45 protein-coding genes, 1 other RNA gene and 1 pseudogene (1 of these 47 running past the window's edge) are annotated in these 57,671 nt (G+C 49.3%); 23 read left to right on the plus strand and 24 right to left on the minus strand.

The annotated features are described in order from the left end of the window. Positions 1 to 317: 317 nt before the first annotated feature. Positions 318 to 717: a transfer-messenger RNA gene (ssrA, locus tag BUB37_RS09920) on the minus strand. Between the two features lie 446 nt (positions 718 to 1,163). Between ssrA and BUB37_RS09930 the strand changes: the two genes are divergently transcribed. After that, positions 1,164 to 2,369, plus strand: coding sequence for an NAD(P)-dependent oxidoreductase (locus BUB37_RS09930; RefSeq protein WP_072992891.1), 1,206 nt, complete (start codon positions 1,164 to 1,166; stop codon positions 2,367 to 2,369). A 5-nt stretch (positions 2,370 to 2,374) separates the two neighbouring features. On the opposite strand, the gene BUB37_RS09935 is transcribed toward BUB37_RS09930, so the two are convergent. After that, on the minus strand, positions 2,375 to 3,826 hold the full coding sequence (locus tag BUB37_RS09935; RefSeq protein ID WP_072992894.1) for a sulfatase: 1,452 nt from the start codon (positions 3,824 to 3,826) through the stop codon (positions 2,375 to 2,377). A 225-nt stretch (positions 3,827 to 4,051) separates the two neighbouring features. Here BUB37_RS09935 and BUB37_RS09940 point away from each other — a divergent pair, with 225 nt between their 5' ends. After that, positions 4,052 to 4,315: a hypothetical protein gene (locus BUB37_RS09940; RefSeq protein WP_072992896.1), complete on the plus strand. Its 264-nt coding sequence runs from the start codon at positions 4,052 to 4,054 to the stop codon at positions 4,313 to 4,315. Between the two features lie 3 nt (positions 4,316 to 4,318). Here the strand turns inward: BUB37_RS09940 and BUB37_RS09945 are convergent, their stop codons facing one another. The 4 genes from BUB37_RS09945 to BUB37_RS09960 form a co-directional block, all read right to left on the minus strand. Then, the gene (locus BUB37_RS09945) at positions 4,319 to 5,440 is read right to left on the minus strand and encodes an Sb-PDE family phosphodiesterase (protein ID WP_072993908.1); all 1,122 of its coding nucleotides are present in this window, start codon (positions 5,438 to 5,440) and stop codon (positions 4,319 to 4,321) included. Positions 5,441 to 5,518: 78 nt separating this feature from the next. Further along, on the minus strand, positions 5,519 to 6,421 hold the full coding sequence (locus BUB37_RS09950) for a phospholipase A (RefSeq protein ID WP_244526794.1): 903 nt from the start codon (positions 6,419 to 6,421) through the stop codon (positions 5,519 to 5,521). A 124-nt stretch (positions 6,422 to 6,545) separates the two neighbouring features. Further along, complete coding sequence (locus BUB37_RS09955; RefSeq protein ID WP_072992901.1) at positions 6,546 to 7,280, minus strand: response regulator; 735 nt, start codon at positions 7,278 to 7,280, stop codon at positions 6,546 to 6,548. A 2-nt stretch (positions 7,281 to 7,282) separates the two neighbouring features. Beyond that, positions 7,283 to 9,262, minus strand: coding sequence for a tetratricopeptide repeat-containing sensor histidine kinase (locus tag BUB37_RS09960; protein WP_244526795.1), 1,980 nt, complete (start codon positions 9,260 to 9,262; stop codon positions 7,283 to 7,285). Positions 9,263 to 9,454: 192 nt separating this feature from the next. Between BUB37_RS09960 and BUB37_RS09965 the strand changes: the two genes are divergently transcribed. From BUB37_RS09965 to BUB37_RS09975, 3 genes are all read left to right on the plus strand, one after another. Continuing rightward, complete coding sequence (locus tag BUB37_RS09965) at positions 9,455 to 9,979, plus strand: ester cyclase (protein WP_094766671.1); 525 nt, start codon at positions 9,455 to 9,457, stop codon at positions 9,977 to 9,979. Positions 9,980 to 10,014: 35 nt separating this feature from the next. Beyond that, positions 10,015 to 10,950: a nuclear transport factor 2-like protein gene (locus tag BUB37_RS09970; protein ID WP_072992907.1), complete on the plus strand. Its 936-nt coding sequence runs from the start codon at positions 10,015 to 10,017 to the stop codon at positions 10,948 to 10,950. Between the two features lie 209 nt (positions 10,951 to 11,159). After that, the gene (locus BUB37_RS09975) at positions 11,160 to 11,531 is read left to right on the plus strand and encodes a DUF1801 domain-containing protein (RefSeq protein WP_072992910.1); all 372 of its coding nucleotides are present in this window, start codon (positions 11,160 to 11,162) and stop codon (positions 11,529 to 11,531) included. Positions 11,532 to 11,583: 52 nt separating this feature from the next. Here BUB37_RS09975 and BUB37_RS09980 read toward each other — a convergent pair whose 3' ends face one another. The 6 genes from BUB37_RS09980 to kdsA all read right to left on the minus strand — a co-directional run bounded on the left by BUB37_RS09980 (position 11,584) and on the right by kdsA (position 18,778). After that, positions 11,584 to 13,188: a sulfatase family protein gene (locus BUB37_RS09980; protein WP_072992913.1), complete on the minus strand. Its 1,605-nt coding sequence runs from the start codon at positions 13,186 to 13,188 to the stop codon at positions 11,584 to 11,586. Between the two features lie 79 nt (positions 13,189 to 13,267). Beyond that, positions 13,268 to 14,830 (minus strand): PepSY-associated TM helix domain-containing protein, encoded by a 1,563-nt coding sequence (locus tag BUB37_RS09985; protein ID WP_072992916.1) that lies wholly within the window; start codon positions 14,828 to 14,830, stop codon positions 13,268 to 13,270. Between the two features lie 26 nt (positions 14,831 to 14,856). Beyond that, positions 14,857 to 15,138, minus strand: coding sequence for a hypothetical protein (locus BUB37_RS09990; protein WP_072992919.1), 282 nt, complete (start codon positions 15,136 to 15,138; stop codon positions 14,857 to 14,859). Beyond that, entirely contained in the window at positions 15,138 to 15,467 is a 330-nt protein-coding gene (locus BUB37_RS09995; protein WP_072992922.1) for a hypothetical protein, read from the minus strand. Before BUB37_RS09995 ends, BUB37_RS09990 begins: the two co-directional genes overlap by 1 nt. A gap of 19 nt (positions 15,468 to 15,486) precedes the next feature. Then, a complete protein-coding gene (locus BUB37_RS10000) occupies positions 15,487 to 17,808 on the minus strand; it encodes a TonB-dependent siderophore receptor (protein WP_072992925.1) in 2,322 nt (773 codons plus the stop codon). Positions 17,809 to 17,959: 151 nt separating this feature from the next. After that, complete coding sequence (gene kdsA / locus BUB37_RS10005; RefSeq protein ID WP_072992928.1) at positions 17,960 to 18,778, minus strand: 3-deoxy-8-phosphooctulonate synthase; 819 nt, start codon at positions 18,776 to 18,778, stop codon at positions 17,960 to 17,962. A gap of 82 nt (positions 18,779 to 18,860) precedes the next feature. Here kdsA and BUB37_RS10010 point away from each other — a divergent pair, with 82 nt between their 5' ends. From BUB37_RS10010 to BUB37_RS10035, 6 genes are all read left to right on the plus strand, one after another. Continuing rightward, positions 18,861 to 19,427: a hypothetical protein gene (locus BUB37_RS10010; RefSeq protein ID WP_072992931.1), complete on the plus strand. Its 567-nt coding sequence runs from the start codon at positions 18,861 to 18,863 to the stop codon at positions 19,425 to 19,427. A gap of 79 nt (positions 19,428 to 19,506) precedes the next feature. After that, on the plus strand, positions 19,507 to 20,079 hold the full coding sequence (locus tag BUB37_RS10015) for a hypothetical protein (protein ID WP_094766672.1): 573 nt from the start codon (positions 19,507 to 19,509) through the stop codon (positions 20,077 to 20,079). 55 nt (positions 20,080 to 20,134) lie between these two features. Next, positions 20,135 to 20,680 carry a hypothetical protein gene (locus BUB37_RS10020; RefSeq protein ID WP_072992934.1) on the plus strand — a complete coding sequence of 182 codons (546 nt, stop codon included), beginning with the start codon at positions 20,135 to 20,137 and terminating at the stop codon, positions 20,678 to 20,680. Between the two features lie 122 nt (positions 20,681 to 20,802). Beyond that, on the plus strand, positions 20,803 to 22,602 hold the full coding sequence (gene typA, locus BUB37_RS10025) for a translational GTPase TypA (RefSeq protein ID WP_072992937.1): 1,800 nt from the start codon (positions 20,803 to 20,805) through the stop codon (positions 22,600 to 22,602). Positions 22,603 to 22,794: 192 nt separating this feature from the next. Continuing rightward, a complete protein-coding gene (locus BUB37_RS10030; RefSeq protein WP_072992939.1) occupies positions 22,795 to 23,583 on the plus strand; it encodes an SDR family NAD(P)-dependent oxidoreductase in 789 nt (262 codons plus the stop codon). Positions 23,584 to 23,625: 42 nt separating this feature from the next. Continuing rightward, positions 23,626 to 24,531 carry a LolA-like protein gene (locus BUB37_RS10035; RefSeq protein WP_244526796.1) on the plus strand — a complete coding sequence of 302 codons (906 nt, stop codon included), beginning with the start codon at positions 23,626 to 23,628 and terminating at the stop codon, positions 24,529 to 24,531. Here BUB37_RS10035 and ppgK read toward each other — a convergent pair. The 4 genes from ppgK to BUB37_RS10055 all read right to left on the minus strand — a co-directional run bounded on the left by ppgK (position 24,526) and on the right by BUB37_RS10055 (position 28,413). Next, positions 24,526 to 25,290 carry a polyphosphate--glucose phosphotransferase gene (ppgK, locus tag BUB37_RS10040; protein ID WP_072992942.1) on the minus strand — a complete coding sequence of 255 codons (765 nt, stop codon included), beginning with the start codon at positions 25,288 to 25,290 and terminating at the stop codon, positions 24,526 to 24,528. The genes BUB37_RS10035 and ppgK overlap by 6 nt on opposite strands. Positions 25,291 to 25,366: 76 nt before the next feature. After that, positions 25,367 to 26,848: a sulfatase gene (locus BUB37_RS10045; RefSeq protein WP_072992945.1), complete on the minus strand. Its 1,482-nt coding sequence runs from the start codon at positions 26,846 to 26,848 to the stop codon at positions 25,367 to 25,369. Between the two features lie 47 nt (positions 26,849 to 26,895). Continuing rightward, a complete protein-coding gene (locus tag BUB37_RS21620; RefSeq protein WP_170863149.1) occupies positions 26,896 to 27,711 on the minus strand; it encodes an NUDIX hydrolase in 816 nt (271 codons plus the stop codon). Between the two features lie 18 nt (positions 27,712 to 27,729). Beyond that, positions 27,730 to 28,413, minus strand: a complete 684-nt coding sequence (locus BUB37_RS10055) for a cell division ATP-binding protein FtsE (RefSeq protein WP_072993926.1) — start codon at positions 28,411 to 28,413, stop codon at positions 27,730 to 27,732. Between the two features lie 246 nt (positions 28,414 to 28,659). Between BUB37_RS10055 and BUB37_RS10060 the strand changes: the two genes are divergently transcribed. The 4 genes from BUB37_RS10060 to BUB37_RS10075 all read left to right on the plus strand — a co-directional run bounded on the left by BUB37_RS10060 (position 28,660) and on the right by BUB37_RS10075 (position 36,337). Beyond that, positions 28,660 to 31,683, plus strand: a complete 3,024-nt coding sequence (locus tag BUB37_RS10060; RefSeq protein ID WP_072992949.1) for a tetratricopeptide repeat protein — start codon at positions 28,660 to 28,662, stop codon at positions 31,681 to 31,683. 85 nt (positions 31,684 to 31,768) lie between these two features. Next, on the plus strand, positions 31,769 to 33,526 hold the full coding sequence (locus BUB37_RS10065; protein ID WP_072993929.1) for a TonB-dependent receptor: 1,758 nt from the start codon (positions 31,769 to 31,771) through the stop codon (positions 33,524 to 33,526). A gap of 119 nt (positions 33,527 to 33,645) precedes the next feature. Beyond that, complete coding sequence (locus tag BUB37_RS21330; protein WP_094766674.1) at positions 33,646 to 35,127, plus strand: hypothetical protein; 1,482 nt, start codon at positions 33,646 to 33,648, stop codon at positions 35,125 to 35,127. Positions 35,128 to 35,182: 55 nt separating this feature from the next. After that, positions 35,183 to 36,337 (plus strand): OmpA family protein, encoded by a 1,155-nt coding sequence (locus BUB37_RS10075; protein WP_244526797.1) that lies wholly within the window; start codon positions 35,183 to 35,185, stop codon positions 36,335 to 36,337. Here the strand turns inward: BUB37_RS10075 and BUB37_RS10080 are convergent. Next, on the minus strand, positions 36,331 to 37,122 hold the full coding sequence (locus BUB37_RS10080) for an NIPSNAP family protein (protein WP_072993938.1): 792 nt from the start codon (positions 37,120 to 37,122) through the stop codon (positions 36,331 to 36,333). The two genes, BUB37_RS10075 and BUB37_RS10080, sit on opposite strands and share 7 nt — an antisense overlap. A gap of 263 nt (positions 37,123 to 37,385) precedes the next feature. Between BUB37_RS10080 and BUB37_RS10085 the strand changes: the two genes are divergently transcribed. From BUB37_RS10085 to BUB37_RS10095, 3 genes are all read left to right on the plus strand, one after another. Further along, entirely contained in the window at positions 37,386 to 38,147 is a 762-nt protein-coding gene (locus tag BUB37_RS10085) for an NYN domain-containing protein (RefSeq protein WP_072993941.1), read from the plus strand. A 57-nt stretch (positions 38,148 to 38,204) separates the two neighbouring features. Then, complete coding sequence (locus BUB37_RS10090; protein ID WP_072992952.1) at positions 38,205 to 38,639, plus strand: hypothetical protein; 435 nt, start codon at positions 38,205 to 38,207, stop codon at positions 38,637 to 38,639. A 90-nt stretch (positions 38,640 to 38,729) separates the two neighbouring features. After that, positions 38,730 to 40,346 (plus strand): amidohydrolase, encoded by a 1,617-nt coding sequence (locus BUB37_RS10095; protein ID WP_072993943.1) that lies wholly within the window; start codon positions 38,730 to 38,732, stop codon positions 40,344 to 40,346. A 75-nt stretch (positions 40,347 to 40,421) separates the two neighbouring features. Here the strand turns inward: BUB37_RS10095 and BUB37_RS10100 are convergent, their stop codons facing one another. Further along, positions 40,422 to 40,970 (minus strand): DUF2911 domain-containing protein, encoded by a 549-nt coding sequence (locus BUB37_RS10100; protein ID WP_072992955.1) that lies wholly within the window; start codon positions 40,968 to 40,970, stop codon positions 40,422 to 40,424. A gap of 237 nt (positions 40,971 to 41,207) precedes the next feature. Between BUB37_RS10100 and asnB the strand changes: the two genes are divergently transcribed. The 3 genes from asnB to BUB37_RS10120 all read left to right on the plus strand — a co-directional run bounded on the left by asnB (position 41,208) and on the right by BUB37_RS10120 (position 45,962). Then, positions 41,208 to 42,878 (plus strand): asparagine synthase B, encoded by a 1,671-nt coding sequence (gene asnB / locus BUB37_RS10105; protein WP_072992958.1) that lies wholly within the window; start codon positions 41,208 to 41,210, stop codon positions 42,876 to 42,878. A gap of 271 nt (positions 42,879 to 43,149) precedes the next feature. Further along, a complete protein-coding gene (gene gyrB, locus BUB37_RS10115) occupies positions 43,150 to 45,105 on the plus strand; it encodes a DNA topoisomerase (ATP-hydrolyzing) subunit B (protein ID WP_072992964.1) in 1,956 nt (651 codons plus the stop codon). Between the two features lie 95 nt (positions 45,106 to 45,200). Further along, on the plus strand, positions 45,201 to 45,962 hold the full coding sequence (locus BUB37_RS10120) for a hypothetical protein (RefSeq protein ID WP_072992968.1): 762 nt from the start codon (positions 45,201 to 45,203) through the stop codon (positions 45,960 to 45,962). Positions 45,963 to 46,038: 76 nt separating this feature from the next. On the opposite strand, the gene BUB37_RS10125 is transcribed toward BUB37_RS10120, so the two are convergent. Further along, positions 46,039 to 46,413 (minus strand): hypothetical protein, encoded by a 375-nt coding sequence (locus BUB37_RS10125; RefSeq protein ID WP_072992971.1) that lies wholly within the window; start codon positions 46,411 to 46,413, stop codon positions 46,039 to 46,041. A gap of 325 nt (positions 46,414 to 46,738) precedes the next feature. On the opposite strand from BUB37_RS10125, the gene BUB37_RS10130 reads away from it, so the two are divergent. After that, positions 46,739 to 47,665, plus strand: a complete 927-nt coding sequence (locus tag BUB37_RS10130) for a malate dehydrogenase (protein ID WP_072992974.1) — start codon at positions 46,739 to 46,741, stop codon at positions 47,663 to 47,665. 308 nt (positions 47,666 to 47,973) lie between these two features. Beyond that, entirely contained in the window at positions 47,974 to 50,949 is a 2,976-nt protein-coding gene (gene secDF / locus BUB37_RS10135; RefSeq protein ID WP_072992978.1) for a protein translocase subunit SecDF, read from the plus strand. Between the two features lie 108 nt (positions 50,950 to 51,057). On the opposite strand, the gene BUB37_RS10140 is transcribed toward secDF, so the two are convergent. The 5 genes and pseudogenes from BUB37_RS10140 to BUB37_RS10160 form a co-directional block, all read right to left on the minus strand. After that, a complete protein-coding gene (locus BUB37_RS10140) occupies positions 51,058 to 52,293 on the minus strand; it encodes an ATP-binding cassette domain-containing protein (RefSeq protein ID WP_072992980.1) in 1,236 nt (411 codons plus the stop codon). Between the two features lie 455 nt (positions 52,294 to 52,748). After that, positions 52,749 to 53,522, minus strand: coding sequence for a PKD domain-containing protein (locus tag BUB37_RS10145; RefSeq protein WP_094766675.1), 774 nt, complete (start codon positions 53,520 to 53,522; stop codon positions 52,749 to 52,751). Continuing rightward, positions 53,494 to 56,790: a PKD domain-containing protein gene (locus BUB37_RS10150; RefSeq protein WP_072992986.1), complete on the minus strand. Its 3,297-nt coding sequence runs from the start codon at positions 56,788 to 56,790 to the stop codon at positions 53,494 to 53,496. Before BUB37_RS10150 ends, BUB37_RS10145 begins: the two co-directional genes overlap by 29 nt. Before the next feature lie 304 nt (positions 56,791 to 57,094). Continuing rightward, positions 57,095 to 57,601 (minus strand): annotated as a pseudogene (locus tag BUB37_RS22000) (GNAT family N-acetyltransferase). 18 nt (positions 57,602 to 57,619) lie between these two features. Further along, positions 57,620 to 57,671, minus strand: partial view of a DUF192 domain-containing protein gene (locus BUB37_RS10160; protein ID WP_072992989.1) — the end only. 437 nt of this gene lie beyond the right edge of the window; only the last 52 of its 489 coding nucleotides appear in the window; the start codon falls outside the window, past its right edge; the stop codon is at positions 57,620 to 57,622.

Consider the following 57,671-nt stretch of genomic DNA (forward strand, 5'->3'; position numbering starts at 1 on the left):
GCGTGGTTTCTTGAGTGTCGTGGAGCCGGAGACGCCCGAGCGTTTAAAAAAGGTCCGGTGGACCTTTTTAGCGAAGGGGCGGGATGGCGCGCAGGCCTTCGAATCCCGTAGGCGGAACGAAAAAGGTTGCACAAAAAGGTGGTTTCTTGAGTATTGTGGAGCCGGAGGATTACCTGCGGTGTTCCCTCCTGACCAATGTTGCAAATAAGAAACCACGAAGCTATCGCTTCCGGTTTTGTGTTTTATTCATTTACAAAACTTCGTTTTGACATTTCATAAAACATAAAACCACGCCCAAAGGCGTGGTTTCTTGAGTGTCGTGGAGCCGGAGGGATTCGAACCCTCGTCCAAACAAGCAACGTCAATGCTTTCTACATGCTTAGTTTCCGCTTGGTTTTCGATGCATGCCCGGCCGGAAACGGCCTAACATACACTTAGCTTCTTAAGGTTTTGGTGGCAACGCCGAAGCTACGCTGCCCTTGTGTTGACTTTTATGGTGCCTCTTAATGAACCGCCGTCAACAAGGGCTGTTCAGAGACATCTCGCTTTCCGACCTTGTCGGAACGAGGCATAACCTTACTGTAATTCGGGTTACGCGGCAAGAGCGTAATTAGATTCGCCAATTAAAAAGTGTGAAGTATGATATTAACGAGCTGTACCTCAGCGCTCGGCATGCTTACATTGCCATTGGTCTCGCTGTCAAAACCAGTCGGCCCCGTAATGAGACAGCAAATCTTCGATTTGCGTAGTCGAACCCTCCTTTTGGGCGGGCAGGTTACGTCCCGACCGCGTATTACGAGTGTCGGGACCCTGAAATAATTTAGTATAACGACAGTCCCGAACACGTATGACCCGTGTCGGAACCCGTTGATCTCACCTTGTTTTCAAAGAACGGTTTGGGCGTTCCCCTTTCGGCCCAAGGCCGAAAGGGTCGGGCTATCCGCTACTACTCCTCGGCCCGGTCGGGCCTGCGGGGTAACCGCTCCTATCCCCGTCCGAAACTTGCGTTCGGAACGGGCGAGCCTAACGCGGGCCCTCCATGGGCCAGATCGTAAAACGACCCCGTCCCCGTATTTTTACAGGGCGACGGCAAAGCTAACAAAAAGTTTGTGCACTGCCACAATTCCCAGTAAATTAGGCAAAATTTATACCAAAACCCCTTTATGAAATTCGGAATCATCCAAGAACGCAAAAACCCGCCCGATAGGCGGGTCGTACTGTCCCCCCGAGCATGTCAAAAAGTCCTGTCCAAGTACAATGGGGCCGAAATCATCGTAGAACCGTCCCCCATTCGCGCCTTTGGCGATGCCGAATACCAAAAAGCCGGTATCGAGGTCGCTTCAAAAATGGACGAATGCGATGTGCTTCTCGGGGTCAAGGAAGTGCCGATCGACCATCTTGTTCCCAATAAAAAATACTTTTTCTTTTCCCATACCATCAAAAAGCAGCCCTACAACCGCAACCTGCTAAGGGCCATACTCGAAAAGAACATCGAGCTCTACGACCACGAGGTCCTTACCGACGAAAAAGGGCAACGCCTGGTGGCCTTTGGCCGCTATGCCGGTATCGTGGGCGCCTATAACGGTTTTCGGGCATTCGGACTCAAATACGGGAGTTTCGACCTGCCGAAGGCCGAAGACCTGCCCGACCAACAGGCCCTGATCGCCGCGCTTAAAAAAATAAGGCTCCCGAACATTAAGATACTGTTGACCGGCAAGGGCAGGGTCGGCAACGGATCCAAGGAAATGCTCGACGCCATGGGCCTTCGAAAGGTCAACGTGGCCGAATACCTAAAAGACGATTTCGACGAGCCGGTCTATTGCCAAATAGACGCCTCCGAATACAACAGGCGAAAGGACGGGGTTCGGGGCAACAAGGCCGATTTTTTTGCCCACCCCGAAGCCTATAGGTCCAACTTCTTCCGTTTCGCCGAGGTCACCGATTTTTATATCGCAGGCCATTTTTACGGTCAGGGCGCGCCCTACCTCTATACCCGCGAAGATGCCAGGCACCCGAATTTCAAGATCAGGGTGGTGGCCGATATCAGTTGCGATATCGATGGCCCCGTGGCTTCCACCATTAGGCCTTCGACCATTGCGGATCCCGTTTACGGCTACGACCCCCTGACCGAGGGGGAAACCGACTTTAGAAACGAATCGGCGATTGCCGTTATGGCGGTCGACAACCTGCCCTGTGAGCTGCCGCGCGATGCCAGCGAAGGCTTTGGCGAGGCTTTTGTAAAAAACGTGATCCCCGCCTTTTTTAACGGCGACAAGAACGGGGTGCTCGAACGGGCCCGGATGACCCAAAACGGAAAACTCACGCCCCGCTACGCCTACCTACAGGCTTACGTGGATGGGGAGGAATAAGGGCCTTACGGGTAGCTAAGGCCCAGGTCGTTTTGGCGTACCTCGGCCAGTTTTTCCTTCAGCTTTTCCCTAAAGAAAGCCACCGTATCGGCCTGATCCGGATCCTCGGACAGGTTGGTGTACTGCTGCGGGTCTTTTTTCATATCGTAGAGTTCCATACCGGCGCCCGCGTCCTCATCGTATTGGATAAAGGCCCAGCCGTCGTTGCGCAAGAGGAAGGAGCGTCCGCCCTGCGAAACCGAAAAGGCCATGTCCCTCACCTTTAGGTCCGGCCGGTCAAGGGTGGGCACCAACGATTTGCCCTGAAGGTGTTGCGAAGCTTCGATTCCCGCCAGTTCGGCCAGCGTGGGGTAGAGGTCCAACAGCTCGGCGAACGAGCGGCACACGGCCGGACGTTTGCCGGGTACCTTTATGATCAGGGGAACCCGGGCCGATTCCTCGTGAAGGCTCACCTTCATCCAAAAATCGTGCTCGTCGAGGTGAAAGCCGTGGTCCGATGTAAAGACGACGATGGTGTTGTCGTCCAGCCCCTCTTCCTTAAGGGCGTCGAGCACCTTGCCCACCTGGGCATCCATATACGATACCGATGCGAAGTAGGCGGCCAGGGCCTTTTTTTGCTGGGCGATGTTCATCTGACCGTTTACAGAGGTCACGTAGTTGATCCCGCGTTCGGGAATATCGTCCCAATCGCCCGCTACTTTTTGGGGCAGCACCATTTGCTCGTAGGGGTAGGGCCCAAAATAGGGGGCGGGGGCCACAAAGGGCACATGGGGCCGTACGAAGCCTACCGCCAGAAAGAAACTCGTATCGCGGTATTTTTTGAGCAGCTCAATGGCCTTCTGGGCGGTTTTGCCATCGGAATGTTCCAAATCGCCGCCTTCGGCCTTTACAATGGTCATTACGTTACCGCCTTTGATGGGCAAGCTACCGTCGGGGTTGCCCTGTACGAGTTCGCCCTCGCCCTTGGCCCGCCATTCGGGACCCTGACTGTTGTATTTCTCGTTCCAAGACGCGGGATCGTCCTTGCCATCGCTGCCTTTTTCGATATCGATGGGTACCCCCATATGGTAAATTTTGCTTACCCGCGCCGATACATAACCGTTTTCCTTAAAGAGTTGGGGCAGCATTTTGCGGTCGGGGCCAATGTTTTCCCTGCCGCTGACATAGCCGTAAGTGGTGGTGGCGTTCGGGTAGTAGCCCGATAAGAACGAGGCCCTTGATGGCCCGCATACCGGATACTGGCAGTAGGCACGCTCGTAGCGGATGCCCTCCTGCGCCAAACGGTCGATATTCGGACTCGTACCGAGGGCATTGCCGTAGCAGGAGAGGGCCGAGGTGGCCAGGTCGTCCGCGATGATGAACAGCACGTTGGGACCTTCGTTACCTGTGGGCCTTTCGGTGTTACAGCCCATCAGGGCGATGGACAATAGGAGGGAAAGGAGGGATACAATTTTCATAGGCCTGTTTTGTCGAAAGTTAGGCAAATCGATGTTTTTTGTACGGCCCTGCGCCCAATTATTTTCGGGGCGGCCTCCAGGCCCCTTGGGCGTAAGGGGGGGCGATTATAGGAGTTTGGGGAGATCGGCGTCCGATTAATGGTACAAAGTGCGTATTTCATCAAAAAAATGAACGGGCAAGTGCATATTTTTTATACATTGTATGACCATTTTTAATCTAAAGTCATGACGATCAACTGGATAGTGGGCGCTGAGGCTGACGAGAACCTAAAGCGGTATTGTGTCGATTTTGAGTACCGCTTACGGCCCAAGATCACCAAATACTTGATTTCCCGGCTCGATCCCGACTACTGCAGCGATTTTTCCTGCTTCCAGTTCGATGTCGATCTTCCGGGGCGTTGCATAAGGCTTTCAGATAAGACTCCTTCCCGATACTACTGCCTGCTCGAACCCGATTTTGAACGGGAAATTGATTTCAACACGATTTGAGGCTTACTCCACCGCGACGTTCCATTCAATGATCGCTTGTTTCTTGGGGGCGTAGAAACACCCCAGGGCCTTCAGTCTTAGGGCTATGGAGGTCTTGGTGTCCAAGGTCTTGATCTTGAGGGTTTTCGTCGTGCCCGCGGGAATCGAAAATACGGGCGAACTGCTGTAAAAGGTATGCTCCATGGCGTTTTCGAAAAGGAGGTCGCTACTGCTGTTGTTCTTAAGCCCCACCTCCAAAATTTGGGTCTTGTCTATGTAATGGGCCTTTGTAATCTCGATACTGGCCTTGAGCAAGGGGCGCAAGAATTCTTCCCTTCCGACCAAAAGATCGTTATAGACCGCGACCGTTCTACCGGCGAACAGGGCTTCTTGAAGGCTTTCGCTACTTTTTTCCTTGGCGAATACCAGGGTAATGGGCCGGTGGTGGCCTTTTTCGGTATAATCCCAATCGATAAGCCCGTGGATATCACTGGTTCCCATAATGGTCAGGTCGTATTCCAGGGCCAGGGCCAACGATTCTTCGGCGTAATCGCCCGTATTGATCACTTCGATGCCGTGAAGTTCGCCCTGTTCGATCCGTTCTTTCTGAAAATCGCTGAGTACGGGATTGCCCTTGGGAGACTGGGCGTACCATGCAGGATGGTTCCAAAACACAAAGGCGCCTTGTTTTTTGGCTTCCGAAAAGGCTTTTTCCGCCTTGTCTACCACCATTTTGTTGGCATCGGAGATAAACACCGCATTGTTATGGCCAATCGGTGCCGAACGGGTAATTTCCGACCCGTGGACGATCATGAGGCCGTGTTCCTCGGCTTCCTGCATGGCCCTGACCAGTTCGTAGGAGCGGTTGCGGTCGGGGTGTGGTATGTCGGCCGAATGGGGCTGGTATTCGAGATGCTCGGTCAACGAAATGGCATCGAGGTTTTCGCGAAGGGCCTCGTGTACCCTAATGGTGGGCCAAACGTAGCCATCGGAGAATACGGTATGCGTGTGCAGGTCTACCTTTAGGGTCTTGAAGCCTGCGATATCGGGATAGTCGAGCGGTCGGGCACCGAGGTGCGAATGGTCTTGGGCCCGAAGGTTGGGGGCCCATAGAAGCAAGGCGAAAAGGAAGAGTAGGTCTTTCATGGCTATGGTTTTTCCAAATGTAGGGAAAAACGGGGCGTGTCGGGGCATACCCATGGTTTTCATAAGGTTAAATAATGGCTAATTGATCAACGATACGCCCAGTCCGACCGTAGTCTGTCGGTGGTTGTAATCGATCAAACTCTCGCCATAACCTTCAAAAACCTGTATGTGGCCACTGAAATTCTTTATGATGGGGAAGGTCCAGTTCAGCTGTAGGCTTCCCCTGCTTTTTTCGCCGAATTTCATCGAGTGGCGGGCTATGGCGTAAAACCGTTGCCGTTTTAGGTCGTAACTGACCTTGGCCTCGGCACGGCCGATATAGTCCGATATCCCGGGATTGTCGTCATTGCTTCCTCCGAGGCGGACCCAATTTTTGAACATGATCTGCCATTGGCCCCGTTCGAAACCGGCATGGAGCCCCAAACGGTTCCAGCTTCTTGAAATGGGTTCCGATCGCCCGTTGCTTTCGTGGGTGAATGCCGCCCCGATCATCTTTCCTTCAAATCCGAGGAGGGAAAACTTCACGGGAAAGTTGAGAATGATCTCGGGCTCGTAATTGGTTTCCCGAAAGGGCCTTGAAAGGGCCTCGTTGTAGATCTGCCAATAGGCCCTTTGCGAATAGGCCGCCCAAACATCGGCCCTGCCCCAGAGTACCTTGTGGAATATCTTGGTCTTTAGGCTTAGTTGAAACTTAGATTCGATGACGTTCAGCGCAACAGGTTCGGGCAAGGTGTTTTCAAGCCCTTCACTTTTAGGGTCTTTGTTCGTATCCGACGAATACTTGGCAAGGGTAAAATACACAGGTTTGTACGAGGTGATCAAAAAGGTGCCCCTGTGGTGGGCCTCGTCCAATTCCCAAAGCTCCGACAGGCTCTTACTGTTCTTAAAGACCCAATCTTGGTCGCCATGGTCTTGGGCGAGGGAAAGGGAAACCGGAAACAGGGCCAGGGCAAAAAGAAGGAATAATCTATAAATTGACACGATAGGGGGGCTAAACATAGGCGATGGTCCGCTTTTGGGCAAAAGTAGGCATTTGCCGCGCCCTCTTACCCGTAAGTGCCTAGGTTTGGGATAATTTTAATCCTTGCCTTTGCCATTGGTCGTTTCAGATGGTCTGTATTCGATCGTACAATAGGGCCTTGTACGATTTGCTCAAGGGAATGGTTTTCTTGTCGATGACCAGATGGTCGTCGGCGATGGAGTCGAGACTCTTGATATTGACCATATACGAACGGTGAACCCGGATAAACTGCGATGGGGGTAGGTGTTCTTGAATGGTTTTTAGCGAATGGCACAGGACAAAGTCCCCGGACTTCGTGGTGAGGCAGCAGTAATTGCGGTCTGCCACAATGTAATGAATATGGTCCAACAGCAGCTTTTGCATCCGGCCATGGCGCCTGATGAATATACGGTCGTCCATTACCTTCAATTCGGGGACCGGGGTGGTTGCCGATGGTCTTTCGGTGTTGAGCTGGTCGGCGACCAATTCGACGGTCCGGTGGAGGTTCAATTTGTTAAAAGGCTTGGCGATAAACGCCCGGGGTTTCGTGCTTTTGGCCTTGGCAAAGGTGGCTTCGTCCGTATTGGCGGTCAGATAGATCAAGGGGATATCCTTGGTTTCCTGAATGGCCCTGGCCGTTTCAATGCCGTCCATTTTTCCCTTTAGGTTGATGTCCATCAAAAGAATGTCGGGAGGCGTCCCCACAACGTACTCCAGGGCCGCTTCGCCCCTGGTTACGATGCCCAAAACCTCGTAGCCCAAGGTGTTGAGCTGTAAGGAGATGTTGGCCGCGATGATCATGTCGTCCTCTACTATAAGTATGCTGATCTTGTCCTTCATGTTTAAGCCGCTTTGCCTGGTTGAAATTGAATGGATATGGCGGTGCCCCCATGGGTGTTCAATTCCATGGTGCCGTCCAACTGTTTTGTGAGCAGCGCGATCAATTGGGTCCCGAACCCGCTGCTTTCCCCTTTTGCATGGGTGTTCTTTCCGACCCCGTTATCCCTTACCCGGAGCTGAAACTTTTGGTCGACCTTCCTTAGACTGACACTGATCTTACCTTTTTGGTTTCCTACAAAGGCGTATTTCAGTGAATTGGTCAATAGTTCGTTTACGATGAGTCCGATGGGTATGGCCATATCCACATCCACTTCCAGGGGAGGCATTGGAACCTCGAACTGAATCCGGTCCGTGGCCCCGAAGGCATCGATTATATATTCGCCCAAGGTGGTAAAATAGCTTTTCATCTCAACGGCGGCCAAATTGGCACCGGTATACAGTTTTTGATGGATCATCCCCATACTCTGAACCCTGTGCTGGCTTTCACGCATCTTGGAAAGCATGTTTTCGTCTTCCATTCCGACGGCCTGAAGGGATAGGAGGCTCGATACGATTTCCAGGTTATTTTTGACCCTGTGATGGATTTCCTTGAGCAAGAACTCTTTTTCCTGGTTTTGTTTTTCGAGTATTTTGTTGACCTTGAATTTGTTCCGTATGCTTATATAGGCAAGTAAGAGCAACAACAGCAAGAGCCCCGTTATAACCATGATCAGTTGTTGGGTGGTTTGCTGCTTCGATATTAGGGCTTCCTGTGAGCGTATTTTACCTTCTTTGTCGGCTACCTCGAATTCGGTCCTGAGCAAGGATATCCTGTTGTCCGCCTCGGCGGTAAACACGGTTTCCTTAAGCCTGTCGTACCGCGCAAAGGCGGTATAGGCCTCCTTGTATTGGTGGTTTCCGGCATAGGCCTTGCCCAATGCCTCATAAGCCTGGCTTAAGAAAAAGGCATCGCCAAAATCATCGGTTGCGATGGCAATGGATTTTTCGAGAAAGTCGATGGCCGTACCGTGGTGGCCCTGTAGGTTTTCGATCTTCCCCAGGGCCAGCCAGCTGCGCATCATCAAAAAATTATTGTCCAATAATTCCGCGTATTTAAGGGCGTTGGTACCGGCTTCTTCGGCCTTTTCGAATTCGTTCAAATGGGCGTACACCTCTAGCAGCACCATATAGCCGTCACTTAAATTGTTATAGAAACCGTAGCGTTCGCCAATGGCGATCGTATGCTGTAGGTATTTCAGTGCCTCTTCGTGCTTCCCTAGGGAGAGGTAGTTGTTTCCCACGACAAACAGGGTGAAATCGTAATCGAGGTCGTTGATACCGCGCTCTTCGAAAAGCGCCAGCGATTTAAGTCCGTACTCCAGCCCGGCATCGTACTTTTTCTGTTTCCAAAAAAGGTTGCCCAGATCGCTGTACGCCATGGCAACGGCCCGGATATCCCCTAATTCCTTTCCAAGCTTTAGGGATTGCATGGCATAGTCGGCCGCCTTTCCCAATTTGCCCCTCCTTTCGTAAACGTAGCCCAATTGGGTATAGAGGTGGGCCAGGTCTTTTTCCAACACCTTGTCCATGGCGTTATTTAGTACTTCCTCGGCCAAATCCAGTTGCTCCATCCTCAACAAAATAGCGGCTTCGGTAATTTGAAGGCGTCCTTCCCATAAGACATTGTTGGCGGCCCGGGCCAGTTGGAGTCCCCTTCGGGTAAAATCGAGGGCTTTGCCCAGGTTTCGGGTATGCCAGTAATACGCGAGGTCGTTGAGCATTGAAAACTTTACGGAGTCAGGCCGTACCGAAGGATAGAGGCTTTCGAGAACATCGAGGTACGAGGCCCCAAAATTATCGGTGTCGACGAATACTTTTTTGTACGACTGGTCGGCGTACAGACCTAAATCTTGGGAAAAAAGGAGGCCGCTGTTTGCGATCGAAAAAGCGAAGAGAATAACGGTCTTGTGAAAATTTGTCCCCATGGTTGGCTTGCTGCTCATCGTGGGGGAAATGCGCGAGCACCTAAATGTACAACTTTCCATTGAGTTTTGTTCGGTAAATGGAATTGGGCCTACGGACAGTTAATGGAGGCCTTCGTCCCCTTGGTATACCAGGGCACTTCGGAAATCGATAGTTTCATTTCAAAATAAAGCCCCCAAGTTGATTTAATGGTGCACCTATGTTAGTTGGTTATGAGATTATATGGATTTGTACCGGTTTTTTTCTTGATGCTTTTTTTGTCTTGCAAGGGCGATGGCACATCCGCTTCCGACAAACAAACATCGCAGGGGATACTGGGCCGCGCCAATTTCGAAAGCTATATAGAGGTATCGTGGAATAAGAAGAATATGGATACGCTCCAATCCCTCTTGGTAGAAGATTTTATATGCCGCCATAACGGAATTCGGGTTGTGGACGATCGTAGCGAAATGCAGGCCTTTATGAACGTTTATTTTACCGGTTTTCCCGATGCCAGGATAGAAACGGACACCCTTGTGGTAAACAAGGGACAACTTTCAACGCATTGGACCTTCAACGGTACCCATACGGGTACGTTCAGGCAACTGCGTCCTACGGGCAAGAAAGTAAGGATAAACGGCCATGCTATCGTTTCGTTCGACAGCAAGGGGAAGATCGTACGGGAAGATGTCTATTACAACGAGCTCGAGTTTCTTCAGCAGCTGGGATACACCCTGAATCCGCCTATCCTGAAATAATAACGATAACCAATTGATAATTAAAACCTTTAAAGATGAAAAAAGTATTTGTAACACTCGTATTGATGACCTCGTGCCTTACTTTTGGCCAGAAGAAAAATGGAACCGTTTATTTGGAACACCCCGCCATCGACCTTGTGGCCGAATTCAACGAAGCCTTCGTCAGGGGAGACACGGCTAAGATTGCCAGTATGTTGACCGACGACTTTAAGTCCTTTAACGGGGTTGGCGACAACGTAAGCTCAAAAGGAACCGGAAAGGCACGCTATATTACAAGTGCCTACCGTTGGTCCGATGAGCTCGATTATTTTTCCATAAGTGATTTTCCGGGTTCGTATCCCGATGCCATTGAATACAAAAAGGACAATAAGGACGGTGATGTATGGGTGCAGACGTGGGACTTGCTCAAGGGGGTCCACAAAGAGACCGGGGTAAAATTCACTTCGCCTACCCACGACCTGTTCTTGGTAACCAAAGACGGGAAGATCAAGTCTGTAATACACTATTTCGATCCCAGCATTTTTGATGAAATGGCACAGAGTTTTGCCGACCGTACCAACGGTACGATTTACAATCACCATGAAAACATCAACACGGTGCGCAAGGCGGTCTACGCCTTTGAAAATTCAGACTTGGAAAAAGCTATGGGTTTCTATGGCGACGATGCCATGTTCTACAATATCAACTACGATATAAATGCCCCTGGGAACAAAGATCAGGTTAAGGCGGCAAGGGGGGAGTTTCTCGATAATTTTGAAATAGAGGCCATCGAGATGATCGGATATCCCGATTATTTGGAATATGAAATGGATAACGGTAGGTCGGTACTGTCGTGGTGGAACATGCACCTCGTAAGAAAGGCGGATAAAAAGAAAATTATACTGCCGATGCACATAAACAATGGCTTTGATGAAGAGGGAAAAATCACCGATGAATTTATCTATTACAACGGCGGCCTACTGGAAAAGTAATAGGCTTACCGAAAAGGGGGGCGAACACCGTGCCCCACTAATAATTGTCTCGTCATATAATGGTTTGAATTAGCTGTCTACCATAACTGACCGACTTTTGAAGGGCCCTGAACGAATGTTCGGGGCTTTGTTTTTTTGGCCAGGTTGCCCTATAACTTAAAAACGGTATCTTTTCGGATATTTGAGGTCAAAAGCCAACTGAACAAGTTATGAACCCAGCCGAAGCCTATATCGTCAACCAACCTGAGCCCTATAAAAGCATCTTATTGCATTTGCAGCTTACCGTACAACGGGTGATACCCGATGTGGAAATGAAATACAAATGGCGTATTCCCTGTTTTTATGCGGGAAAAAGCCCTATCTGTTACCTAAACGCCTCCCATAAGAACGGGTATGTCGACATCGCCTTTTGGAATTCAGCCCACCTTACCAGGCATTTGGAAAAGATGAACACCGAAAAGCGAAAGGTCGTCCGGTCACTGCGCTACAGGTCATTGGAAGAGATCGATGACCGCGTATTGCGGGAGGTACTTGCCGAAGCCTATGAACTTAGGGCCAAGGGCTTTTACAGGAAAAAATGATCCGCCGACGGTCCGTATGGTCGCCAAGGTACAAGCTCCTATGTGGTCTACTTTATTCGATCCACCCGTTATCTTTGTAGATTTGGATGTAGCCATTGGTCAGCTCGTCCGAATCTTTGTACTTTTTGCGTAGTTCCTCCAGTTTTTGCTTCATATCGGCCACTACCTGGGCGTATTCGGGATCCTCGTAAACGTTGTTGGTTTCGTTGGGGTCTTTGGCCCGGTCGTACAGTTCCCATTTGTCTACGTCGTAGTAAAAATGAATAAGCTTGTATTCCTTGGTGGCGATTCCGTAATGCCTTTTCACGGCGTGTTCGGCAGGGTATTCGTAGTAATGGTAGTAAACGGCCTCCCGGTCCCACAGTTCTTTTTCTCCCTTTAGTAGGGGAACCAAACTTTCTCCCTGCATTTCTTCGGGGGGCGTTACCCCCGCCACTTCGAGAAAGGTCTGGGCAAAATCGAGGTTTTGTACCATTTCGTCTTCCGTGGTATTAGGGGTAATGACGTTGGGCCATTTGATGAGCAGGGGGGTCTTGAACGATTCGTTGTACATAAAGCGCTTGTCGAACCAACCGTGCTCGCCCAAATAAAAGCCTTGGTCGGAAGTGTACACCACAAGGGTATTTTCCGATAGCTTTTTCTCGTCGAGGTAGTCGAGCAATCGCCCCACGTTTTCGTCCACCCCGGCAATGGTGCCCAAATAGTCCTGCATATAACGTTGGTACTTCCAGACCATAAGGGTGCTGTCGTTCATTTCGGGGAAGCGTCGGGCGAAGTCCTCGGCTATGGGGTCGTAAACGGCATCCCAGGCGGCCCTTTGTTCGGGGTCGAGCCTGCTTACGCGGTTGCCTATGTTGTTCCAGTTTTTAATGTCGAGCGTCTTGGCGATGCTGTCAGGTATTTTGAGGTCGTAGGAAAGCTGCATGTGCCTTAAGATGTTCATTTCGGCACTCCCGGCAGTGGTTTCGCGGCTCTTGTAATCGTCGAAGAGGGTTTCGGGGAGCGGAAAGGTTTTTTGGGTAAAGGCCTTGTAATGGCGCTCGGCGGGCATCCATGAACGGTGCGGGGCCTTGTGCAGGTACATCAATAAAAAAGGCTTGGTCGTATCGCGGCGCTTTTCCATCCAATCCAAGGTCAGGTCGGTAATAATGTCGGTAACATAACCGCTTACGGTCGTATCTCCCTTTTGGGTAATGAACTTGGGGTTGTAATACTCCCCTTGCCCCGGTAAGATCTTAAATTCGTCGAAGCCCTTGGGGTTGTTGCCAAAATGGAGTTTCCCGAACATGGCGGTCTGGTATCCGGCCTTCTGCAGGAGTTGGGGAAACGTAACGTTGGTCGTGTCGAAGGGGGTGCGGTTGTCGACCTTGCCGTTGAGGTGCGAATGTTTTCCGGTCAGGATAACGGCCCGCGATGGGGCACAAATGGAATTGGTGACCGTGGCATTGGTGAAAAGCATGCCCTCTTTGGCGATCCTATCGATATTGGGGGTCTGTATCAACCTATCGTCGTAGGCACTGATGGCCTGGTAGGCGTGGTCGTCCGACATGATAAAAACAATGTTCGGACGTTTGTTTTCCGCTTTTTTGGGGCTCGGGCCGGTACAGGAAAAAAGCAGGGCGCCAACAAGGGCAAGCCCTATAAATTTTGGGGACATATAACTTATTTTTGGGTATAGTTTGTTTGAGCCCGCAAGATATCCATTTTTGGTAAATTATTCTGAAAAACCGCCTGTATTAAGGTGTTTTTGGGATTTTGGCGGACTTGGCCGGCAACCTTAGGAACACCACCCAAAGGGAAATCAGGCCCAAAAGGGCGAAGAGAAGATCGACAAGCAGTATTTGGCCATAGCCTTTCGAAAAACTGACCCAGGGCCACAGCCCCGTTTTAAATCCGTTGGCAAGGGGCACCAAGAGGCTTAAGGCCCCACCGGCAACAAGGCACCACTTGTTGGTAAAACCGATGTCTTTTTTTAAGCTGAAAAGGATGCTGAGCACCAACCAACCTATAAAATAGGTACCGTAAATGAATCCCCGTTCCGAACCGTGGAGCTTTACCGCAATAAAGGTCAGGGCGGTAATGGGAAACATACTGAGGCATATGGCCATATAGATGTTGGCGACCTTGGCATTAAAGCGCCTTTTTTTCTCGGGAACCTTCTTTTTGTCGCGGGCCACCAACCAGATCATAATCCCCGAAAGGATGACGACACACGACATCAGTCCCAAAATAAAGGACAGCACCCGTAGGCCCAAACCGCCATAATCGCCCAAATGCAAGCGGAAGAGCGCGTTTTTTACCCCGTCGAGATAGCGATTGTTTATGCGGGGGATCCGCTCGTCGACGATGGCTTGGTCGCGCCATCGGAAGATACGGTATCCGTAGCCGTTGAATTTTTCACGGTAATCCAGGTTTCCGCTGATCGCCACGTGCATATTGGCATCGCCATAATTGAAAATGTGGACCTCCGTCGGTTTAAAGTCCTCCCAGTCTTCCAGGGTCTTTTTTAAAAGGGTGTTGATTTTGGGAGCCGTCTCCAAGGGGGTATAGGTATATTCATATTCCGGATGGGCATATTCCAAATCCTTGAACAAGGCTTTTTGGTCACCGCCATAAAGGGCCATAACGTTGGGTAGGATGAGTATGCCTTTAAGAAGGAAAAAAGCACCCGTTAGCGCATAGACGAACTGAAAGGGAAAACCGATCAGGCCCAAGGCCGTATGGGCATCGGTCCAAAGGGTCTTTAGTTTCGCCCATGGCCGGAACACATAAAAGTTGCTTACGATCTTGTCCCAATGGATCCAAATGCCCGTAAGCAGGGCGAACAAAAAGAACAGGGCCACAAAGCCCGATAGGTACCTGCCGTATGGCCGGGGAATTTGGTCCAAGAAGTGCAATCGGTAAAGAAATTCGCCCAGGCCGTAATTGGTTTTGTAATCGGACGCGGTAAAGTCTTCGGTGTCCAAATAGAAGAACTTCCTCGCTTTGGCCGCTTCCGGGGCAAGGCTGTCCTTGGAGGCGGAAAGGCTGACGTTGATGTTGCGCTCGTTGTAGTAATGGGAAATCTCGACCTCCCTGCCCTTCAAGTCGTAGTGCCCTTGCAGGTATTCGAGATAAGCGTCGATATCTTCCGGTATCTGGTCCCATATTTCAACATGGTGGCCCCGTTCCCAACTCACGATTTCATCCCTAAAGAACGAAAAAGACCCGGCAAAGAATATCACATAGAGTGCAACGCTGATCACGATACCGCTTACGGTATGGGTGTGGAATAAAATGTTATAGATCCTTCGTTTCATTGGGTCGGTCGATAGTGGGGTTTAATTTATAGGCCCAGGTAGGTGAGCCCTCCGAAAATCAGGGTCAGTGCCAGATAAATGCCCCAAATTTTGAGTCCGCTTCTCGCCATAAAGGCCACCATCATCAATACGACCCATAGTATAAAGGCGCTGTAGGTGCTCGTTATGATGACCGTTGTCTTGTCGAACCAAGCGGCCAGGGCCAGATGGAAGGCGAGGGTCACCAAAAGTCCCCCTAAAATGGCGGCGCTTATCTTGGCTATGCGATGGCCTACACGTGGGTCGAGGTATTTCGAATTCGCGGGCATTAGTAGAGTAGGGTTTCCAGGGTTATAAAGACGAGAAAAAAGGCCAGAATGCCCCACGGCCGTATCAACCGCAACGGGGCCAGCAAAACGATCAGGCTACCTGTGAGCATGAGTAGGGTCAAGTAGATGAAACTACCGGAAACCGGTCCCGTAAAGTTTACGGTATATCCGTAGGCCACGACCAGTAGGAGTAGGCCGGCAGTTCGATATCCCACAACATGGGATGCCGCCGCTTTCTTAGGGGCGGCATCCGCGGGCCCCGCCTTTTTCGAGGAACGGTAGTTGAGATAAAATCCCGAGAATACCAATGCCGTACTAATGCTCCACATACCTGTTTAGGGTTAGGGCTTAAAAGGTATAGGCTATCGTCAACCTGCCATTGATACCCGGCTCCGACTGCCAATAGAGGTAGCTGCCGTAATTGGCCCCGGCGTACAGGTATTCGTCCAATATATTGTTGATGTTGAATTGTACCCTAAAATGGGGGTTTTGCCACGAGAGGGCACCATCCAACCTAAAGTAGTCGGGAAGGTCGGATTGGTTGTCTGCCGCCCAGGCCCAGGTGGAGCGATCGACCTGGTACTGGTAGCCCAGCGAGATACCGAAGCCTTTCAGTTTGCCGAGGGGGTCGAAACCATAGTTGAGCCATCCGTTGGTCACGTGCTTGGAGTGGCCCGCTTGCAAGGTGCCCGATTTGTCCTTTACATTGGTATTGGCGTAATTGAGGATGAGGTTCAGGCCTGTGGCTATTTCCCCTTGAAGGTCGAATTCGATTCCTTTGGATTCGATTTCGCCCGAGTAAATGCTGAAATTGTCATTGGGGTAGGCGGGATCCCCGACCAATATTTTGTCCTTGTTGATCTTGTATACCCCGAGCGAGGTCCGCAACCTTCCGTCAAAAAAGCTTCCTTTCAACCCTCCTTCCAAGTCCTTGCCGTTTACGGGGTCGTTCAGTGCTTCGCCCGAGGCACTTATTCCGCTTTGGGGCAAAAAGGACTGGTCATAGAGGGCGTAGAAGGTCAATGAAGGAATGATATCCGCACTGATACCTATCCTTGGGGTGACCACATCATCGGTTTCCGCCTTGCCCTGGGTGTAGAGATTGGAGTACCTCCCCGCCAAGGTAAGCCTGATCCTTTCGTCAAATAGGCCAATTTCGTCCTGGGCGTAGTACGACCTTAGAATGGAGGCCCCGTAAGGCGTCCCCCCGTTTCTTTCCTGGATCGGGAGGCTTCGGTCGAAATTGGTGGCGGGACTCTCGCCGTAAACGGGATTGTAGATGTTAAAGGGGGTAGCCGTGTCGACTATCGAAAGCTCGTTCCAATCGGCCCAATAGCTCTTGTCGCTATAATCGAATCCGCCCATCACCTTATGGCTCAGCCCAAAGGTGTTGAACTGGCCGTTGACGTAAAGTTGGGCGTATTTGCCAATGGACAGGGCGTCCCATTTGGAAGTATACCTCACCGCATCGCCGTTTTCGGCCATGGAACTCAGCCAGGTAGAATTGCCTACTTGGTCGTACCTTAGGTAGGCCAATTGCCCGTGAAGGCTCCAGTTTTCTGAAAATTCATGGTCTAGGTTGGTAAAAAAGGTCACCTCTTGGATGTCGGTTACGGGGTAGTCGTCGTTGGTAAACTTAAAATCCCTGTCCAAACTGGCATAACCGGCATCGGCAGGCGCAAAGACATAGGCCGATCCTATGTACGATTCGGCTTGCTGTAGGTTCATTTCGGTGGTGATGGAGGTCTTGTCGGAAAACCTGTAGGTCAGCGAGGGGGCGATGCCGTAACGGGTAACGTCCTCGTTGCCCCGATGGGAGTCGCTGGTTTGGTACATGGCATTGAACCTTCCGAGAAGCTTGCCGTTTTCCGATAGCTTTCCGCCCAGGTCTACCGTTCCCCTGTAAAAATCGAAGCTTCCCGCGCTTATCGACGCCCTGGCGATAAATTCTTCGGTGGGCTTTTTGGTGACCACGTTGTAGAATCCGCCGGGTTCTCCCGCGGCCATCATAAATCCTGCCGGGCCCTTGACAAATTCGACGCGTTCGACGGTGTTCATGTCTTCTGACAAGGGCCCCCACGAATCTTGTACGTTGATACCGTTCCTAAAGGCCGGAAGGCGAAAGCCGCGCATGTTGATGCGGGCAAAATGGCCCCAATGTTCGAGCATGGTCACCCCGCTAACGTTTCGGGTCAGCCCGTCCATGATCGAGGTGACCTGCTGGTCCTTTAAGAGGTCGTCGCTTATTACCTGGATGTTCTGGGGCAGTTTGACCAGCTCGGTCTGCAACCTTAGGGACTGTGAAGGTTCCCTTTCGAGGTATTTGTCCTTGTGCCCCTCTACGATGACTTCGTCGAGCAGCTCTTGCTGTTCGGTCATTACGACCGGGGGAACACGGGTTATCCCGGTTTCGGATAGGGTGATGGTCTTTTTCGCCGTTTTCATCCCGATGGACGAAAATACCAGGGTGACCGTATTTTTGGAAATGTTGCGGAACGAATAGGCCCCATTTTCGTCGGTGGTCGTACCCGTATCGGTGTTCGCTATCCTTACGGTAACGTAGGGCAGGGGATTGTTGTCGGTGTCGGTAACCTTTCCCTGTACCGAGGTATTTTGGGCCAGGGCCATAGAGCATATAAGGAGTAGGACCGGAAGTATAATTTGTTTCATGGAATGGATGTTATTTTATATTGGTCTAAATAAAAACTAGGCAAATGTAAAAGGAAAATCGAAACTATAAAATTTATTTAGAATAAATATAAATAAGAAAATCGGACAGGGGAGTCCCGCGCCAAAAATGGAGGGTGAAAAGGGGGTTGTTTTATAGGGAGTTAACGGCAGACCTCAGGGTGGTCAGGTCCGTCAAAAGTTTTTCCAAGTGGTCTAAATGCAACATGTTCGCCCCATCGCTTTTGGCGTTGGCGGGGTCGAAGTGGGTTTCCATAAAAATACCGTCGACACCTGCGGCAATTCCCGCACGGGCGATGGTTCCGATCAATTCGGGGCGGCCTCCCGTCACCCCTGACGATTGGTTGGGCTGCTGTAGCGAGTGGGTAACATCGAGCACAACGGGGGCGTACTGCTGCATGGTGGGAATGCCCCTAAAGTCGACGATCATATCCTGGTAGCCGAACATCGTACCACGGTCGGTGATCCAAACCTGTTCGTTGCCCGAATCGGTAACTTTCTTTACCGCGTGTTTCATGCTTTCGGGACTCATAAACTGCCCTTTTTTCAGATTGACCACCTTTCCCGTTTGGGCAGCGGCCACGACCAAATCGGTCTGACGTACCAAAAAGGCGGGAATCTGCAACACATCGACATAGGCCGCTGCCATGGCGGCATCGGATGGCTCATGGATGTCGGTAATGGTGGGCACCTCAAAGGTTTCCGATACCTTTTTCAATATCTTTAGGGCCTTTTCGTCACCGATACCGGTAAAGGAGTCGACCCGGCTGCGGTTCGCCTTTTTAAAACTCCCTTTAAAGACATAGGGTATCTTGAGCCTGTCGGTTACCGAAACGATCTTCTCGGCAATGCGAAGGGCCATATCTTCCCCTTCAATGGCGCAGGGGCCCGACAAGAGAAAAAAGTTCTTGCTATCGCTATGTTTTATCTGTGGAATCAGGGAAAGGTCCATGTGCTAAATTTTTGGGCAAAGATACTATTTTCATCAGCGTCGTGTTTTAATAAGGTAATATTCCTTTAATCCCGATCTTGAAATGAACCTACTACGACATCTGACCTTGGTTTTATTAGGGTTTTTCGCCTGTCAAATAAATGCGCAGTTCGGCAAGAATTGCGAATTGCGACAGGTGAAGGTCAACCTTCTCAATCCCGGACTTGAATACGAGATGGCCTTGGGCACCAATACGACGCTCGATGTCAAGGCCGGTCTCCAGTTCGCCCTCGATCCCTTGCAACCCGATGTCTATAAAGAATTGGCCTTTCTCCCTGCCATAGCCGGTCAATACCGCTATTACTACAATTTTGGGAGCCGCCAAAGGAACCGAAGGCAGATCTACGGCAACTCGGCCAATTATGTGGCGCCCGCCGCCGCGGTCTTTTTTCCGGGTACCCGTACCGTGGAAAACCGGGAGGTAAAGGGCGCTTTTGGCTATGTGGGTGCGGTTACCGGATTACAGCGCAGTTACAATTCGGGATTCAATTTTTCGGTCGATGTGGGGGCGGCCTATTATACGGGGCAAGTTGACGGGGGCGTCTACCCCGTGGCCAACCTAAGCATAGGTTGGATCATTAGTGAAAAACGCTGGTGCGTCGGACGCTAGTTTCTTAAATTTTCATTAAACCGCAGGGTTGCATGTACGTAACCCCTTATTTTTAACGTGTACTTTCAATCCGAATACATTGAGAAAAATTTGCTTGCTTCTTTTGTTGTTTGCCGTGCATGGGGTACATGCCCAAATAACCGAAAGGGGCTCCGGCCCCATCAACCTCGAAAAGCACCAGTTCAAGTTCAATTTGGTCAATCCCGGTTTAAGTTATGAATTCGCATTGTTCAGAAACCAAAGTATCTCGACCGACCTAGGCCTGGGGCTGGCCACCTATTGTGAGGGGTATGCCTACGGTTTGGCCCTGAACAACCGGTACCGCTACTACCACAATTTCAACAGGCGCCTGCGAATGGATAAGAATGTTTCCGGCAATTCCGGGAACTATATAGCGGCCGCCCAGGCCATTTTCTTTTCCCAGCTACGGATCTGCACCAATATCGAGGGGCCCGACGATTTCAACCTGGGTTTCTACGGCGCGGTATACGGTATCCAACGTAGCTACCCCAAAGGCTTCAACTTTAATGCCGAGTTGGGTGCCGGCTTCTATAAGGGAGACGGGGTTCCCGATGGATACGGACCCTTGGTGAGTTTTAAATTCGGATGGGTGGCCACCAAACGTAAATCGAGAAAGCCTGTTTTCGATTAGTGGAATAATTCTTGTAAGTAAGTCATCCTAATACATCAACTGATCAACCGTAATTATGAAAAAAATCGTATGCTTCGTGGCCATCCTCATGTCTTCCTTGTACAACTATGCACAGTCCGACCCCTTGGTCGAAGACGGCCTGCTCAAGGTAAACGCCTTGTTACCGGGGGTGTCGTACGAACTGGGCGTGGGGAACAGGACATCGTTGAATTTGGAGGGCATTATCGGCTTTGCCCTGCGGGGCGCTTCCGATGTGGAAACCGAATATGGTATTTACCCCGGCCTGGCCGCGGAATTTAGGTACTACAATAACCTGGACAGAAGACTGGGCAAGGGAAAGAACATATCCGGAAATACGGGGAACTACTTTGGCTTTTTGAATCAATATCAATTTGGGACCCCGATTATCGGGGACCTCGACTATGCTTCGAACTTCTACTACAATGCCGGTTTGGTGTACGGATTGCAGCGAACATACACCAAAGGCTTCTATTTCAGTTTGTCCTTCGGGCCCGGTGTTTTTGTCAATGAGTATGAGACAGTTGGGGGGCTTTTATTGGATGCCCGGCTAGGTTGGGTCATCGGGGGCAGGAAAAAGTAACGCTTCCCTAGGAGAACCTTCTCAAAATCAATAGGATAAAAATACGCGGGGATTAAGGGTCGCTAATATTATTTGGAGTATCTTTGCGCGCTCAAAAGGCGGGCCTTTTATAAAATTAAATTATGTCTACAACAAAGAATATTGCGATTATCGCCCACGTTGACCACGGTAAGACCACCTTGGTCGATAAAATTATGTACCATTGCCAGTTGTTCCGTGAGAACGAGAATACCGGCGACTTGATCCTCGATAACAACGACCTCGAGCGCGAAAGGGGAATTACCATTACCTCGAAAAACGTTTCGGTCGTATATAAAGATACCAAGATCAACATCATCGATACCCCGGGTCACGCCGACTTCGGTGGAGAGGTAGAGCGGGTACTTAACATGGCCGATGGCGTGCTATTGTTGGTAGACGCCTTTGAGGGGCCTATGCCGCAGACGCGTTTCGTACTGCAAAAAGCGATCGATCTGGGCTTGAAGCCCTGTGTGGTGATCAACAAGGTCGACAAGGAAAACTGTACGCCCGACGAGGTGCACGAAAAGGTCTTCGACCTGATGTTCGAACTGGGGGCCGAAGAATGGCAGCTCGATTTTCCAGTGGTCTACGGTTCGGCCAAGAACAACTGGATGAGCGACGACTGGCAAAAGGAAACGGATAATATCGAGCCCCTGCTGGATATGGTCATCGAACACATACCTACCTTTAAGCCTACCGAGGGCAATACCCAAATGCTGATCACCTCCTTGGATTTCTCTTCCTTTACCGGAAGGATCGCCATTGGTCGATTGCAAAGGGGCGAGCTAAGGGAGGGACAGCAGATCTCATTGGTCAAAAGGGACGGTAGCATTGTCAAGTCCAAGATCAAGGAGCTTTTCGTCTTCGAAGGCCTGGGCCGTATGAAGGTCCAGTCGGTGGAAGCGGGTGATATCTGCGCCATCGTTGGAATGGACGGCTTCGAGATCGGCGATACCGTGGCCGATTATGAAAATCCCGAGCAACTGCAGACCATATCGATCGACGAGCCTACCATGAGCATGTTGTTTACCATTAACGATAGCCCCTTCTTTGGCAAGGACGGTAAATTTGTTACCTCCAGGCACATTAAGGAGCGTTTGGAAAAGGAATTGGAAAAAAACTTGGCCTTGCGGGTAAAGGAAACCGATAGTGCCGATAAGTTTTTGGTCTTTGGCCGTGGGGTGTTGCACCTTTCGGTATTGATCGAAACCATGCGCAGGGAAGGTTACGAACTGCAGATCGGGCAGCCACAGGTAATCATCAAGGAAATAGACGGGGTGAAATGCGAGCCCGTCGAGCAATTGACGATCGACTTGCCCGAAGAGGTTTCGGGTAAGGCCGTGGAAATGGTTTCCGTCCGAAAAGGGGAAATGGTAAGCATGGAGACGAAAGGTACCCGGATGGTCTGTGAGTTTCTCATTCCATCGCGCGGTATTATCGGCCTGCGTAACCAATTGTTGACCGCTACGGCCGGTGAGGCCATTATGTCGCACCGTTTTATCGAATACCAGCCCCTAAAGGGCGAGATTTCGGGAAGGATCAACGGTTCTTTGGTCTCTATGGAAACGGGTACGGCCATACCGTATTCCATCGATAAGCTACAGGAACGGGGCAAGTTCTTTATCGATCCGGGAGAGAACATCTACGAGGGGCAGGTAATCGGGGAGAATTCCCGTCAAGATGATATGACGGTAAACGTTACCAAGACCAAGAAATTATCGAACGTACGTTCGGCCGGGGCCGACGACAAGGCCAAAATCGTTCCCGCGATCAAGTTTTCGTTGGAAGAGGCCCTGGAGTACATCCAAAAGGACGAATATGTCGAAGTGACCCCGAACCACCTTCGACTCCGAAAGATATTTCTAAAGGAAGTGGACAGAAAGCGAAATAAAATCGCATAAAACTAAAGGCCCCGAAATTTGTTCGGGGCTTTTTTTGTTGTAAAACTGTTAATTGTTCGCTAAATCCTTAAATTCAAACTGTTAAAATTAGAAACTTCACAAATCTTGTTTTTAGGGTATTTTTTTAGTTTTACTTAGGCAAGAATATGCATATCTTCAAGGGGTTAACTCAATAATTAAACTCTATACCATATGCAATTAAAAGGAAAGAAGGTGCTTATCACCGGAGGATCACGAGGTATCGGCAAATGTATGATCGATGAACTGGTAAAGGAAGGGGTTCGCGATATTGCCGTAATAGGTAGGGACAAGGAAAGCCTGAAGGCGCTTCGTCACTCATTTGAATCCGTTAATTTTTTATTTGTGAGGGGTGATGTGGGCGACGTAATCGTACTGCGCGAAATGGCCTCGAAAATCGAGGACGAGTGGGGCGGCTTGGACATTCTTATCAATAATGCCGGGATTGTTTCTGCAGGGCCCTTGGATGAGATTCCCGACGAGGACATTTACGATCAGGTTGCGGTGAACCTCACGGCCGTTATGGTACTTACCAAATATTGCATTCCCTTGTTGAAGGCTTCCGAAGAGGCGGCCATCCTGAACGTTTCTTCCGGCCTGGGCTTGATCGGTATGCCCTTCTACTCGGTCTATTCCAGTGTAAAGGCGGGAGTGCGGCAATTTTCCGATGCCATTAGGCGCGAATTGAAGCCTTTCAATATATCCGTTACCTGTGTCTATCCAACGGCTACCGATACCGATATGATGAAAACTTCGAAAGCAAAGGAGATGGACTCGCCCGAATTCGTGGCCGAAAGATCGATCCAAGGTCTTATGGCAAAAAAGTTACATGTAATCTTTGGCGGTCAACAACGACTTAACGATAGTAAATTAAATTTTGAGTCCCCCGAAAAGCTCGATGAAAAGATCGCCGAAAGTTATGAAGAGCGCCGTGAGGCAAGTCTCTTGCATAAGGCCATGTGATATCTTGCGAAGGGGGGTGACAACATAGGTAAACTAAATATGATGATGCTAAAAAAGCTAAGTGTAACACTCCCCTTGTTGGGACTTGTATGTTTAATAGGATGCAATCCCAACAAAGACAAATCCGCAAAAACGACGACCGAACAGGTACAGGTGCCTTCGAAAACCACCCTGGATATTCCCCAAGCGTGGATCGACAAAAGGGTGGCCAAGGCCAAAGAACGCCTATCCGCCTCGGATGCGGGGAAGGTGGTCTGGGAGGCCATGGAAGCCCACGGTGGATTGGCCAATTGGTTTGGTAAGGGCTCCTTGGCTTTTCGCTTCAGCTATCGTCCCTTGGACGGGAAAACTCCGAGAGACAGTTATCAGACCGTCGATATATGGCGAAACAGGGCCAAGCATACCAGTGTTACCGATAGTACGGCCCGTTTTGGGTGGACCGGCGAAAAGGCCTGGCTCCAGGCCAAGGACAGTACCGCATTTGCCTACGATACCAAGTTTTGGGCCCTGACACCCATTTATTTGATGGGGCACCCCTTTGTGCTCGATGGCGAGGGGGTCAATTTGGAACTCTTGCCGAAAGCCGAATACAAGGGTAGGGTGAACGACGTGGTCAAGGTAACCTTCGCCGCGGGTACGGGCGATGCCCCCGATGACTATTATATCCTGCATTTCGATGCCGACAGCCACTTGCTGACCGCTACGAGGTATATCGTCTCCTATCCCGAATACTTCAAGGACGGTGGGCACAACCCCGAGAAATTTATGGAGGTAGGGGAGCTGGTGAACGTCGATGGGGTGTTGTTGCCAAGTGGTCTAAAGACACATTGGACGGTCAATGGCCTGCCAGGGGAGCATATCACCGACATTGAAATCAGTGGAATGCACTTCGTAAAAGGCCTTCCCGAAGACTACTTTGATATGCCCGAGGGGGCCGAGGAACTATAAGGTCAATTTTTGTTCGGTCGGTAGCATGTGCATGGCCGCCGCCGCAGCCCCTATAATGCCCGCGTGGTTTTGCAATTGGGCAGGAACCACGGGGGTTTCTATTTTGATACAGTCCTTGAATTGGTCAAAATCCTTCGACGCACCACCGCCCAGTAGAATAAGGTCGGGCGAAACGATAAGCTCTACGTACTTTAAGAATTTGTTGAAGCGTTTGCCCCATTTTTTGTACGACAGCTTCTCGCGGTCCTTGGCCGATCCCGCGGCCCAAAGTTCTATTTTCTTGTATTTTTTATAGGGTATTTGTCCCAATTCGAAATTCGGGATCAATTTACCGTCCAAAAAAGCGCCGCTTCCGAGACCGGTGCCAATGGTTATCATAATGACGAGGCCTTTGGCGCCCTTTCCGATTCCATAGGTCATACAGGCATATCCTGCGATATCGGCATCGTTCACCACGGTGAAATCCAATCCGGTCTTCTCTTCCAAAAGCTTTTCCACGTTTACGCCCATCCAGCTGGGGTCTAAATTTCCAGGGGATTTGCAGACCCCCTTTTTGATAACGGTAGGAAAGCCGCAACCCACCTTGCCCTTGTAATCGAAGTGTTCGACAATTTGTGCGATCACATCGGCCATGGCTTCCGGGGTTCGCGATGCGGGGGTCGGGATGCGATGGCGTTTCGAAACCATCTCTCCAGATTCGATATCCACGATGCCGCCTTTTATTCCGGATCCCCCTACATCAATTCCCAATATTTCCATTCTTGATTTTTATGGTTAGGTTGGCAAAATAACAAAAACTTTTCATAGTACGTCAAGTCAGGCCGTACAATGCCGCTTATTGGGGCGTATGGTACAGGCCTGTATTGCCTTCTTCCAGCAGGGGCATCAGTTTCGCGACAATTTCGGGGTGTTCTTGGGCGATGTTCCTGTTTTCAAGATCGTGCTTCGAATGGGCGTACAGCTCGACCGTGGGTTCCGCTTTTCTGTAGTACTTGGTCAGGCGATACTCGGGGGTGCGCATGGTAATGCCCTTTTTGTAATAGCCATAGGCCACTTCGGGGCCGTCGGTACCACTTGAATCCAATAAGGGTACAAGACTGGTGCCGTCCAATTTTTTACGGGGCGACAAACCGCCCATTTCCAAGAGGGTGGGATATAGGTCTACCGTTTCGACGATATGGTCGATCCGTTTGGCCTGCTTTTCCATTTGTGGGTTTTTGATTATAAGGGCGCTTTTGAGTGCGTTTTCGAAGAGCGTGTGTTTTCCCCATACCCGTTGGTCGCCCAAATGCCAGCCATGGTCGCCCCATACGACGACGACGGTGTTCTTGTCGAGGCCCGATGCCTTTAATTGCGACAAGAGCTTCCCTATTTGCGCATCGGAATAGCTAACGGCCGCCAAATAGGCGTGGCGCAGTTTTTTGGCATAGGCCTCGGAAACCGGTCGGTCAAGGCCGGCCTTTTCCTCGCCGAGGGCATATTGGTTGAATTCCCCGCTTTCGTGAAGGCTTGCCAGATGTATGTTTTCCGGAAGGTCGCCGTTCGACGAAACCTCGATACTGTCCCTGTTATAGAGGTCCCAATACTTTTTCGGGGCGTTAAAGGGCAGGTGTGGCTTAAAGAGGCCGACGGCCATAAAAAAGGGCTGGTCGGTATCTTTCAGTTGTTTGAGCCTCTCGACCGCGAGTTGGGTGGTAAGTCCGTCAGGGTAGCCATTGTCATCGGTTTCCCCGGCCTCATAGGGTTTTACCTGCTTTTTCAGGCTCTGCCTGTTTTCGCCATTGGCGTAGGCAAAAAAGGCATTCCATCCGGTCTTCCATTTGCCCGGGTCGAATAGCAGTTCGCTCCAGCTGTGGGGCAGTTCCCTTTGGGCAGAGGGCTCTTCCTCATAGCCGTAGACAAGGCCGTCCGCCGAATGCGAAATTTTACCGATACCTATCGTACGGTAGCCTTCTTGTTTGAACCGGTGGAAAAAGCTTTCGGGGGTATCGGTTTCCGGCCGACCCGAGATCTCGACCTCAATGGCGCGGTTGCTAAGGTGTATGGGCTTATAGGGACGCATACCGGTTATAAGGGCATGCCTCGAAGCCCCACAGGTCGGTACTTGTACGAAATGATGGGTGAATAGGGAGCCCGATCGGGCCAAGGAGTCGAGGTGGGGGGTGATGGCCTGTGAATTGTCGTAAACACCCAATTCGTTGCGCAGGTCGTCAACGGCAATGAACAAAAAATTGGGGCGGTCGGGCTTATCCTCGAGTTTTTCGGTACATCCTGAAAAACCGAGCACGATCGACATAAGGAAAATAAAACGGTACATAGGTGTTTGGTTATGGGCAGTGAAAAGTAATCAAAACTATCCGTACCTCAAATAAGCTCGCCGTTTTCTTGGAGAACGTCGAATATCAGGGCATCCACTTCCGAAACATTTTCGCGGTCCCCATAGCCCAGCCAAGCCATTTCGGCTATCTCCTGACCGAGGGTCAGTTCACCGTTGTACAGGGCGATGTAGCAGGTCTTGCGCATTAAGACCCCTGGTTTTTGGCCGTCGGCCTGGGTCTCGAAAATACCGATGAACTGCAGGGTCGATGGCGCGATCTCTACCCCAAGTCCGGCGTTTATTGAACGCATGAGGGTTTCCGCATCGGATTCCCCCATCTTTCGACGCCCTCCGGGAATTTGAAACTTGTTGCTGTCTTTGGTCCGTACTACCAATATCTTGCCTTCTACGATATAGATCCATGCCAGGTTGTCGATAATGTTCTTTGTGGGCTCTATGTAATAGTCGATGGAATTGAGCGAGTGGCCCGGGTCGATAATATCGAGTATCTTGTCTATGGTCCTGCCTTGCCAGGTAAGCGTTCCCAGTTTTTTGTTTCTCCCGAGGGCACTTGAAATGGTTTCGTCCCTATTGCCGAATTTGTACCCTCCACCCTTCACCCATAGGGTGTTGAGCAGGTGTTGCATCAACACATTGCCCAATTGGTCGACGGAAATGGCTATTTTAAGAAGAAATTCGCCAATGCCCCGAATACCCCTCGAGGCAAAGGAGTAGAACAGGCCATAGATAAAGCCTAGGGGGCCGGTGATGGCTATAAGGACAATGGATATTAAAAAAAGCAGGGCGCCGATAAACGGGTTGACTTTTTTATCGGTGCTGTAGGTTTGCTTTTTTAGTATCATGATGCTGGCCTCAAGGGATTAAACGGCGCGTTGTACCACTTCGAATATCTTGTTTCCATCGCATTTAAGGGTTTTTGAGGGATATTTTAAGATGAGGGCGTAGTCGTGGGTGGCCATAAGGATCGACCGTCCCGATTTGTGTATTTCCTGTAATACCTTCATTACCTCGACACTGGTCTGGGGATCCAGGTTTCCGGTGGGCTCATCGGCGAGGATGAGGTCGGGGTCGTTCAATAGGGCCCTGGCAATGGCCACACGCTGCTGTTCGCCGCCCGAAAGTTCATGGGGAAACTTGAAGCCCTTGGTTTTCATGCCGACCTTGGCCAGTACCTCTTCGATCTTTTGATCCATCTTGTGCCTGTCCTTCCAGCCGGTGGCGCGGAGCACAAAATGCAGGTTGTTGTTGATGGTCCGGTCGGGTAACAGTTTGAAGTCTTGAAAAACGATCCCTATTTTTCGCCTGAGGTAGGGGATGTCCCTTTCGCGAAGCTTTTTAAGGTCGAAGCCGACAATACTTCCGGTTCCCTGCTTTAGGGGAAGGTCGCCGTACAAGGTCTTCATAAAACTGCTCTTGCCGCTTCCCGTCTTTCCGATGAGATAGACAAATTCACCCTTTTGTACATCGAGGCTTACTTCGTTGAGTACAAGGCTGTCCTTTTGAAAAATCGAGGCGTCTTTTAATTCTAGGATGGTTTCCGACATAGCAGGGGCAATACGTTTTTTTAGCTCAATAGTTTTGTCATCGAGTCCTGACAAGCTTTGGTCCGATGGCAGGCTTTGCAAAGGGCAAAGCCTTTTGTTGATATAAAAGTAATAAGTTAAGTGGTAACGGGGTAGCGGGTTTTATAAAAATATTTTTCTTTTGTTAAGCATTATTTTCAAAGACCAAATATACTTTGGTACAATATTCGACGTTATTAAAATTAATAATAAGGTTAGTAGAACGCTATGCTGAAAAAAATTACCGCTTTTATTCCCATCTTCCTGGGAACAGTCGTTATTGGGGTATCCCAAGAAACGAAAATCTATACACACGACAAGAGGGAATATCAAGACGCCCTGGCCCTGTACCATAACGAACAGTACCAGGCGGCCCAAACCATTTTCTCAAAGATCAAGGAAAACACCGACGATCTCGAGGTCAAGGCCAACAGTGCCTACTACGAGGCGAACGCCGCCGTCAGGTTGAACCAATTGGGGGCCGACCGGCTCATGGAGGATTTTGTGGCAAAATACCCCACCTCGACCAAACGAAATTCGGCCTATGTAGACGTGGCCGAGTATTATTTCGAAACGGGAAAATATCCCTACGCCCTAAAATGGTACAACAAGGTAGACCAAAGCGCCCTCTCGCGCCAAGAGATGGACAAGTTCAACTTTAACTATGGCTATTCCCTATTTACCTCGGGAAAGCACAAGGAGGCCGAACGCTATTTGCAGAAAGTGGAAAATTCACCGGTCTACGGTTCGCAGGCCAAATATTACCAAGGCTATATCGCCTATCAGCAAGATGACTACGAAACGGCCAATCGACGCTTCGACGAAATTCAAGATCCCGAGATCTTGGAAGAAAAAATGGACTACTACCAGGCCGATATGAACTTTAAATTGGGCAAGTTCGAACAGGCCCTGGCCTTGGCCAAAAAACAAATGGCCAAGGGCGACCGCAAGGAAAAGTCGGAACTGAGCAAAATTATCGGGGAGAGCTATTTTAACCTGGGGCAGTATGCCAATGCCATTCCCTATCTGGAAGATTACAAGGGAAAGCGGGGCAAATGGAACAACACCGATTATTACCTCTTGGGGTATTCGTACTATAAACAAGGTGATTATGCCAATGCCGTGCAGCAGTTCAACAAGATTATCGACGGAACGAACAGCGTTTCGCAGAATGCCTATTACCACTTGGCCGAATGCTATTTGAAGCTCGATAAAAAGCAAGAGGCCCTGAATGCGTTTCGAAATGCATCGCAAATGGACTTTTCACCGGAGATACAAAAGGACGCCACCCTCAATTACGCACGCCTGAGCTATGAGATCGGCAATGCCTACGAACCGGTGCCAAAGGTTATCAGCGATTATTTGGCAAAGTATCCCAACGATAGTGCCACCGAAGAGATGCAAGCCCTCTTGGTCGATTCTTACATCACCTCCAAAAATTTTGAAGGGGCAATGGAATTACTGGAAAAGAACCGCGGTTACGCCAGTAAGGAAACCTATCAAAAGGTAGCCTACTACCGGGGTGTGGAACTTTTTATGGACGACCAGTACGCCGCGGCCGCGGAAAGTTTTAAAAAATCGTTGGACAATGCCGAAAACCCGGTCTTTAAGGCCCGTGCCAACTACTGGAAGGCGGAGTCGGAATATCGGTTGAACAATTTCGAGACCGCCCTGGCCGATTTTATGGCCTTTAAGCAAAACCCCTCCGCAAAGTCTACGGAAGAATACAAGGACTTCAATTATAATTTGGCCTATACCTATTTCAAGTTGAAAGATTACGCCAACGCCATTACATATTTCTCGGAGTTTACCGGTGCCGGAAACAACGATACACAAAAACTGTACGATGGCTACCTTCGCCTGGGCGACAGCTATTTTGTGACGAGCAAGTACTGGCCGGCCATAGAAACCTATAACAAGGCCTTGGCCCTGACCGGTCCGGAGAAAGACTACGCCGCCTTCCAGAAGGCCTTGAGCTACGGATTTGTAGACCGTCGCGATACCAAGATCGCGGAGTTGCGGTCCTTTGTTTCCTCCTATCCGAGGTCGACCCTAAAAGACGATGCCCTATTCGAATTGGCCAACACCTTGGTCTCGGCGGGGCAAGAACAACAGGGCCTACAGACCTATGACCGTATGATCAACGAATACAGGGCAAGTTCCCTCGTGCCCCAGGCCATGATGCGCCAAGGTCTTGTGCATTACAATGCGAATAGGAACGAAGAGGCCTTAAGCAAGTTCAAGGCGGTGGTTCATAATTTTCCGAATACCCAAGAGGCCATACAGGCCGTGGCCACGGCCAAGCTGATCTACGTAGACCTGGGCCGGGTCGACGAATATGCGGCCTGGGTAAAGAATGTCGATTTTGTCGAAGTGACCGATACCGAACTCGACAATGCCACTTTCGAGTCGGCCGACAAGCAAAACCTTGAAGGAAAGAAGGAGGCGGCCATCCGCGGATATGAAAAATACATACAGCAATTCCCGAACGGTTTGAATGCCGTAAAGGCCAATTTTAATTTGGCGCAACTTTATTTTGCAAAGGGGGATAAGGAAAAGGCCTTGCCCCACTACAAATTCGTGGCCGATAAGGCAGGAAGCGAATATGCGGAACAGGCGTTGACACGGGTCTGTGAAATATACATCGGCCAAGACGACTATGCATCGGCCTTGCCTTATCTAAAACGTTTGGAAGGCCAGGCCGATATTCAACAGAACCGCACTTTTGCCCAGTCTAACCTTATGAAGGGCTATTACCAACAAAAGGATTACGGGCAAACCTTGGCCTATGCCGACAAGGTATTGGCCACCGCCACGATCGACAACCGAATAAAGAGCGATGCCCATATAATGATCGCAAGGTCGGCCATGGCCACCGGCGATGAGGCCAAGGCCAAGGATGCCTATGCCACCGTACTGAAGATCGCCACCGGGGCCACGGCCGCCGAGGCCCTGTACTACGATGCCTATTTTAAGAACAAGGAACAGGATTACGAGGCATCGAACCTATCGGTCCAGAGGCTGGCCAAAGATTATTCGAGCTACAAGGAATGGGGCGGTAAGGGCTTGATAATCATGGCCAAGAACTTCTATGCCCTCGGCGACGCCTACCAGGCCACCTACATCTTGGATAGCGTGGTTTCCAATTTTGGCCAGTTTCCCGAAGTGGTGACCGAGGCGAAAGGTGAACTTTCCATCATCAAGGCCAAGGAAGCCCAAAGTAACTCCTCGGTGAGAACGGATGGAAATTAATAGTTGCGAAAAAATGGTAGAACATACTGAAGAAAAAGCGATTCAGGGCCCTAACGAAAATAGAATGTCAAATAAAGATCACAGCATGCTCAAACATATAAACTTGGTAATTTTCCTGCTTTTGGGGCTGTCCCAAACGCTTACGGCACAAGAAGAAGATGAAAAGGACGATATAGGAACGGAGACCGTAACGGTGACCAAGGCCTATACGCCCACCATTTCCGATGCATTTAAGATTAAATCGAGTCCTAACCTGAACGACTCCATTGTACTTCAAAAGAAAAAAATCGAGTACAATATATTTTCGGTTCCCGTGGCCTCGACATTTACCCCGGCAAAGGGCAAGGCCTCGGCGGTCAAGAAAACACCGCCCCCTGTCCTGTACAACTCCTACGCGTCGGCGGGGGTAGGCAATCCGGCCAACCTAATGGGTAAGTTCTATACCAGTAGGACGATCGATCGCGAGTCGGGCTATACCATAGGCCTGGATCACAATTCGTCAAGGGGAGACATCGACGGGGTGGCCTTGGACAATATCTATTCGAATTCAAAATTAAATGCGACCTACATTAAAAGGGATCGGTATTTCGATTGGGGAGCCGACCTCAACCTACAGCACCGGTTATACAACTGGTACGGTATTCCCGATGGGGTCTTTACCGAAGAAGAGGTCAACGCGATCGACGAGCGTCAAAACTATTTTACGGCCGGGGTAGAAGGCCATATCAATGTACACGATTCCTATTTTGAAAACGCAAAATTAAAATACCGAAGGTTCTGGGACTCGGCTAAATCAGGTGAGAACAGGGTGGCATTCGAATCGGGGTTTGGCTTTCCGGTGGCCGAGGAAAAATTGGAGGTCAAGGCCAATATCGACTATGTAAACGGAAAATTCGAAAACTCGGCCTTGAACAACCCCAGCAACGAACCGGGTATAGACTACAGCAACCTTCAGGTCGGCGTGAGTCCTAATCTGGTAATGAACGTCGACGATTTTTCGCTTAATCTGGGAGTGAAGGTGGTATACGGATTGGATGCGGAAAACAGCGACAGCAATTTCTATATCTACCCGGCCGTCACGGCTTCTTATCGATTGATGGACGATATGGCCATTGCCTATGGTGGCGTCGAGGGCGGCCTTGATCAAAACTCCTACTACGGATACGTTGAAGGGAACCCCTACGTATCGCCGACCCTTGGCATTCTCCCTACCGATAGGCAATACGATGGGTATTTGGGTGTTAAGGGGCAATTGCTTCCCAACCTCAGTTACAATGTAAAAGCCTCCTATACCGCCGAAAACCGCGTGCCGCTCTTCAAGCTAAATCCGCAGAATACCGCCAGGGATGATGACAAGGGATATTTCTATGGGAACTCCTTTGAGGTGTTCTATGACGATATGAAGACCATTGGAGTGTTCGCTGAGCTCAATGTCGACGTCAATAGAAATTTCACCCTGGGTGTAAATGCCGAATATTATAACTACAACACCGAAACCGATAACCCGGCATGGAACCTCCCCGAAATACAGGGCTCCTTGTTTATGGACTATCAAATTGGGAAAAAATGGTACGCAGGGGCCAATCTTTTTTATGTGGGCAGCCGGGAAGACGTGGCCACCATTGCAAATGCCTCGGGCTTGCCCTCGACCTTTAACGCCGAAATCGTGGAACTCGATTCTTATTTCGATGCCAATGCACATGTGGGCTACCGATGGAACGACCGCCTTTCCTTTTTTCTAAGGGTGGCGAATATCGCCAACAACAATTACCAACGATGGGCCAATTACCCCGTTCAGGGACTCCAGGTCATGGCCGGGGCCACTTATAAATTCGATCTGTAGCCGATTTTTGCGTGAACCTGGCATGTAAACCGATTTTTTTGGTGCTCGTCTATCGAAACACCGGTGTTCTTTGATATTGGTTATTTTTGTGATGTACCATTACGAAAAATCTAGTTGCTATGTTGCATTTTTCAAAATCGGCCTATGGCCCAAATAGGGAAGGCCGTTCGCTTTCACGAAGTTTTGTGGCAAGAAGGTTTTTAAGTATCCTATCGGTAGTTGCGGTCCTCGTTTTCTTCGCCTGTAAATCGGATGACGGAGGCGCTGCGTCCGCGGATATCGATACGGACGGTGATGGAATTTCCGACGAACAGGAAGTACTGGACGGTACCAATAAGAACAATCCCTGCGATCCTAAGCCCAGCTCGGGCTATACGGGTTTTGACGCCAACAACAGCATCTGGTTAGGGGCCGATTGCGATACCGACGGTATCACCAACGCCCAAGAATTGGCCGATAATACCGATCCCTTTGTCAACGAGTCAAAAGACTCGGATGGTGACGGTATTCCCGACTTTGAGGAAGAGGCCAACGGAAGCGACAAGAACGACCCCTGCGATCCCGTTCACGACGGGGATTACGACGGTTATAACGCCCAAAACAATACGTGGGCGAATGCGGATTGCGACGCTGACGGGATGACCAACGGGGAGGAAGTGGCGGCCAATACCAATCCCTACGTAGATGATACGGTCTATGCCGTGGCCGAGTTTTTGCCCAAGTTGTCCGATTTACAGCTTTTCAAGGGCGATTTGGCCGATTTGGAAACGCACGTCACGACCCACGAATACAGTTTGAGCACCCCGCTTTATACCGATTATGCCCATAAATTTAGAACAATATCCTTACCCGAAGGAGGGCAAATGACGTACAACGACGACGGGTTGTTGCAGTTTCCCGACGGTACGGTAATTACCAAAACTTTTTATTACCTGAACGATGAAAGAAATCCGGCCGTGGGCAAAAAGCTTATAGAGACCCGGGTGTTGATCAAGAACGAAGGAACCTGGAGTATGGGCAACTACCTCTGGAACGATGAGCAGACCGAGGCCACCCTTTCGAACAGTGCCCCGACCGTCACGGTAAATTGGGTCGATCAACTGGGGGTCGAGCGCACCACGAACTACCAGGTACCCTTTACCATTAACTGTACCCAATGCCACAATATAAACAATGTGACCATGCCTATTGGGCCAAAGGCACGTAACCTGAACTTTGTGTACAACGGCAAGAATCAGTTGCAATACTTTATCGACAAAGGTCTTTTGGCCGGTGTGCCCGAACTGTCGCAGGTCGAACGTTTGCCCGATTGGTCCGATACCTCCTTTTCCTTGGAAGGACGGGCAAGGGCCTATATGGATGTCAACTGTGCCCATTGCCATCAACCTGGGGGCTATCACGATGCGAATGTTACGGGCCGACCCGACATGAGGTATGAGACCCCGTTGGCCGAAAGCCTGATGGTCGATTTTAAGGAAGACATCAAGACCAGGGTGAACACATCCCCGGCCTATGGTCCTTCGATGCCCTTGATCGGTATTACCGAACTACATACCGAGGGGATCGACCTTATCCATCAATATATGGATACCTTGGATTGATGCCCAAGCCAGGGTCGACTTGGCGGCGCTTTCCAATATTTACTATTTTTAGAAGGTGAAGCCCTTTAAGTTCTACCTTGGCCTGCGAGCCCTATGTGTTCAAGTTCTTGTTCTGTGTTCCTGCAATACGGTCATTGTCGGTCAAAACCTGGTTCCGAATCCGAGCTTTGAAGACTATGTCAATTGCCCCGAACGCCTTGGGAATTTTGACAAGGACGTAAAGGAGTGGTCCGCCCCATCCTCGGGATCGACCGATTACTTCAATGCCTGTAGTTCCAAAATGGGCACGCCTGAGAACTTTAACGGGGCCCAAAGGGCAAAATCCGGTACGGGCTATGCAGGCCTATATCTTTACGCTCCCGACGACTACCGCGAATATTTACAGGTCGAATTGGGGGAGCCCTTGGAGCAAGGGAAGAAATACCAAGTTTCATTTTACGTGAGTCTGGCCGAGCGCTCCGATTTCGCCATCAAGGAATTTGGCGTACTGTTTTCCAATGCCGCGCTTCAATTATCGACCAAAAAGGAACTTTCAAAAAAGTTGCTGTACCAACAAAGGGAAAACGACTATAACTACATGGAAATCGGCTATAGCAACTTCTATTCGGATACCAAGGACTGGGTGCCGGTACACACCGAATTCGTAGCCAAGGGAACCGAACGCTTTATGCTGATGGGCAATTTTAAGAATAACAGGCGAACGCGGTTGTTCAAGACCAGAAAAAATGCCAAACAGGGAGCTTACTATTATGTGGATATGTTCGAAGTGAAGGCCGTCGGAACAATCCCAAACGGGCGGGTCGCGGGCAATACTCCATCCGTCAAAAAAATTGAACTTGGTAAAACCCATATATTCGAAGATGTCCTTTTTACCTTCGATGGGGTTGAATTGACCTTAAAAGCGGAAAGGGAACTTCGTGAAATATATAGCTATCTGGCCACGGACGAGCGCCTGTCTATTGCGGTAAAGGGCCATACCGATACCATCGGCTCCGAAAGGTACAACCACTCCCTCTCCCAAAAACGGGCCAAGGTCGTTGCCGATTACCTTATAGGATTGGGCTTGCCCGAAACCCGGATCGCTTACCAAGGGTATGGGGGCAAAAATCCGAGGGCCTCCAATAAAACTTCGAAAGGAAGACAGCGTAACCGTAGGGTAGAGTTTGTAATTACCCAAGATAAGCCTATGGATACCCCGGCCGATCAGTAATCGGAATACCCGGTAGGGTAGAGCAACATGATATCTGCCTTGTTCATATTGTTTTTATAGGTTGGGTCGTTCTTTAACTTGCCCCATTTTTCAGACCCGAAGAAGGCCTCCCATTTGGCATCACGGGTTTTCATATCGGTAAAGGTGGTCATGTACATCAGGTTGGGCATACGGTCGCCCGAGATCACTTCCCCGTAAAAAACGGCATGGAAGCCCAATGACTCAAATAGCTCGACCTCCCCGCCGATATTGAACATATCAACCTTGTTCTGGTAGGTGGCCTCGGTCGGCGATTCGTAGCTTCTTAGTTCGTAGACCCTATCCTTTCTAGGCCCCTCGACGGATGAGGGCCTCATTTGCGGCATTTGGGTAAAGGCCCGCATCAAGGTAGAATTGATACGCTCGTAAGGCGGGTCGTCGTGCTTGGCATGAATGTAATCGGCACCTGTGGAAAGGTAGGTCTTGTCCTGGGCCAGCACATCTTCAAGTTTTAAAAATTCCTCCAGCGATCGAAATGGAATCAAAACGAATAGCTTATTGGCCAATACGTAATTGTCGGGCCGAAATTTAAAAACGCCCACATGTTCGATGTTCGCCCTTTTTAATGCAGGTAAATAGGCGTCTTTTAGGTACGTGTCCATTCTCGATTCTTGCTCCCCGTTTTTGAGGGTATAGGTTTTTAGCTGAAAGATTTGCCTTTTTTCGCTTTGCGCATTTGAGCTAAAGGCAAGGGAGGAGATGATGAGTGCGAAGGCTATCGATTTTAGGGCGGCTTTGGCTTTCATAGGGCGATTTCGGTTTACGCCCAAACTTAGTGAAGTTCGGGCAAATAACCTATTTATAACGGGGCAATGCCAAGGGCCATAAGGCAATTTGCCATTCTTCCAAGGCCATTTTTTTCCTTGGGCCAGCATGGAATGGGACCTGGGCCGGGTACTGAAAATGATGAAGGGCACCTATGGGGAAACCAAGGTTTTTTCCTTAAACTGTAGGGCCGATTCTATCTGCCCCGATGTTTAAAATCACTAACTTTGAAAAAAAGGTAAATATGGATTTAAATCTAGCAGTTCTTATTGACGGGGACAATATTCCATCTGCGTATGTTAAGGAAATGATGGAGGAAATAGCCAAGTACGGTAACCCTACGATCAAGCGTATTTATGGCGATTGGACGAATCCGCGATTAGGCAAGTGGAAGAACATCCTATTGGAAAATGCCATTACCCCCATCCAACAGTACGGGTATACCCAAGGCAAGAATGCCACCGATTCGGCCATGATCATCGATGCCATGGATATCTTGTATTCGGGCAAGGTAAACGGTTTCTGTATTGTGAGCAGCGACAGCGATTTTACCCGCTTGGCCACCCGTTTGCGCGAGGCAGGTATGCAGGTTTTTGGGATAGGGGAAAAGAAAACCCCCAACCCCTTTATCGTGGCCTGCGACAAGTTCATCTATATCGAAATCTTAAAGAACAAGCAAGAGGACGACACCGCGGAGGACACAAAGAGCAAAACCGGAGCCAAGAACAGTGTCGATAGGATAACGGCCAAGGACATCAAATTGATCACCTCGACCATAGACGATGTGGCCGATGACGATGGTTGGGCCTTCTTGGGCGACGTTGGCAGCCTCCTGCAAAAGAAGCAGCCCAATTTCGACTCCCGAAATTACGGTTTTCAAAAACTGACCCCCCTGATCAGTTCGATCGATCAAATCGAAGTCGAGCGTCGTGAAGACAACAAGGGTCGAAAAAAATTGATTTATGTAAAGATAAAGGACACACGCCCTTCCCGTTCAAAAAAATAGAATGCCCTTCAATGCCTTAAAAAGTTTATCTTTAATCCATTAAAACCTCTTTAAAAGATGAAAAAACGAATTAGAAAGGCAATGGTTTTGGGGCTGATCGTCCTAGGGTCGTCCCTCCTTGGCCTGCAGGCCATGGTACATCCCACTTTAAATAGTTGTGAATTTCCGGCGCTGCATGAAGATGCCAAGGTAGGGGAAGGACTTGAGGGCGTATGGCGGTATACGGTAAACAACGCCCCGCCCGAATACAGCAAGGGCAGTATTGCGATCGTGAAAGAAGAAGGGAGCTATGGGGTTGAGGTGCATTTGGCCGAAGGCTCGCTGAAGGGATTCAACGTGGCCATCGAAGGCAATAGTGTTAGTTTTGACCTTACTATCGAGGGGACCGTGGTTTCCGTCAAGCTCAAGGCCGATGGTGATAAGCTTACGGGTACCAGTTCGTCGTCGGAAGGGACTTATACTATTGAGGGGAGCCGGGTCAAGCGACTGTAGGGACTTCCTTCGTAATTCACCGATTTATTTTTACTTCCGTCGCCGGAGCCCTTGTCGACAAGGGCCTCAGGTGGCCTAGCACCGCTCTATATGAAAAAGATGCTTCCCTTGCTTATGTTCTTGCTTTTCGCTTGTAAGGATGCTAAGCACAAGGTCGACTTGGTCGTCGTCAACGCCACCGTTTACACGGTAGATGAAAACTTTTCAACGGCCGGGGCATTTGCCGTAAAAGATGGCAAATTTGTGGCAGCCGGAACCACCGACGAAATCCTTGAAAAATATACATCCGCCGAAGTTCTTGATGCCCAAGGCAAGACCATAACGCCCGGACTCATTGATGCCCACTGTCATTTTTACGGATTGGGCCAAAAACAACAGGTAGTCGATTTGACCGGTACCAAAAGCTATGATGAGGTACTCGAAAAAGTCAAGGCCTTTCAGAAAAGCAGGCCGAGTGATTTTATTCTAGGGGAAGGATGGGACCAAAATGATTGGGAGGTAAAGGAATTTCCGACCAAGGATAAATTGGATTCCCTGTTTCCCGATACCCCGGTAGCCTTGAGCCGAATCGATGGGCACGCACTCCTGGTCAACCAAAAGGCATTGGATCGGGCTGGTATCGGTGTCGATACCAAGGTCGAAGGCGGTGAAATCGTTAAGCAAGACGGAAAGTTGACAGGTGTATTGGTCGATAATCCCATGGATATGGTCTATGCCGTAATCCCCAGTGGAAATCGGGCCGACCAAATTAAGGCCCTTAAGGATGCGGAAGGTATTTGTTTGGACTATGGCCTTACCACAGTGAACGATGCGGGACTTGATCGTTCGACTATAGAACTCATCGACAGTCTTCACCAGACCGGAGACCTGTCCATCCGGGTGTATGCCATGATAGGTGCGTGGGAAAGTAACTTAAAGTATTATCTAAAGCGCAAACCCTATAAGACCGAACGTTTGAACGTACGCTCGGTGAAGGTGTACGCCGATGGGGCCTTGGGGTCACGTGGGGCGGTACTAAAACGGCCTTATTCCGACAAACCGGGCCATTATGGCGCCATGGTCACCCCTGTTGACCTGATAGGGGACTTGGCCGAAAAATTGGCACGTACCGAATTTCAGATGAATACCCATGCAATTGGCGATTCGGCAAACGCCGTGGTCCTTCGCACCTACGATAGGGTGCTGAAAGGCAGGCCCGACCGACGGTGGAAAGTAGAGCATGCACAGGTTATCGATACCCCCGACTTTGACTATTTCGGAAACGGGATCATACCTTCCGCGCAGCCCACACATGCCACTAGCGATATGTACTGGGCCGGGGATAGGTTGGGCGAAGAACGGATGAAGGGGGCCTATGCCTATAAAACCCTGTTGGAAAAAGCCGGGATCATAGCCTTGGGCACCGATTTTCCCGTAGAGCAAGTCAATCCCCTGTTAACTTTTTATGCGGCCATTGCACGGCAAGATGTGGAACACTATCCCGAAGGGGGATTTCATATGGAAGAGGCCTTGTCGCGCGAGGAAGCACTAAGGGGGATGACGATATGGGCGGCCTATTCCAACTTTGAGGAAGACGAAAAAGGAAGTATCGAAGTGGGCAAGTTCGCCGATTTTGTGATCTATGACAAGGATATCATGCAAGTACCGGCCGAAGAGCTACCTACCGTAAAGGTGGAGCGGACCTTTATCGGAGGGGTCTCGAAATAGCTTTTGGGGCGTATTCCAAATAAAAAAGACCGCAGCCGAAGGGCTGCGGTCTTTTTAATAGGCTTATTGCCGGTTCTACATCTTTGTAAAGGTAATGGGCACCAAAACACGTGTTTTGTCCCATCCCATGGCCAATTCGGCGCCTCCGTCAACTTCCTTGAACGCTATGGAGAACTCTTCGAGCGAGCTGCCATTGGTGCTGCTTGGGGCAGATACCCTTAGCACATCGGCACTTTCATCGTAACTATAGGCTCCCCATTGGTTGAGGTTCTTGTTCAAGATTATGGTCCATTCCTTATCGCCGGGAATGGTGAAAAGGGAATAGGTGCCCGCCTTGACCGATTTTCCACCGAAAGTGGCATCGGTGTAAAAGGTGATTTCCGCGGCTTCGTTCGCACCGGTTCTCCAAACCTTTCCGGCTGGGGCAAGTTCCGATAGGGACCTTCCCTTTAATTGGGGCCTGCTGTAAATAACACGAACAGCCTTGTTGGCCACCTTGTAATCGGCAGGGTAGGAGGCCATGTCCATAGGACTCTTGTCCAAGCCGCTGAATTTTTGCGCCATAACCTCAGAGGTAAAAACCATGGCAAACACCGTAAGGGCAATGAGAGATACTTTTTTCATAATCGTGACTTTGTTTTTAATAAAACTAATTAGTATTTGATTTAATCTTAGCTAACAGTCGTCAAAATTAACTCTTCTTACAGAACGAATGAATTTTAATCGAATAAAAGAGTAAATATTATATTTAGAAGCTTATATCGACTTAATAATGTCAATTGATAACTAAAAATCATTTTATATTTTTAAATTGAAATAATAATGTCACCTTTGCTTTCAAATTACAAACAATAGATTATTATGTGTGGAATTGTATGTGCCTTTGATTTAAAGGAAAGTTCGGAGGTTTTGAGGCCCCAACTGCTCGAAATGTCCAAGAAGGTTCGGCACCGTGGTCCGGACTGGAGCGGAATCTATGCCGACGACAAGGCGATTTTGGCCCATGAACGATTGGCCATCGTCGATCCCGCTTCGGGAAAACAACCTTTGTTCAGTGAAGACAATAAATTGGTTTTGGCCGCCAATGGCGAAATCTATAACCATAGGGAGCTGAGAAAACAGTTCGAGGGCACGTATAATTTTAAAACGGAATCCGACTGCGAAGTTATTCTGGCGCTGTACCAAGAAAAAGGAGCGGACTTTTTGGATGAGATGAACGGTATTTTTGGTTTTGCCATCTACGATGTCGAGAACGATTCATATTTCATTGCCCGTGATCACATGGGTATTATTCCGCTGTATATCGGTTGGGACCAAAACGGTACTTTTTATGTGGCTTCGGAATTGAAGGCCTTGGAAGGTACCTGTACCAAAATTGAACTCTTTCCCCCGGGCCACTACCTGCATAGCGATGATGGGGAATTCAAGAGATGGTATACAAGGGATTGGATGGAGTATGATGCGGTAAAGGATAACGAAACCAGTATCAGGGAAATCAGGGAAGCCCTTGAAGCCGCCGTACACCGTCAACTCATGTCCGACGTACCCTATGGGGTATTGCTGTCGGGAGGCCTTGATTCTTCGGTAACATCGGCCATTGCAAAAAAATATGCACAGAAGCGGATCGAATCGGGTGATACCAAGGAGGCTTGGTGGCCCCAGCTCCACTCTTTTTCCGTCGGGCTCGAAGGCTCGCCCGACCTGGCCGCGGCCCAAAAGGTAGCGGACCATATCGGTACCGTGCACCACGAGATTAAATTTACCATTCAAGAAGGGTTGGATGCCATCAAGGATGTTATCTACAACCTCGAAACCTACGATATTACCACCATACGTGCCTCGACCCCCATGTACCTTATGGCCCGTGTCATTAAGTCCATGGGAATCAAAATGGTGCTTTCCGGCGAAGGGGCCGATGAGCTTTTTGGTGGCTATCTGTATTTTCACAAGGCGCCCAACGCCCGCGAATTTCACGAAGAAACCGTAAGAAAGCTCAGCAAGTTGCACATGTACGACTGTTTGAGGGCCAACAAGTCCCTGGCCGCCTGGGGCATTGAAGGTCGTGTTCCGTTTTTGGACAAGGAATTTATCGACGTGGCCATGCGCATCAACCCGCAAGACAAGATGATCAACGGTGAGCGTATGGAAAAATGGGTGGTCCGGAAGGCTTTTGAAGACTATTTGCCGGAAAGCGTGGTTTGGAGACAGAAGGAACAGTTCTCCGATGGCGTGGGGTACAGTTGGATCGATACCTTAAAGGAAATCGTGAACGAGGAGGTGACCGACGAACAATTGGCCAATGCCAAGTTCCGCTTTCCGGTACAGACACCGACCTCAAAAGAGGAGTTCTACTACCGTTCGATATTCGAATCGCACTTCCCTTCCGATGCGGCCGCTTTGAGCGTTCCCCAGGAAGCGTCGGTGGCCTGTAGTACCCAGATCGCCCTGGAGTGGGACGAGGCCTTTAAAAACATGAACGACCCTTCGGGCAGGGCAGTGGCCAAGGTGCACGCCGATGCCTATGAGAAGTAGTCGTAAGGCAATCATCCTAGAATTCACAAAAGCCCTTCCCCTTCAAGGGGGAGGGCTTTTTTTTGGGGCTTGGGAGGGCGTATCCCCAGGTTTTTGCCCTTTTGTCAAGGAATTCGGCAGGGGCGGGCTGCCCGGTTTCCCCTTAGCTCAATTTTCCACAAATTTTGTTGATAACTTAGGGCTTATTATGGGGCTAAAACCCCATATTCTATGGGGTATTCCGTATATTTGCGAGATTGCCAAAAATTAAGTCTAACAACCTGTTAATTTTATGAGCGAAGAAGCGAATAACAAAGACGAAAACAAGAAAAAATATTCGGCGGACAGTATCCAGGCCCTTGAGGGAATGGAACACGTTCGCATGCGTCCCTCAATGTATATTGGTGATGTAGGTGTTCGGGGACTGCACCATTTGGTCTACGAAGTAGTGGACAACTCCATAGATGAAGCTATGGGGGGATATTGCGATACGATAAGCGTAACGATCAACGAAGATAACTCCATCACTACCCGCGACAATGGTCGTGGTATTCCGGTGGATTTGCATAAAAAGGAAGGTGTTTCGGCCCTTGAGGTGGTTATGACCAAAATCGGTGCCGGGGGCAAGTTCGACAAAGATTCCTACAAGGTATCCGGTGGTTTGCACGGGGTAGGGGTCTCGTGTGTGAACGCCCTTTCCAACCACTTGAAGGCAACGGTGCACCGCGATGGCAAAATTTGGGAACAGGAGTACGAAAGGGGCAAGGCCCTATACCCCGTAAAGAGTGTCGGGGAAACCGATGAAACGGGTACGATAGTCACCTTTCGCCCCGATGATACCATCTTTACCCAAACTACCGAATATAGCTACGAAACCTTGGCCAATCGCATGAGGGAGCTTTCCTTTTTGAACAAGGGGGTGACCATAAGCATTACCGATAAGAGGCAAAAGGATGAAAACGGTGAGTACGTCTCGGAAACCTTTTATTCGGACCAAGGGCTTAAGGAGTTCGTCAAGTTTTTGGACGGGAACAGGGAGCCATTGATCCAGAACGTCATTTCCATGGAAGGTGAGAAAAACGGTATTCCCGTCGAAGTGGCCATGATGTACAACACCAGTTATACCGAAAACCTGCATTCGTACGTCAACAATATCAATACCCATGAGGGAGGTACCCACTTGTCGGGCTTTAGACGTGGGTTGACCACTACCTTGAAGAAATATGCGGATGCTTCCGGAATGTTGGACAAGCTCAAGTTCGAGATACAAGGGGATGATTTTAGGGAGGGACTAACGGCAATCGTCTCCGTAAAAGTGGCCGAGCCCCAATTTGAGGGCCAGACGAAGACCAAACTGGGCAACAGGGAAGTGTCTTCGGCGGTAAGCCAATCCGTTTCGGAAATGCTGACCGATTATTTGGAGGAAAATCCCGACGACGCGAAGGTTATCGTGCAAAAGGTAATCCTGGCCGCCCAAGCGCGGCATGCGGCGACCAAGGCAAGGGAAATGGTGCAGCGCAAGACCGTAATGAGTATCGGCGGACTGCCCGGTAAATTGTCCGATTGCTCCGAACAAGACCCGGCGCTTTGCGAGGTGTTTTTGGTCGAGGGTGATTCGGCGGGCGGTACGGCCAAAATGGGCCGCGACCGTAAGTTTCAGGCCATTCTGCCCCTGAGGGGTAAGATTCTTAACGTAGAGAAGGCCATGCAGCACAAGGTCTTCGAAAACGAGGAAATCAAGAATATCTATACCGCACTTGGTGTTACCATTGGTACCGAAGACGATAGCAAGGCCCTGAACTTGGAAAAGCTTCGCTATCATAAGGTGGTAATTATGTGTGATGCCGACGTCGATGGTAGCCATATCGAAACCTTGATCCTTACCTTCTTTTTCCGCTATATGCGCGAACTTATCGAGGGAGGCCATGTTTACATCGCCACCCCGCCCCTGTACTTGGTGAAAAAGGGGTCGAAGAAACGTTACGCCTGGTCCGATGAGGAACGCGACGAAATAGCCAAAAGCTACAACGGCAGTGTAAGCATCCAGCGCTACAAAGGTCTGGGTGAGATGAACGCCGAACAACTTTGGGATACGACAATGAACCCCGAGTTCAGGACCTTGCGTCAGATTACCATCGACAACGCCACGGAAACCGACAGGGTTTTCTCGATGTTGATGGGCGACGAAGTACCCCCAAGGAGGGAATTTATAGAGAAGAATGCCGTCTATGCGAACATTGACGCATAGAAACAGCTACTTTCACAACATTAATTCGTCCGCCCCTTGGCGGACGAACTATTTTAGGGCTATTCAATTTTAATCAAATCCCTAAATCATTTAGTATGAAAGTAAAAGTAGTTTCCCTAATGCTGTTTATGACGGCCGTTACCTGTTTTGCGCAAGACGACCTAAAGGAACGCGAAAAGCAAGCGGCCTTCGATCCCGCGTACACTTCCTATTCAAGGAAAAAACCGGCCTATGTTACCCTTAAGGACGGCACAAAGCTAGAAGGGGATATAAAGGATGTCGACCGTAAAAAGGGCCAGATCTATCGCTTGAAGATCAGTGTCGACGGAGAAAAAAAAGTAGAGATCATGGCAAGCGACATTGCCGATCTATACATGGCGCCATCCGGTCTCGAACAACTCGATAAGCAAGGCAGTTATTTTAACGATGCCACCAAATGGGGCAAAACGGATGCCGCAAAGCATATCAACAAGGGCTATACGATGTATACCAATCAAATGGTTTCCTTGAAGAACAAAAAGAAACCTGCCGAGTATTTGATGCAGGTGGTCAACCCCAAGTTCAGCCAGGTCATTCAGGTTTTTTCCGACCCCTTTGCCAAAGAGACGATGAGCATTGGCGTGGGCTCGTTAAAGCTGGCCGGCGGTATCGCCAAATCGTACTATGTAAAAAAAGGCGAGTCGATCGTATGGTTGACCAAAAGCAATTTCGACGAGCATTTCGAACGCTTGTTTATGGACAATGAGGCCTTCAGGGCCAAATATGCCGACCACAAGTATAAGTGGAGCCTTTTGGGGGTCTATGTTTTGGACTATACGGAGTTCAGCTTGGACGGCGCGGCCGAAGAGAGCAAATAGCGAAGAGCGACGGTAAATAAAAAGCCGTAGTCGTTACGACTACGGCTTTTTTGCGTATTTGAACCTAGTGAAAACTCTATTCTCTTATGGCCACCGTATGGCCAGCGGTATCGGCAAGCGAGGTTACCTCGCCGGACTTGACCAATGAAAGGGTTTGGTCTTGCATATCCGTTCCGGGGTACTTGATGGTGTAAACATCGTTCTCCGCACTCCATTCAAAATCGGTCTTGAACGTAATCGAACCATTGACCTTCTCGTGGTATCTTCCCAAGTAGGCATCATTGAATATCCACTCGTGTTTGACGGTCTGTTCCTTGGCGGTAAGGCTCGAGGGTTGCACATCGACGTTTGACCATATGCCGATTACTTCATCGTTGTTTTCCGGTATTTTGGAACAATTGCTGGCTAGGACAATCGCTATTATGGCAAAAAATGAAAAGACCTTTTTCATTGCTGTAGGGTTTTGATTTGGGGGTTATTTTTGATTTTAGAACGGTCTTCTTTCAGTCTGTATTGCTAAAATTCGACGTATGACGGTATTTGTCATTTTTCTTCGTTGAACGGTGTTAATTTTTAACAATGGGGTAGTTCGTCGATGTTTTTGGCAAATGGAAATTTTATTTCATTTCCCGGGTTTTTCGCCCGGTTTTCTGGTAAGATTGTTTATTTTTGGAAACCCTTTAAAAATCGGGCTTTTATACCCTCGTACGGGGTTGTTTCGGTTTGTTTGGGGAGTTGATAAATCGGTCTTTAATAATCATTTAAAATAAGTATACATGAAAGTTACTGTAGTAGGTGCAGGGGCGGTCGGTGCAAGTTGTGCCGAATACATTGCCATAAAGAATTTTGCCTCGGAAGTAGTATTGTTGGATATCAAGGAAGGTTATGCCGAAGGAAAGGCGATGGATTTGATGCAGACGGCCTCTTTGAACGGTTTCGATACCAAGATCACCGGGGTCACCGGCGATTACTCCAAAACGGCCAATAGCGATATTGCCGTAATTACTTCAGGTATTCCTAGAAAACCCGGTATGACCCGCGAAGAGTTGATCGGAATCAATGCGGGCATAGTGAAGACGGTATCGGCAAGCCTGATCGAGCATTCGCCGAACGTGATCGTGATCGTTGTGAGCAATCCGATGGATACGATGACCTATTTGGTGCATAAGACCACCGGTTTGCCCAAAAACAAGATCATAGGTATGGGCGGGGCCTTGGATAGTGCACGTTTTAAATATCGTTTGGCCGAGGCCCTCGATGCACCCATATCCGACGTTGATGGAATGGTTATCGGTGGGCATAGCGATGTTGGTATGGTTCCCTTGACCTCACATGCGACCCGAAATAGCATCAAGGTTTCCGAATTCTTGTCCGAAGAGCGATTGCAGCAAGTTGCGGAAGATACCAAGGTCGGTGGTGCCACACTTACCAAGCTTTTGGGAACAAGTGCCTGGTACGCCCCGGGAGCGGCCGTTTCCGGATTGGTTCAGGCCATCGCCTGTGACCAAAAGAAAATTTTCCCGTGCTCTACCCTGCTCGAAGGCGAATACGGCCTGGACGATATTTGCATCGGGGTTCCGGTAATCCTCGGAAAGGACGGTATCGAAAAGATAGTGGATGTTCCGCTTAGCGATGCCGAGAAGACCAAAATGCAGGAAAGTGCACAGGGTGTCAGAAAAACCAATGGTTTGTTGGAATTGTAATTGATACATCCCGATGGTTTTATGGAAAATCCGCCCGGTTCTTTCGGGCGGATTTTTTTGGTATAGGTCGGGCCGTAAACCCTGTTTCCGACCCTTTTGCCAAAGGGTTGATAAAATGATGGGTCGACGCTTTGATTATTATAGATTTGTTAAAGAACAATAGTAAAATTTTATAAAATGGGGCTTTGTCCATCTATTTAAAGTTTGGTGGAGATTGATAATAACTCCCAAATATCTTGTTAAATGCTGCTGGAAAATCATATATTTGCAGGCTGTTAGAAAAAGCACCAATTAAATTCTTGTAATCGATGCAAAATAAAGGACTTATAAAGCTCTTCGCCCTTCTGTTCGGGTTGGTGAGCATTTATCAACTCTCCTACACCTTTATCGTCAATAAGGCCGAAAACGATGCAGAAGCATTCGCCATTAGCCGAATTCCCGAGACGGAGGAAGACTATATAGCCAAGCGCGAGGCCCTAGAAGCCCAGTATCTGGATTCCATTGGAGATAATACCATTCTTGGTTATACGACCTTTAACGAGGCGAAGAAAAAAGAGCTGAACAAGGGGCTCGACCTTAAAGGGGGGATCAACGTTACCCTTCAGATTTCCGTCAAGGATATCTTAAAAGGACTGGCCAACAACAGTAAAAACCCTATTTTCAACAAGGCTTTGGCCGATGCCGACGCCGCTTCCAAAAATAGCGACAATACCTATGTGGATCTTTTCTTCGAGGCTTGGGACGAGATCAGTGGCGACACCAAATTGGCATCGCCCGATATTTTTGCCAATAAGGGCCTGAGCGACGAGGTTAATTTTCAAATGAGCGATGATGAGGTGAAACCCATCATCCGAAGAAAGATCGACGAATCGATTGTATCGGCTTTCGAAGTGCTTCGAGAGCGTATCGATGGTTTTGGGGTTACCCAACCCAACATTCAGCGCGAAGGTAATTCGGGCCGGATTTTGGTCGAATTGCCCGGTGCAAGGGATATCGCCCGTGCGCAGGACCTATTGTCGAGTACCGCCCAATTGGAGTTCTGGGAAACCTATCAGCCCAACAACCCCGAGTTACAGGCCTTCTTTTTTCAGGCAAACGAAAAGCTGAAGACCCTTATCGAGCCCGATGGGAAGGAAGAACCGGTCAAGGAAGAGTCCGAACTCGATTCCCTATTGTCCGATGTATCACAAGATTCCCTGGATTTGGCCAGTCAGCGCAACCCGCTGTTCGACAAGTTTCAATTGGGGGCACCGAGTTATGCCGTTGGTGTGGCGTCGGTTAAAGACACCGCGGAAATCAGTGCTTATTTGAGAATGAAGGAGATCCGCCGATTGTTGCCCGCGAGCATGCAGTTTGTGAAGTTTTTATGGGAAAGACCTTCGGAAGATTCTGAAATAGTCGAATTGTTCGCCCTAAAATCGAACAGGGACGGCGTGCCAAGGATCAGTGGCGATGTCGTAAGCGATGCGCGCGACGATTTTGACCTGAGCGGTAAGCCTGCGGTTTCGATGACCATGAATACGAAGGGAGCCAAGGAATGGGAAGAACTCACGGGTGATGCCTACAACAACAGAACGGGTATCGCCATTGTACTCGATAATAAGGTGTATACCGCACCAGGGGTGTCTTCCGGACCCATCTCCGGCGGACGTTCCGAAATTACGGGCGACTTTACCGTGAACGAGACCAAGGATATTGCCAACGTACTCCGTGCCGGTAAACTTCCCGCATCTGCCGAGATTATTCAAGCGACCATTGTGGGACCATCCCTGGGGCAAGAAGCCATTGATAGTGGCTTTACCTCCTTTTTGATCGCCATGCTGATTGTCCTGGCCTGGATGATATTCTACTACGGCCGGGCCGGGGTATTTGCCGATATGGCCTTGTTGTTTAACATTCTCCTGATTTTTGGGGTGTTGACCAGCCTAGGGGCCGTACTTACCCTTCCGGGTATCGCCGGTATTGTATTGACCATCGGTATGTCGGTCGATGCCAACGTGCTTATTTTTGAACGTATTAAAGAGGAAATCGCCAAAGGCAAGGGAAAATCACAGGCCATTGCCGACGGTTTCAGCAATGCGCTTTCCTCAATTTTGGACGCGAACATTACTACGGGGCTAACGGCCATAATACTGTTTATTTTTGGTTCGGGGCCGATCAAAGGTTTCGCGACTACCTTGCTGATCGGTATCGTTACTTCCTTGTTTACCGCCATTTTCATTACCCGACTCCTGGTCGATTGGTATTTGAGCGCAAAGTCGAGAAGATTGGACTTTTCTACGGGTATTACCAAAAACCTTTTTCAAAATATCAATGTAGACTTCCTGTCGAAACGCAAGATGGCCTATATCCTATCCGCAATTTTAGTTGGGGTCAGCATCTTTTCACTGGTGACCAAGGGGCTTCAACAAGGGGTCGACTTTGTCGGTGGGAGGTCTTTCCAAGTACGTTTCGAACAGCCTGTCAGCTCTTCGGAAATCGCTTCGGAACTCAATAATGTTTTCGGAAGCGGAACCAACGTGAAGACTTTCGGAGAGGCGAACCAGATAAAGATCACTACGCCCTATAAAGTGGATGTCGAAGGATTGGAAGTCGACAACGAGATACAGGACAAACTGTATACTTCGTTGCAAAAATACCTTCCCGACGGTATGAGCAAGGAGGATTTTGTTTCCGGCGGAGGGGAAGATTCCATCGGAATATTGCAATCGGTAAAAGTAGGTCCTACCATCGCCGACGATATCAAGAAGAATGCCTTCTTGGCTATTTTGGGATCCTTGGCCGTTGTCTTTCTTTACATCCTGTTCCGTTTCCGTAAATGGCAGTTTTCGCTTGGTGCGGTCGCCGCCGTTTTTCACGATATAATGATCGTATTGGGTATCTTTTCCCTATTCGGAACCATCATGCCCTTCAACATGGAAATCGATCAGGCCTTCATTGCGGCCATACTGACCGTAATCGGATATTCCTTGAACGATACCGTGGTCGTATTTGACCGTATTCGGGAGATAATCGCCGAGAAGGGATGGAAAGGGGGAGTCAACATCAACCTCGCCCTGAACAGTACCTTGAGCAGGACCCTGAATACCTCGATGACCACCTTGGTCGTTCTTTTGGCGATCTTTATCTTTGGCGGTGAATCGCTACGCGGTTTTATGTTCGCCATGATCATTGGGGTCATAGTCGGTACCTATTCTTCGTTGTTCATTGCAACGCCGGTAATGTACGATACTTTGAACAAGAGTGTGACCAAGGGCAACAAAACGGTGCCCGAGACGGTATAGATAGTATTAAGAGTCAATTTGCTAACTCAAACAAAAGGGCCGCTTACTTGTAAGCGGCCCTTTTTTCGTACTTGCTTTCCGATTTGCTTCCTATAAAGGCGGGGAGCTTCAAAGAACCCTTCCCTTTGAGCCATCGGTATCCATTTCGAGCTGGTAGACGAAATCGGGATCCAGACCGGGTTCCTTTCGGTGCGAAACGAATATGGTGGTGGTATCGCTTTCCTTTGCGAACTTGTTGACCAAGGTGACAAAAAGGGCGGCACTGGCATCGTCAAGGCCCGCTGTGGGCTCATCAAGGATCAATAGGGGCGGATGTTTGATCATGGCCCTGGCGCACATGACCAGGCGCTTTTGGCCCATGGTAAGGTCGTGAAAGAGTTCGTCCTTGACATCCCATAGGCCGATGAGCCTTAACCATTCCTGGGCCAATCGCAACTGGATCTCGGTGGGCCTTACGTAAAGCCCGATCGAGTCGGTGAGGCCCGAAATGACCATGTGCTCTACCGAGTGGTACCCGGTAAACTTATCCGTAATGGAGGGGGTGAAGTAGCCTATGAGTTTCTTGATTTCCCAGACACTTTCACCGCTTCCTTTTTTATGGCCGAAGATATGGAGGTCTTGCCCGTATCCCTTGGGGTTGTCTCCGGTAATCATCGATAGAATCGTCGTTTTTCCACTTCCGTTGTTTCCCCGAAGTTCCCAAAACTCCCCTTTTTTGATCGTCCAGTCGATGTTTTGAAGAATGGGTTTTTCACCGTACTTCACGCATACGTCGTTCAATCGGATCAGAACGTCATCTTCAATTTCATACCGGTAGGGCGCTTGGGGAACTTCTCCCATAAGACCCTGCCCATTTGAAGAAGAAAGGGCTTCCGATTTGTTTTTGTAAAAACGGATATGCGACCCCTCCAAACGGGCGAAGGTATCGATAAAGGGCAATACATCGGTTTTTCTACTGACCAGTTGAACGATGCTTATCTCTTCCGAGACCTCCTTCAGCTGGTGCCTGAGTTTTTCCTGGCTACCTATATCGAGGTTGTCGAACGGATTGTCCAATATAAGGAAGTCGGGTTTCGTGCCCAACAGGTGTTTTAACAGGGCTTTTTTTTGTTCGCCGCTCGACATCGATTTTAGGGTTTGGTCCCTATCCGAATTGATGAGTCGGGTGCCGTGGCGATCCTCCTTGTCGATAAAGCGTTCAAGCACGCGTTTCGAAAACAGGGAGCCCTTAAGGCCATTCAAGGCCTCAAAACCCGCCGGTGCTTTTTGTTCCAGTATGGCGTCGACAAGAAGGTCTTTGCGCGATGTGTTGTCGACAAATAGGGCCCAGTGTGCTTTGCTCATAAATGTATTTTATAAATATAAACTTCATTGCCCTTGTAAAAGGTTGTTTGGTCTACTGATTCCGTTGACGATGCTTTTTAAAAAAAAAGATAAATCTGTTATACAAATCAAATAGTAATGAGGTTGGTGTTCTTTTGCATTGCAACCCTGTTTAGCAGTCGTAACAATGAAGCTCATATTTTGAAAGTACAAAATATCAAATTTCATTTTTAATTAAAAAATCGGAAATGGCAGGTGTCGTAACGGTGGACAATTTGTGAAAAACAAAACATTTGGAATTATATAAGTTTAGTAGAATTGATGGAATTTGATGCTTTCTCTAATAGTAATTATTGAGGATGAATATAATTAAAATATTTATTTGAAAATTTGCTTATTCGACATCATTGTTCTCAATTAAGCTGCAAAAGTATTTTACAAAAAGTTAAGCCTAAACAATCATCCTTATGGCCTATCTAGTGAGCACTGATACTTCCGCCATTCCCGCTGCAACCAGCAAAACTACCACTTACCGTATAATTATATTGTCCAGGAGGAAAGGCTTGAGTGTCACTTGAGGTAGCGGACTGTCCATGGGGGGCAGTAACAGAAATTTGGATTCCATCAATGACAGCGGTTATAGAAGTTCCTCCTGACCCACCATAGGCGCCTAACCTAAAAGTCATTGGTCCTCCAACTATGGTTACCGTACCGGATATACCGCTTGATTCACAAGAAATTGATGTGCCATTACTAAAGGTTGCCTTTGGAGTTGGGTTGTTCACTTTCACAATTGTAGTATCGGAATCCGTTGCACCATCGTCATCCGTAACAGTTAGGGTTACAGTGAATTCACCAGGACTTATATATTCATATGTTGGATTTGCCAATGTACTGGTTCGGTTATTTTCCCCAAAATCCCAGTAATACGAGACTATGGAACCATCGTTATCAATAGATTGGTCCCCCGTAAAATCAACACTTAGAGGTGTCGTGCCACTTGTGGCACTGGTAGAAATTACTGCCGTTGGTGGCTCATTCTCTGGTTCACTAACAGTTATCGTTACGGTTTCGGAATCCGTTGCACCATCGTCATCCGTAACAGTTAGGGTTACAGTGAATTCACCAGGACTTATATATTCATATGTTGGATTTGCCAATGTACTGGTTCGGTTATTTTCCCCAAAATCCCAGTAATACGAGACTATGGAACCATCGTTATCAATAGATTGGTCCCGTAAAATCAACACTTAGAGGTGTCGTGCCACTTGTGGCACTGGTAGAAATTACTGCCGTTGGTGGCTCATTCACTGGTTCGCTAACAGTTATCGTTACGGTTTCGGAATCCGTTGCACCATCGTCATCCGTAACAGTTAGGGTTACAGTGAATTCACCAGGACTTATATATTCGTATGTTGGATTTGCCAATGTACTGGTTCGGTTATTTTCCCCAAAATCCCAGTTATATGAGACTATGGAACCATCGTCATCAATAGATTGGTCCCCTTTAAAATTTACGGAAAGTGGTGTTGTACCGCTTACGGTATTACTCTCGATAACCGCCGTGGGATTATTATTTGGATCATCAACACCTGTTACCGTTACGCTAACCGTTGCCGTATTGGAATTAGCGTTTCCATCGGTTGCCCTATATTGAACAGTTGTTGTCTGGCTATCACCATCGTTAAGACCGTCAAATTCGCCATTCGTGTCAAATGTAAGGTTTCCGCCGGCGGTTATGGTAAACAGACCGCCATCTGAACCGCCAATAGATTGTCCAACATTAGCAGAGCTACCCCCGACCCAATGGACTGTTAGGTCATCATCGTCGATATCATTGGTTAAAACAAGCCTGTTCAAACTACCGGATTCAGCTACCGTAAAATTATCATCAACGGCAACGGGAGCTACGTTCTCTGCTTCGTTGACGGTAAATGCAACGGTATTGCTGCCGGTGTCATTGTCGTTGTCAGTGGCTGTAAGCCTAAACACATAGTTTCCAGCTACAAGGTCAGTAGCCGTGGTGGCCGAAGAGGACGGGTCTGTTATAGTTGCAGCGGGACCACTATCCTGCGTCCATGCGTAGTTCACGATCGTACCATCCTCATCGGTAGCACTCCCCACAAGGTCTACTGAATTTGTCGGTAAGGTGATATCGGTAATACCGGTAACATCTACTACGGGCTCAGTGTTCGTATTCGCTTCGATCGTTACGCTCACGGTATAGTCCAGGGTACTGTTATCCTCGGCGGTAACGGTGTAGACCACGTCGTTCGTAAAGTCTGTAGGTGTTCCCGGTGAGGGAGCCACGGATTGTCCAAAAAAATCAATTTCAGGAGACAACGCCGTTACATCCGTTCCAAAAGGCAGGGTCACCGATATATCCGTGCCGTTGATCGTTCCGGATATTCCGTTGATCACAAAACTGTCAATTGATTTTTCGCTGCTGGTTTCTGTGACAACGTTCACGGTCCAGACCTGTGGGTTACCGTTCTCGGCGGTCACCGTATAGTTCACGGGCTGGCTGAAATCCTGTTGCGAGGCCGGGCCGGGTTCGATGTTGGCCCCAGTGGAAATATCTAATTGGGAGGGAACTACGTTCAGGTCCGTTCCGTTCGGTACGTTCACCGTTATGGTATGGTTCACATCGTTTATGGCCACACTGTTCTGAACGGGCAGCGCAAAGCCCGTTATCGCGTTCTGGTCGCTCCCCGTGGACTGGGATACGGTCACGTTTACGGTCCATATCTGTGGCGTTCCCGTCTCTGGACTTACCGTATAGGTAACGGCCCCAGAGAAGTCCTGGACCTGGCCGATGGCCGGTGTCACGGTCGCCCCGGGGGAGATTTCCAATACCTGAGGTGCGACGTTAAGATTTGTTCCGTCGGTTACGTTGACGGTTATCGTATGGTTCTCGGTATCGATGTCGGAACTGTTCTGGCCGGGAAGGGCAAAGGACGTGATGTTGGCATCGCCCGCAACGGGAAGTGCCAGTACGTTGGCCGTTACCGTCCATACCTGTTCGGTACCGTTGCCGGAGGTGACCGTGTATTGCACGGGGGAATTGAAGTCCCGTACCTGTAAAAGGCCCGGTGCCACCGTGGCGCCCTCCGATACTGTCAACATTACGGGGGCGACGTTCAGCGGCGTGCCCTCGGGAACGGTCACCGAAACGGTATGTGCCTCCGTATCTATCGTTGCCGTCTCTATCTGCCCGTTCAGGGCAAAGGTCTCTATATCATTCGCCGATTGTAGCGATACCTCCGTGATTTCGACAAGGACGCTTCCGCTGATCTCTGGATCGGAGACCGAGGTGGCCGTTATCGTGACCGTTCCCGCGGAAAGACCGGTCAGGATACCGTTCCCGTCCACGGTCGCTATGGTATCGTCGCCGGAGGACCAGGTCACGCTGGGATCCGTGGCGTTCTCGGGAAGGACAGTTGCCACCAGTTGGCGCTGCGCTCCCGTGGCACCGGGGGCTGCCTGTGAAACGGAAATGCCCGTTACCGGGACCCTGTCCGGGGGAATCACCTCTACGGTGACCGTATCCCTGGCATCAGGATTGGAAATGGAGGTTACGGTAACCACTGCCGTTCCCAATCCTACGGCGATACAGACATTGTTCTCGTCAATGAAAACCACATCGGGGTCACTGGAAACTACTGTTACTTCCTGATCGGTAGCATTGGGCGGGTCGAAGGTGAATGCAGGGGGTATCTCGTCCCCGAGCTTCATCTTGATCGTATCCTGGCTCGAAAGGGTTATCGATATCACCTCTATAAAATCCACCACATTGAAGTCCACACCGGCCTCGATTTCCTGTCCGTTGCTGTCGCGCAGGGTAAAGACCAGTTGTTGAGGGCCTATCTCCGAAGGCGTGAAGACAAGCGGATAGGTGCCGGGAACGATAGGGCCGTATTCCCCCTTTGGGGCGTAACCGTTCTCCTCCGAAGGTCCGAGGCTCCCGGAACCGGAAGCGAATCCGTACGCCGCTTCATAATCGATATCCTCCGCAGCATCATTGGCTTCGAATAGAAGGGAAAGCTCCACGGGCTTTTCCAGTTCTATTTCCGAGAATTCGCTCGAGGCTTCCCAAACTGCCGGTACATCGCTAAGTTCGTAGGTTACCTCAATCTCGTCCGATAGGCCAAAATTATCGGCCCCCGTAATCTTTATTCGGTGCTCGCCCGTTTCGGAACCCATGTACAAAAGTGGTACGGTGAGGTCTGTTGCTACGGCATGGCCCTTATCACCATCAAGGCGGTTGCCCTCCATATCTTCAAAATAACCGGCGCCGTCCAACACCTCATAGGTGATGCTGTACTCGTAGTTCTCCAGAACTTCTTCCGGTACAATCGTAAAGGTCGTTGGGAGGCCCTGGTTCACATAGCCTTCACGGGTATGCTCTTCCATGAGTTCGAACTTCACCTCTGTGATAAGCCCTACCTCCTTGGTACAGGCAAGAATAACCAAAAAAAGACTAAAACAGCAGACCAGGATACTCGGGTACTTCTTCATTTTATGGTAGGGGAACTTTTAGCTCATTTAAAAAAATACTTCAATATCTTTACGTGTTTTTAAAAGAAAGTCCTACAAGATATGCAATTCGTTCCAACCGTGCATAAACAAGGAACTTTTTTGATTCAAGCTATGGGCCAAATGCAGGATTATTGGATAAGATGGAGTTATTGGATATTGAATTTGTGATTACTTCACCTATCTCTATTGTTCATAATATTCAGTAATCTTATTTGAATAAGTGAAGGCTTATGGAAGGAATGGAGTGCTTCCAATTTATCCCTTAAAAGTAGAAGTATTTGTTTTATATAAAGACTCTAAAAATATGTACGGGGTTGGTATTATAGGTCGTGGTCTTCTCTAGGTGCATACCGTTGTTCAGCGCTACTTTTTGAGATGGTAGGTTAGCTTCATGGATTATGGATGTTAAAGAAGGGGGCAATTGATGCTTTGTGGCATAGGTCTTGCCTCGCCGGGCGGCTTCCGAAGCATAGCCTTGTTACCAGTATTCGGGTAGGATGGAATATGCGATTTCCAGTTCTTCCCTGCCGTCCACGTGTTGCACAAGCAGGCCGGCCAGGCCTATAAGCCTACCGCTTGCTTTTGAACTTAGGGCGTTCATGCCCCCTAAATGGTTTTCGTAGCGTTCAAAAACCCTGTTCAACTGCTGTTGGCAGGCTTCCTTGGGGTCTTTGGGGAGTCCCTTCCAATATTGCGAGCTGCGCGGGTCTTCGTGAAAGGGCAGCCAACTGTCAAAGTCCGATCTACGCACTTTTCTGAACACCAAACGTTCCGTTTCCTGTCCGTCCATGAGCAAGGGATCCAAGACTTATTGCTTTTGGTATGCGATACTATCGCCAATCTGCAGGCCCCATTGGGCC

The sequence above is a fragment of the Pseudozobellia thermophila genome (assembly GCF_900141855.1).
GTDB lineage: Bacteria > Bacteroidota > Bacteroidia > Flavobacteriales > Flavobacteriaceae > Pseudozobellia > Pseudozobellia thermophila.

What these genes read in the sequence shown, in the direction of transcription:
- BUB37_RS10020 (WP_072992934.1), top strand. Translation starts at nt 20,135, where the DNA reads ATGAAAAAAATCGTATGCTTCGTGGCCATCCTCATGTCTTCCTTGTAC.
- BUB37_RS09940 (WP_072992896.1), top strand. Translation starts at nt 4,052, where the DNA reads ATGACGATCAACTGGATAGTGGGCGCTGAGGCTGACGAGAACCTAAAG.
- BUB37_RS10125 (WP_072992971.1), bottom strand. Translation starts at nt 46,413, where the DNA reads ATGAAAAAGGTCTTTTCATTTTTTGCCATAATAGCGATTGTCCTAGCC.
- BUB37_RS10085 (WP_072993941.1), top strand. Translation starts at nt 37,386, where the DNA reads ATGGATTTAAATCTAGCAGTTCTTATTGACGGGGACAATATTCCATCT.
- BUB37_RS10045 (WP_072992945.1), bottom strand. Translation starts at nt 26,848, where the DNA reads ATGTACCGTTTTATTTTCCTTATGTCGATCGTGCTCGGTTTTTCAGGA.
- BUB37_RS09990 (WP_072992919.1), bottom strand. Translation starts at nt 15,138, where the DNA reads ATGCCCGCGAATTCGAAATACCTCGACCCACGTGTAGGCCATCGCATA.
- BUB37_RS10100 (WP_072992955.1), bottom strand. Translation starts at nt 40,970, where the DNA reads ATGAAAAAAGTATCTCTCATTGCCCTTACGGTGTTTGCCATGGTTTTT.
- gyrB (WP_072992964.1), top strand. Translation starts at nt 43,150, where the DNA reads ATGAGCGAAGAAGCGAATAACAAAGACGAAAACAAGAAAAAATATTCG.
- BUB37_RS10090 (WP_072992952.1), top strand. Translation starts at nt 38,205, where the DNA reads ATGAAAAAACGAATTAGAAAGGCAATGGTTTTGGGGCTGATCGTCCTA.
- BUB37_RS09965 (WP_094766671.1), top strand. Translation starts at nt 9,455, where the DNA reads ATGAGATTATATGGATTTGTACCGGTTTTTTTCTTGATGCTTTTTTTG.
- BUB37_RS09970 (WP_072992907.1), top strand. Translation starts at nt 10,015, where the DNA reads ATGAAAAAAGTATTTGTAACACTCGTATTGATGACCTCGTGCCTTACT.
- BUB37_RS10130 (WP_072992974.1), top strand. Translation starts at nt 46,739, where the DNA reads ATGAAAGTTACTGTAGTAGGTGCAGGGGCGGTCGGTGCAAGTTGTGCC.
- BUB37_RS09935 (WP_072992894.1), bottom strand. Translation starts at nt 3,826, where the DNA reads ATGAAAATTGTATCCCTCCTTTCCCTCCTATTGTCCATCGCCCTGATG.
- asnB (WP_072992958.1), top strand. Translation starts at nt 41,208, where the DNA reads ATGTGTGGAATTGTATGTGCCTTTGATTTAAAGGAAAGTTCGGAGGTT.
- BUB37_RS10065 (WP_072993929.1), top strand. Translation starts at nt 31,769, where the DNA reads ATGCTCAAACATATAAACTTGGTAATTTTCCTGCTTTTGGGGCTGTCC.
- BUB37_RS10140 (WP_072992980.1), bottom strand. Translation starts at nt 52,293, where the DNA reads ATGAGCAAAGCACACTGGGCCCTATTTGTCGACAACACATCGCGCAAA.
- ppgK (WP_072992942.1), bottom strand. Translation starts at nt 25,290, where the DNA reads ATGGAAATATTGGGAATTGATGTAGGGGGATCCGGAATAAAAGGCGGC.
- BUB37_RS10000 (WP_072992925.1), bottom strand. Translation starts at nt 17,808, where the DNA reads ATGAAACAAATTATACTTCCGGTCCTACTCCTTATATGCTCTATGGCC.
- kdsA (WP_072992928.1), bottom strand. Translation starts at nt 18,778, where the DNA reads ATGGACCTTTCCCTGATTCCACAGATAAAACATAGCGATAGCAAGAAC.
- secDF (WP_072992978.1), top strand. Translation starts at nt 47,974, where the DNA reads ATGCAAAATAAAGGACTTATAAAGCTCTTCGCCCTTCTGTTCGGGTTG.
- BUB37_RS09955 (WP_072992901.1), bottom strand. Translation starts at nt 7,280, where the DNA reads ATGAAGGACAAGATCAGCATACTTATAGTAGAGGACGACATGATCATC.
- BUB37_RS21330 (WP_094766674.1), top strand. Translation starts at nt 33,646, where the DNA reads ATGTTGCATTTTTCAAAATCGGCCTATGGCCCAAATAGGGAAGGCCGT.
- BUB37_RS10120 (WP_072992968.1), top strand. Translation starts at nt 45,201, where the DNA reads ATGAAAGTAAAAGTAGTTTCCCTAATGCTGTTTATGACGGCCGTTACC.
- BUB37_RS10035 (WP_244526796.1), top strand. Translation starts at nt 23,626, where the DNA reads ATGATGCTAAAAAAGCTAAGTGTAACACTCCCCTTGTTGGGACTTGTA.
- BUB37_RS10060 (WP_072992949.1), top strand. Translation starts at nt 28,660, where the DNA reads ATGCTGAAAAAAATTACCGCTTTTATTCCCATCTTCCTGGGAACAGTC.
- BUB37_RS10010 (WP_072992931.1), top strand. Translation starts at nt 18,861, where the DNA reads ATGAACCTACTACGACATCTGACCTTGGTTTTATTAGGGTTTTTCGCC.
- BUB37_RS10150 (WP_072992986.1), bottom strand. Translation starts at nt 56,790, where the DNA reads ATGAAGAAGTACCCGAGTATCCTGGTCTGCTGTTTTAGTCTTTTTTTG.
- BUB37_RS10030 (WP_072992939.1), top strand. Translation starts at nt 22,795, where the DNA reads ATGCAATTAAAAGGAAAGAAGGTGCTTATCACCGGAGGATCACGAGGT.
- typA (WP_072992937.1), top strand. Translation starts at nt 20,803, where the DNA reads ATGTCTACAACAAAGAATATTGCGATTATCGCCCACGTTGACCACGGT.
- BUB37_RS10055 (WP_072993926.1), bottom strand. Translation starts at nt 28,413, where the DNA reads ATGTCGGAAACCATCCTAGAATTAAAAGACGCCTCGATTTTTCAAAAG.
- BUB37_RS09975 (WP_072992910.1), top strand. Translation starts at nt 11,160, where the DNA reads ATGAACCCAGCCGAAGCCTATATCGTCAACCAACCTGAGCCCTATAAA.
- BUB37_RS21620 (WP_170863149.1), bottom strand. Translation starts at nt 27,711, where the DNA reads ATGATACTAAAAAAGCAAACCTACAGCACCGATAAAAAAGTCAACCCG.
- BUB37_RS09985 (WP_072992916.1), bottom strand. Translation starts at nt 14,830, where the DNA reads ATGAAACGAAGGATCTATAACATTTTATTCCACACCCATACCGTAAGC.
- BUB37_RS09960 (WP_244526795.1), bottom strand. Translation starts at nt 9,262, where the DNA reads ATGAGCAGCAAGCCAACCATGGGGACAAATTTTCACAAGACCGTTATT.
- BUB37_RS10095 (WP_072993943.1), top strand. Translation starts at nt 38,730, where the DNA reads ATGAAAAAGATGCTTCCCTTGCTTATGTTCTTGCTTTTCGCTTGTAAG.
- BUB37_RS09995 (WP_072992922.1), bottom strand. Translation starts at nt 15,467, where the DNA reads ATGTGGAGCATTAGTACGGCATTGGTATTCTCGGGATTTTATCTCAAC.
- BUB37_RS10080 (WP_072993938.1), bottom strand. Translation starts at nt 37,122, where the DNA reads ATGAAAGCCAAAGCCGCCCTAAAATCGATAGCCTTCGCACTCATCATC.
- BUB37_RS09980 (WP_072992913.1), bottom strand. Translation starts at nt 13,188, where the DNA reads ATGTCCCCAAAATTTATAGGGCTTGCCCTTGTTGGCGCCCTGCTTTTT.
- BUB37_RS09945 (WP_072993908.1), bottom strand. Translation starts at nt 5,440, where the DNA reads ATGAAAGACCTACTCTTCCTTTTCGCCTTGCTTCTATGGGCCCCCAAC.
- BUB37_RS09930 (WP_072992891.1), top strand. Translation starts at nt 1,164, where the DNA reads ATGAAATTCGGAATCATCCAAGAACGCAAAAACCCGCCCGATAGGCGG.